The sequence below is a fragment of the Desulfobulbus sp. genome (genome assembly GCF_031547805.1).
Lineage (GTDB): Bacteria > Desulfobacterota > Desulfobulbia > Desulfobulbales > Desulfobulbaceae > Desulfobulbus.
The window spans coordinates 1-57,671 of sequence record NZ_JAVBRQ010000012.1 but is presented as its reverse complement, the minus strand read 5'-3'; the positions used below and the strand labels follow the sequence as shown (position 1 = coordinate 57,671).

The following is a 57,671-nucleotide window of genomic DNA, read 5'->3' as shown; positions in this document are numbered from 1 at the left end:
CCGAACTGTAGCCCGGAGTGGCGTTGGCGTTGATCTGCGCGGCCCGGTAGAGGTTGTAGCGCATGGTGAACTCCGGCCCGGTGATATTCTTCACCGTGGTCAGGGCCGAAAGCGGCACGCTCTTGCCGTCCTGGTTGCGCACGTAAAACTGGCCGATGTTTTCAATATCGCTGCGGAATTCTCCCTCGGCCTGGATGTACACCTGCCATTGACGGCCGAATTTGTTGAAATAGTTGATAAAACCGCTACCCATGAAGCTTTGCAGGGTTTTGTAGACATCGTTGACGTTGACCCCCTGCTTGAGCACCTTGTCCTGGTCGACATCGACATAGAGCTGGGGCACGGTCGGCCGGAAGGTGGTCGAGATGCTGGCGATCTCCGGCCGTTTCTTGGCCGCTTCGATGAATTTGTTGACATTGGTGGCCAGGAAATCGATATCCTTGCCGGCCCTGTCCTCGAGCATGAAGGTGACCCCGCCCGAGGTGCCGATACCGGGGATGGCCGGCGGCGAGAAGGCAAAACCGATGGCGCCGCTGAGTCCGCCGAGTTTCTTGCTGAGTGCCTGCTTGATTGCCTCGTATTGAACCTCGGGCTGCTTGCGCTCGGCCCAATCCTCCAGGGTGATGAAGAAAAAGGCGCTGTAGGTGTTGGTGACCTGGCTGAGCAGGGAAAAGCCGATGACCGAGGTGCAATATTTCACCCCCGGTGTATTCATGATCAATTCTTCCGCCTGCTTGGTGACTTCACGGGTGCGCTGCAGGGAGGCGGCGTCCGGCAATTGGATGCCGGCGAAGACATACCCCTGGTCCTCTTCGGGGAGGAAGCCGGTCGGCACCGTTTTGCCGAAAAAACCGGCCAGCACGGCCATCCCGGCCAGAAAGATGAGACTGACCGCGCTCTTGCGGATCGCCATCCGGCAAAAACCGACATAGCCGTTGGTGGTGCGGCCGAAGACCCGGTTGAACCAGTCGTAGAATTTCTGCAGCGGGCCTCTTGATTTGCTCTTGGGCCTGAGCAGCAGGGAGCAGAGCGCCGGCGACAGGGTCAGGGCGTTGAAGGCGGAGATGATCACCGACAAGGCGATGGTGAGGGCGAACTGCTGGTAGAGCCGGCCGGTGATCCCGGGGATGAAGGCGGTGGGGATGAACACCGCCGCCAGGATGATGGCGATAGCGATGACCGGCCCGGAGACCTCCTCCATAGCCTTGAAGGTGGCGTCCCTCGGCGAGAGCCCCTGTTCTATGTGGTGTTCCACCGCCTCGACCACGACGATGGCGTCGTCGACCACCAGGCCGATGGCCAGGACCAGGCCGAACAGCGACAGGGTGTTGATCGAGAAGCCGAACAGCGGAAAGAACATGAAGGTGCCCACCAGGGAAACCGGCACGGCGAGCAGCGGAATCAGGGTGGCCCGCCAGCCCTGCAGAAAGATGAACACCACGATAATGACCAGCACCAGGGCCTCGAACAGGGTGTGCTCGATTTCCTTGATGCCCTCGGTGACCGCCAGGGTGGTGTCGAGGCTGACCACGTAGTCGAGATCGGGCGGGAACCGTTTTTTCAGCTCCTTCATCAGCTCCTTGGCACCGTTGGCGGCTTCGACCGCGTTGCTGCCCGGCATCTGGTAGAGGGCGATCAGGGCGCTGGGCTTGCCGTTGAGCCGGCCTTCCATGCTGTAGGTCTGGGCACCGAGCTCGATCCGGGCCACGTCGCTGACCCGGACGAGGGAGCCGTCCGGATTGGCCCGCAGCACCACCCGGGCGAAATCCTCCACCGATTGAAGGCGCCCCTGGGCCCGGACCGCGTAGGTGAATTCCTGGCCGGCCGGCACCGGTTCCGCGCCCACCTGGCCGGCGGGGTTGACGGTGTTCTGCGCGTTGATCGCGTTGACGATTTCGGGAATGGTGATGTTGAGCTTGGCCAGCTGGTCGGGCTTGACCCACATCCGCATGGCGTATTTGCCGGCGCCGAAGATGGTGACGCTGGCAATACCCTTGATCCGGGTCATCTGGTCGTTGATGTTGATGTAGCAGTAGTTGGCGAGAAAAACGTTGTCGTAGGTGCCGTTGGGCGAATAGATGCCGAACATGATCAGGGGCGAAGAGGTGGATTTTTCCACCTTGACGCCGAAGTTGCGGACATCGCTGGGCAACTGCGATTCGGCCTGGCCTTCGCGCATCTGTGCCAGCAACTGGTCGGTGTTGGCGTCGGTTTTGACGTCGAAATTGACCGTCAGCTTGGTGTCGCCGTTATTGGCATTGATCGAATACATGTAGTTCATGTTGTCCACGCCCGACATCTCCTGCTCGATGGGGGTGGCAACGGCTTGCTCCAGGGTGAGCGCGTCCGCACCGGTGTAGGTGGTCGAAATCTTGATCTCCGGCGGAACGATATCGGGGAATTGGGCAGTGGGCAGGCCGCTCATGGCGACGAGGCCGATGATGACCATGAGGATCGAGATCACCATGGCCACAATGGGGCGGTTGATGAAAAATCTGGCCATGACTTACCTCTTCTCAGCCGGGGCGGCGACGGTCTTGGCCGCCGGAGCGAACGGTTTGGGGTTCACCGGCATGCCGGTCCGCACTTTCTGGACACCCTCGACCACGATCTGTTCGTTGGGCTTGAGGCCCTGGTCGATGATCCAGTCGGAATCGATCCGGGCCCCCACCTGCACCGGCCGGATGTCCACCTTGTTGTCGCTACCCACCACGGCCACCAGGTACCGGCCCTGAACCTCGATAACCGCCCGTTGGGGCACCAGCAGGGCTCCCTTTTCCACCCGGACCGTGGCCCGGATCCGGCCGTACTGACCGGGACGCAGCCGATTCTCCTTGTTGGGGAAGAGGGCGCCGATCTTCATCGTGCCGGTGGTGGGGTCGATCTGTCGGTCCATGACGGCAAAGTAGCCCTCGTGCGGATAGACGCTGCCATCGGTCAGGATGAGCTCCAACGGCAGCTTGTCGACGTGTTTTTCGGTTTTGAAGCCGGTCAGGTATTCCTGCTCGCTGATATTGATATAGACCTTGATCGGATCGAGGGTGGAGACCGCAGTCAACTCTTCCTGCATTCCCGGGGACACCAGATCGCCCAACTGGGTCTTGGCCAGGCCGGCGACTCCGTCCACCGGCGAGCTGATCTTGGTGAAGCTCAAGTTCAGCTTGGCTTCCTCCACCGCCGCCTCAGCCGCTTCCACCGCGGAGCGGGTCGAGAGTTCGGTGCCCACCGAATCGTCGAGATCCTTCTGACTAACCGCGTTTTTTGCGGCCAAGGGGCGGATGCGGGCCAGATTGGCCTTGGCGGTCTCGTGGCGGGCGATCTGCTGGAAGAGTTGGGCCTTGGCCTTGTCCAGGGAGGCCTGGAAAGGACGGGGATCGATTTCAAACAGCACCTGTCCCTTGCGCACCTCTTCGCCTTCCTTGTAGCTCTGGCGAATGAGGTAGCCCGTGACCTGGGGCCGGATGGTCGCGTTGACCATGCCGTCAAGCACGCCCACCCAATCTTTCTTCACCGGCACGTCCCGCTGGGAAACGGTAATGGTCTCCACCGTCGGGATCATGGGCCCGGCTTTATGCTCCTCTTTTTTGCAGCCAGCGGTGAAGCAGACCGTGCCTGCGAGAAGTGCCGCTGCCGCCAGATGCGCGATCCGGCAACGGAGCTGGGACCGATTGACACGTTGTTGTGGTTTTTGCATTGATTTCTCCCGACAAGTTCCTTCGTTCGCCTGCCGGACCGTTGGCCGGCGGTTTGTTGTTATAATTGGCCCGGGTGCCCGGACGGTTCGTTCTCCCGGAGCGTGGCGGTATGCAACCGGGCCCTTTCCACCACTTCCAACCCTCCGATCGCCTGGACCGCAAAAAATGTTATCTCCGGCGGGGTCCGCGACATCTCCATGGCCTCCAGCACCCTGGAATACAGGGGGGAGCGGAGATGCTGCTCAAGGGCCTCCCACGAACGCCAGCGCTCGGTGTAACAAATGGTCTCTCGCTCCACCTCCATGGTGAGGCGGCATTCCAGGCAGTCGATATTGACGGCAACCAGTCCACGGATAGAGTCGAGCACCTCGAGGAGCCCGGCTTCTTCACCCGGAAAGGGGTGTATGATGAGCCTGGAGAGAAACATGCAGAAATCATTGCACAAAACGCTCCAGTTCGTTTGTGGATAATGGTTTTTCTATATGGATAATTTTATGTACTTTTCTTGCGGACGGGAACAACGAGGCTTTCTGTAGGGCCCAAGGGACGATATAGCATCTCGCTTCGGGATGATATATCGTCCCTGGGGCCATCAGGATTGCCATGGCACGCCGAGCCGGCGCATGCGGGAATAGAGAGTGGATGGATGCAGGCCCAGCAGCTCGGCCGCCCCGCCCTTGCCCTTGATGCGGCCCTGGGTCGTCTTGAGAGTCGCCACGATGTGCCGGCGCTCGACCTCCTCCAGGGGAAGGATCGGAGCCGGCGCAGCGTGGGCAGGCAGTGTATCCAGCAGAGAAAGGTCCAGGGCGTTGCCCTTGCTGGTGATCATGGCCCGTTCGATGACGTTGCGCAACTCGCGGACATTCCCCGGCCAGGAATAGGCCATGAGCTTTTCCATGTCCGCGTCGGCCACTCGGTTGATCCTGCGCCCCATCCGCTGGGAGAATTCGTTGACAAAGGCCCTGGCCAATTGAGGAATGTCCTCGATCCGGTCCCGCAGGGGCGGCACCTCGATGGGAAAGACATTGAGCCGGTAGAAAAGGTCGCGGCGAAAGCGCCCCTGCTCGACCTCAAGGGCCAGATCGCGGTTGGTGGCCGCGACGATGCGGACGTCGACGGTGATGTTGGCCGGGCTGCCGAGCCGTTCGAACACCCCGTTTTGCAGCACCCTGAGCAGTTTCGCCTGGGTCTCCAGAGGCATTTCGGCGATTTCGTCCAACAGCAGGGTCGAGCCGTGGGCCAGTTCGAAACGACCGATCTGTCGGCTGAGGGCGCCGGTGTAGGCCCCTTTTTCCCGGCCGAACAGTTCGCTCTCGATCAGGGCGGCCGGCAGGGCCGCGCAGTTCACCGTGATCATCAACCGTTTGCCGCGGTTGCTGAGCTGGTGAATGGCCTGGGCGATCAGTTCCTTGCCGGTGCCGGTCTCGCCCTGGATCAGGACGGTGCTGTCGGTTCGGGCCACCTGTTCGATCAGTCCCTTGACCCCTTGCATGGCCGTGCTGACACCGAGGGAGCTGTGCCGGTTTTCGTTGAGGCCGGCCTCGGAGCGCAGCAGGGTGTTTTCCTGCTCGAGCAGGTCGCGGAGATGATTGATTTCCCGCATCTGTTCGCGCAGTTTGTCTTCCAGCTGCTTGCGTTCGGTGATGTCCATGGTCACCCCGGACAGCCGCTTGGCCGCACCGGAATCCGATTCCTGGAGACTGCCCCGGAACACCTTCCAGCGGATCGAACCCGCCGGACCGGGCACCCGGTATTCCACCCGCACGTTGCCGCTGGAATTCCGAGATTTTTCAAGCGTTTTGGTGAGCAAGGCCCGGTCCTTGTAATACACCTTTGCCAGGAGCGCGGGAATGGTCATGGCTTCGTCCGTTGAGAAACCCAATTTCTCCTTTGCCTTGCGGGTGGTCCAGAATTTTTCGGAGCTCAGGTCGTACTCCCAGAAATCGGCTCCCGCCGCCGCCGCCGCTTCCTCGAAGCGCTGCTGATAGGTTTCCAGGGATCTGAGGATGTGGCGCCGTTCCAGGGCGCCGACGAAAATCTCGCCCAAGAGCCGCAGGGAGACAACGAACGAATCCGGCCAGAGGCACTGCTCCCTTAAGGAATGGACCACAATAATGTGGTGGATGTGCCGGCCGACGCACAGCGGGATGGCCAGTGCCGACTTGACGCCGAGCCGGACGAAGAACCGCCGGTCGGATTCCGCTTCCGCCGGAAGGGAATCGAGCCCATACCGTGCCACGGTTTTGCCCTGGTGGACTATCTGGTGGTAAGTCCAGGGGAGTTGTTCGGCCAGGTTGATGGTGCTGAAAACGGGTTGGATTCCCGGAGCGTGCCAGACGCAGGAATCCACCAGGTCGCACAATCCGTCGGTCACCTTGAACAGGCCGCCGCGGTCCAGGCCCAGAGGGAGGAGCAGCTCCTGCAAGACGGCATGGATGACCTCGTCGAGTTCTTCCGACGAAGCCTTGAGAATGCGGGCTGAAACCAGCGGAATGGAGGATTGGAAATGTTGCAGGCCGTCGGCCGTCAGGATGCATGCGACCGGCTCGTCAGGAAGGGGCGACGACGGTGCTTGCCGGGAGAGTGGAATGTTTTCTTGTGCCGCCTGATCTGCCTGATTGCCTTCCATGCCTGTCTGTTCAGCGAAAAGGGGAGGCCGACTCGTTGCTGTCGCCAAGAAGCGAGGCGCATGCAGGCAAACAGAAAGCCATGCGGTCGCCCCGGAAACCTTCGAGCCTGCACTGGCGGCACCTGCACGATGTTGCCGGCCGTTGCGCGGAAATTCGTTCGGAGGTGCTGGTATTACTCGCAAAACGATATAACAAAAGCCTCATCTTGTTCACCAGGAAAATGAGCGGGCCTGCAAATTTTTATTGATTGCATCGGCGATCGATGGAATGCGGGCGAGCGGGCGCCGCTTTCATTTGATGCCGGTGAACGGGCGCATTTCGGTGTCGCAGGTGCCGCCGACTTTGACGGTTTGCGCCTGTCCCCCTGCCTGGCACTGTTCCCCCCGATCCGCGGTTCGGCAGATCACCGCCAGCGGTTTGCCGGCATTGACCCATGAGGGGGTCCGGCGATAGCGGCCGATCTCTTTGAAGGCGCAGCCGTCCGGAATGCCGTAGGGGACGCATCGGCTGGGCGCGTCCTTCAGGCTCACCCGTTTGCCGTCGATGACGAATCCGGGATAACTGTCGGTGATGGTGGCCACATCGCGGGCCGCTTCCTCGCGCACGGCGAAACGGCGGAAAAAATATCCGCCCGTTGTCTGCTGACCCACCTGAATGCGGGTATTGGCGATCAGGGCGAAGTCGTTGCCCTTTCTCGCAACCGCGCCGGAGATGTATTCGACCCGGTCGTACTGGGGAAAGCATTTACCCATTGCCGGGGCGTGGTAATAATGCTTCAGGCCCTTGAGATCCGCCAGCGAATTGCCGGGAAAGATCGCGGCCAGATCCTGGTCGGTGCCGTAGAGGATACGCTGCACCTCGGCGAGATTCTGGCTGTACATGCTTTGCAGCTTCTTGAAGTACTGAGTGCCGCCGCCGGCGGCCAGGTCGTTGCGCAGGTAGCAGGCGGTCAGGCCGGAAACCTGGGCCAGGTACTCGTCCCAGATGTTGTACTGGGACACCTTGGTGGCCACTCCCTGGAAGTCGCCCGGCGCGCTGCATCCCTGGCCGCGGACGCAGGATTCGAGCCCCCGGTTGCGGATCGACAGGGCGATGATGTTGCGCTCGCAGGCGCCGTAGGCGGAGCAGCCGCGGTCCAGGTGGGCTTCGAACAGCGCGGTGCGCATGGTGTAGTCCAGGTGTCTGGCGCGTTGCAGCGATTCTTCCGGCCATTGCTGCCGGGAGGCGGCGATGAAGGCGTTCCAGGCGTTTCGCAGGGCGGCGGGGCGTCCCACCAGGCCTTGGTTGACGGTCGCGCAGGCGGACGAGTTGTGGAAGGCGCGGATGATGCGGTCCAGCTCGCCCTGGGGCTGGGCGGCAGTGGAAGCGGGCACGGGCGACGGACGGGGCGGCTCGAAGACCGGCGGTTTGTCCATGGCGTAGAGGTTGCGGACATCGAGCACATAGCGCACGCCTGCCTCGCAGTGATGGTTGTCCACCCGGAGCGCCTGCCGTTCCCTGGCGACCTGGGTGTAGCGTGCCACCGCCGTCGGGGTGGCGGTGCGGGCGTCGACGATCACCTTGAAGCCGACATAGGGGATGCCCTGGTCGTCGGTGAGCGGCTGCCCGTTGCGGATGGGCAGGCAGGGGACCACCGAGGTGCCCTGCGCCAGGGTGCCCGCCGGTGCGCTTGGGCTGGAAGGACCGAAAGAGGCGATGTCGTAGTAGGGGATGTCGAGGGCGCCGTTGAACCGGTAGAGGGTCATGACCGGGGTGGCCGGAATCTCCGCCGCCCGGACGGTGGCTGCCGCAACCAGCAGGGACAGCGCGAACAGGAGCCTTTTCATGCCTGTCCTCCCCCTGCCGGTTCGTTCCGGGCGGGGCTTCCGGCTGCCGCCGGTCGCACGGCCACGGTCAGCCGGGAAACGCAGACCAGGTTTTCGGCCGCGTCGCGGATCGTAATCTGCCAGACCTGGGTGGTCTTGCCGATATGCAGGGGCGTGGCCCGGCCGACCACCCAGCCGCGGCCGGCCGGCCGGACATGGTTGGCGTTGATTTCCAGGCCGACGCAGATCGTGCCTTCCTCGACGCTGAGATAAGCACCGGCTCCGCCCAGGGTTTCGGCCAGGGCGGCGGAGGCGCCGCCGTGCAGCAAGCCCATGGGCTGCATGGTCCGTTCGTCCACGGGCATCCGCGCCTCGACGAAATCCTCGCCCAGGGCCGTGAACTCGATGCCCAGGCTCGCCACCAGGGTCGAGGTGCAGGCCAGTTGCATTTCCTCCAGTGTCGGTCGTTTTTTCCACATATGTTTTCGCGCGCGTCTTGTTGAAAACGTCTTGCCCCGGCCGGACGGGGTTACGGCTGCCGGCGTCGTATTTCTTGTGAATCCCGAAAATTATATACCCGATGACCAGGGGTTTTGCAGTCCCTTTTGTCGGCTTCCCCGAAAGCGCCGGCCCCGGCACTTTGGGAGAGGGGGGACGCCTGGCCGGAATTTGCCGGAACACCGCTTGATTTGAGCGAAATACGGCCGGTTGTCTGATTGGCGTTTTCTTTTCGGTGTGTCTGCTATATGATAAATATTGTTACAAAATGGCGATACGTCCGGGTGTCCGGCGGTTATGAATACAATTGCGAGGGGCGGAAAAAACATGTCCGCAGATGAGCTGGACCGGCAAAGAGTGCGGCAGCCACAGACCAAGAAGATCCGCCGGGACATGGCCGAAACCGCTCCGGAACTGACGGTGCGTCTGAATCGGGAAGGAAGGGTGGTCGCCCTTTTGCCCCCGGTCCGGATGATGCCGGGTTTGATCGCCGAGGAACTCATCGGACGCCACTATCTCGATTTCGTCCGCCGCCGGGAACGGGACCGAGCCCAACAGGCGGTCGCCCTCCTGCTGAACGGCGCGCATGCCATCGAATTGGTCCTGCGCATCCGGAGAAACGGCGGCAAATCGGCCCGGGTCGGGGTTCGGGCCACCCCTTGGTACGAGGGAGAGCGCTTGGCCGGCGTGCAAGGGGCTTTGCGCCTCATCCTTGGGCCTGCTTCCGCGCAACCCGGATCGGAAGGCGCCTTCCCCGGTTTTCCGGCCTCGGTGCCGGGGGGGCACGGGGGCTCGCTGGGCCAGGGCCGGGCGGTGCAGAAGCTGCTCAACACCGCTGCCGTCGGCCTCGGCATCCTGCGCCGTGGACGCTTTCTGTATCTCAACGAACAATTGAGCCGCATGACCGGCTATGAGGCCGAAACATTGCTCGGCCGCGATTGGAAGGCGCTGTTTTTCGAGGCAATGGACGGTACCGGCGCCTCCGACAGGCCGCCCGCGGGAGCCGATGGGGAACGGACGGCAAAAGCCCGGTGGCTGCGCGCCGACGGCAAGATCGCGGAGGTCCGGCTGAGCCTGGTTCCTCTGGAGGCAGGCGACGGCTGGAAGCCCGGCGACGTTGCCCTGACCGCCATCGATCTCGGCCCGGAGACCCAGGCGGATGGCCTCCTGCAATCCGTTGGTTCCGAGTTGGATATATGTTTTCAAACCGCAGTCCCCCTGTGCCTGCTTTCCCTGGATTGCCAGGTGATGCAGGTCAATCGGGCCTTTGCCGATTTTTTCCGTTGCTCCCCCGAAGAGGCGGTCGGCAGTCCATGCGCGGCCCTCTGGGGGTGCGAATCCTGCGGCGACGAGGAATGCATCGTGCGGCAGATGCAGGCTGGGCGAACCCACGGCTCGTATGTGCTCGACAAGGTGGTGGGGCGACGGCATGTGGCCTGCATGTTTCACACCGTGCCCTGCCGGGATGAGGCGGGCCGGTTGAGCGGCGTGCTGGTCGCTTTTTTCGAGAGCCACAAGCTGGACAAGATGTCGGTCGATTTCCAGACCATCCGCCGCCAGCTCGTCCAGGCGGAACGGTTGAGCGCCATCGGCGCCCTGGCGGCCTCCATTGCCCACGAGTTCAACAATCCCCTGTGCGGGATTCGCGCGGTGATCGAACGAACCGCGAGGAAAACGGCCGGAGCTGACCGCAGCCTGCTGCAGATGGCCCTTGACAATTGCGACCACATGAGCGGCCTGATCAGGAATTTGCAGCAGTTCAACCTGCCGTTTTCCGATGAACGTCTTTCCTTCGATCTGCACCACGCCATCGATTCGGTGTTGATCTTGCTCGATAAATATTTAAAGATAAGAAAGACTTCTGTCGTGAAGGAGTGTGGAGATGCCCCCCTGTTGCTGTGCGGATGCGAAAGCCAGATCAAACAGATGGTGCTCAACCTGATCAAGAGCAGGGGCGAGGCCATGCCTGAAGAAGGCGGCGAAATCCGGATCAGGACGGACCATAACGGAGACAAGATCAGGATTGTACTGTCCGATACCGGCAATTCCATCAGGCAGGAGCATCTACCCCATTTGTTCGAACCTTTTTGCTCCAGCGCCAACCCGGCGGGGGAAAACGGATTTGGCCTGTCGGTGTCCCATGACATCGTCAAGGCCCATGGCGGCGACATCGTGGTCGAGTCGGCGCCGGGACAAGGAGCGGTTTTCACCGTTACCCTGCCGATCGGGATTCAAAGTTAACACCAGGGAGACAGGCATGCCGCAGCAAGCATCCATTCTTATTGTCGATGACGAAGAATTAATCCGGGAAAGTCTTCGCCTCGATTTTCAGGACATGGGCTATCGTACGGAAATTGCGGCCAGCGGCGAGGAAGCCTGCGCGCTGCTGCAGGAAAAGGAATACGATCTGATCGTCACCGACCTGATCATGAAGGAGATCGGTGGATTGGAGGTCCTGCGCCAGGCCAAGGGCAAGCATGCCGACCAGATCGTCTTCATCCTGACGGGGTATGGCGAGTTGAATTCGGCCATCGAGGCGCTCCGGCTGGGGGCCGACGATTATCTGCTCAAGCCTTACAACCACGACGAACTGATGCTGCGCGTGGCCAAGTCGTTGACCGGCCGCACCTTGCGGCAGAAAGTCCAGTTCTACGAATCGATGCTGTCCATCTGCAGCGACTGCAAGAAGGTGCGCGACAGCGAACCGGACGAGAACGGCGAGGAACGCTGGATCAGCATCGAGGAGTTTGTCAGCAAGACCACCGGCAGTGACCTGAGCCACGGCATTTGTCCCGACTGCTACCGACGCAAGATGGACGAGCTCTCCGAGATGATCCGCCGTGGCCGGATCAAGCCCCGCACGCCCTGAACGCCGGACACTCCGGGGTTGACAAGGGCGCCGGTTCGCGGCACGTTGCCCCTGTTGCATCCGGCAATTACCCGCGCAAGCGCACCAAGGGACAAGAGTGAAAAAATTAAGCAGGCAGGGCCGCACCGTCGTCATCGCCATGGGGATGGTGGTAGCCGTGCTGGCCTGCCTGCCTTTGCTGTTTGGTCAAGTCGCGCTGTCGCGGGCGCGGCAGGAGGCAGCCGGCCGGCTGCACGCCAACCTGGAGGCGGATTCCTGCTCGCTGGGTTGGTTCGGGGGGCTGCGGTGCAAGCAGGTGCGCTACGACGATGCCGTCCGGGGGGTGCGCCTCGAAGCGGCCAAACTCACCAGCGACAAGGGGCTGCTGCTCCTGCTGCTGGCCCCCTCCTTTCTGGGTGACATCACTGTCGATCAACCTGTCCTGACCTTTCTTCCGCCCGCATCCGATTCCTCCGTAACCGCGGACAGCGGCCGTCAGGCCGCATCGTCCCCCGATGGCGACGCCCAACAGTCATCCCCATCCTGGTGGGAACACTTGTCCTTCCGGCTCAAGGCCACTGGAGGGCGGATCGCCATCGATCACGACACCCCCTCGCCCCGCCAGATCGCCCGGCAATTCGAACTCGACGGCAATCTGGCCATGGGTTCGCTCCGCTACGAACTCAGTTTTCTTTCCCCGCAGCAGTCCGGGCAACTCCGGGCCTCGGGCTACGTCAACCTGCCCCTGGCCGACCAATCGTTTCCGGAAATGCTGGTGGCCTATGCCGAGGTGAGCGTGGCCGATCTGGAAATCGCCGACTTCCTCCAGTTGGCGGCGGCCCGGAGCCAAATGCCCCAGGGCCAGGGCATCCTCAACGCCACCTTGTACCTCAATCTTGCCGGTACCCGCAAATTCGAGGCCAAGGGGGAAACCTCGTTGCGCAACGTGCAACTCTTCGGAGGCATGCTCGGTCAGGACCAGCCCAGGATCGAGGAGATCGACTTTCGTTTCGCCGGCGGCCACCGCCAGGATGAAGGGTGGCGGCTGGATGCCCTGGAACTGCATTCGGCGTCTGTCCATTTGAGCGCCAAGGGCGGCTTCCGCGACGGTACGGGCAACCTGTCCGCCACGGGCAAGGTCAATCTGCCGCTCCTGGCGGCGCAGGTGCCCAGGCTGCTGAACCTCCACCGGCAAACCGTGATCAACGAGGGCACCGTCGATTTTTCCCTCGATGCCACGGGCAACGGCCGGGCCGTGGCCGTCCGCGCGGATTGCCGGACCGAATACCTGAACCTCACCCACGACGGCCGGCCTTATTCCTGGACCCAGCCCCTGGCGCTCTCGGCCGAGGCCGAATACCGAAACGGCAACACCACGGTTCGGGCGCTGAAGGTGCTGACCCCGTTTTTCGAGGCCAGCGGCGGCGGGGCCGTCGATGGCTTCACTCTACGGGGAAGCGGCGATCTCGACCAGATGTCGCGGGAATTGAACACCATTTTCGATTTCGGGATTCAGGCCAAAGGCCGGCTCGAATTGACCGCCGCCACCAGCAAGGCGGACAACGGCGACATCGGTTGCGAAGGCCGACTCGCCATCCGGGATTTCACCTGGGCGCGGGGCGGCAAAACGTCGTTGCCGGGCCATGACCTGCAGCTTGCCGGCCAGGCTGTGGTCGCCCCTTCGTTTTTTCGGGATAAATCGATCGACTCGCTGCGCGTCGAGGCGTCGGCCTGGCCGGGGAACGTTTTCTTCCGGGCCGGGGACCTGCGGCAGAACCGGGGACCGGCGCAGAACAACTGTCTCGTCCAGGGCAATGTCGACCTGGAACGGTTGACCGGCGCGATCCAGAGCCTGGGCAGCGGCGCGCAGCTGCCGGCCCTGAAAGGAATGCTCCGGTTCGACGGCACCGGTTTCTGCGCGGCCGAGGGGATGAAGATGACCCTGCACAGCCTGCAGGGAACGATCGATCGGCTGGCGGTCTCCGGTCCGGGTTACGGCATCCAGGAACCGAAGGTGCACTTCGCCCTGGGCGGCACCGGGCTCGCTTCCGGCCGCCAGATCGGGCTGGGGGAGTTGACCGTGGCCGATAACTGGCGGGACCTCGAGGCGCAGGAGCCGCCTTTTTTTCAGGTGAACGGCGGCCAGCGGCGATTGGCGGTTCGGCGTCTGGGATGGGCGTCGCCCGAGACCGACCTGACGCTCAGCGGCTCGCTTGAGGATTGGCGGCAGCCGGCCGCCGGTTACTCGGCCGCCTGCAAGGGAGAAACCTCGGCCGTCCTGCTCGGTTATCTCGCCAAAATCGTCGGCTGGCTCCCCGCGGATATCAATCTGGACGGCAAGGCGCGCGGTGCATTGACCGTCCATGCCAAGGCGGGCCGGAACATTTCGACCGAGGTGACCCTGGACATGACCCCCTTTGCCGTGATGCGCGGCAAGAACAAACTCTTTGCCGATCCGCATCCGATCGTGCATCTGGTGCTCGACAAGGAAAACCGGCCCGGCGGCAACATCAAAATGCCCTCGCTGATCCTGCGTTCGGCCCCGTTCAGCATCGAGGGCGCCGGATCGATTGCCGCGACCACTCCTCCCAGGTTGGAGATGCAGGGACGGATAAACTGCAATTACGCCGCGTTGCTGCCGATGCTGCAACCCCTGATCGGCCGGGATATCGCGGCCGGAGGCAGCCGGACCGGCGATCTCCTGCTTTCCCTGCCGCTCCAGTGGCCGGTACCGATGGAACGGCTGACCTTCTCGGCCCAGCTGCCCTTGGATACCCTTGCCCTGCAGGGGGTCGGCTTCAAGCCGCTGGTGGTGCCGGTGGATTGCAATCTGGGCAAGTTGCGATGCCGCCTGGACGGCCTGCTCGAAGGGGGCGGGCGGGCTAGGCTGGAACCCGTTTGGGATCTCGCCGCAGCCCAACCTGTGCTGTCTTTGCCTGCCGAGGATCAGTCGGTGGTGGATGCGCCCCTGAAACCGGCGCTGGTCCGGACGTTGGGACGGTTGCATCCGCTGTTCGGCACCATGGCGCGGCCCCAGGGGGTGGTGAGCATGCGGCCGAGCGCCTTTTCTTTCGCGCCTGCCGACAAGGAGGGCCAATGGCCCGAATTTACGACCGCGATCACCCTGAGCCGGGCCAAATTCAAACCGAGCGGCGCCCTGCACGAACTGCTGGCGCTTGCCGGCGTCACCAAGGAATGGCTGGCGTGCAAGGAACAGGAGGTGGTCTGCGAGGGGAAAAAAGGCCGGGTGCATTGCGGACCGGTCCGCCTTCTGGCTGGAGGCGACGAAATCAGCCTGCAGGGGGAAACCTTGTCGGACGGTTCGCTGCGCTACCGGGTCCGCCTGCCGGTGAACCAGCAGCTGGCGCAGAAGGCGCAGCTGTCGGTGGAAGGCAAGGCCATGGCTGAGGTGGAAATCAAGGGCGAGCGGACACAACAGGTGTTCGATGCCGCGGCGTTTCTTGCCGGCCTGCCGACGCAGTTGCGGCAGGGCGTCGAGGCAACCGCCGGCCAGCCTGCCGGCAGTTCCGGCAATCCGCCGGCCGGGCCGGCGGGAGAAAAAGCGTTGCCGGCCGCTGCCCGCGAGACCGGAGAGAAGCAATAAGATCGGGCCACGACAGTTGCGCGCGATGGGCGCCGGCCGCCCTCGGTCCGCAGGGAAGAAACCGCACCAGAAGGGTGCTTGACGTTTTTATTTCATGGGAGGTACCAGCTATGAGCAAGAAGATCGTTATTATCGGAGCCGTCGCCGCCGGACCCAAGGCCGCGAGCCGGTTGAAAAGACTGCGTCCGGATTGGGACGTGACCATGGTCGACCAGGACAGCCTGATTTCCTACGGCGGTTGCGGCATTCCCTACTATGTCAGCGGCGACGTCTCCGACGAGAGCGAACTGCGGGCCACCAGCTTCCATGTCGTCCGCGACGCCGCGTTTTTCGAGCATTCCAAGGGGGTGCGAGTATTGACCCGCACCCGGGCCCTGGCCATCGACCGGGAAAAAAAGCAGGTGCTGGTGCGCAACCTGGACAGCAACGAGGAACAGCGGCTGGACTACGATTATCTGATGCTCGCCACCGGCGCCAAGCCGTTCGAGCTGCCGATTCCGGGGATGGGGCTGGACGGGGTGTTCACCATCGCCGACCTGCACAAGGCCATTGAGATCAAAGCCAGGATCGCCCAGGGCAAGGTCAGCCGGGCGGTGGTGATCGGCGGCGGCGCCATCGGCATCGAGATGGCCGAGGCGCTGACCGATCTCTGGGGGATCGAAACCACCTTGCTGGAGTTGGCGCCGCAGCTGCTGCCCAAACTGGTTGACCGGCATTTCGCCACGATGCTGGCCCGGCACCTCGAGGAAAAGGGGGTGCCGGTTTTGACCAGGGAATCGGCCACCGAACTGGTCGACGACGGCCAGGGCAGGGTGTGCGGCGTAAAAACGGCCCAGCGTACCCTGGAGGCCGATCTGGTGATCGTGGCCGCGGGCGTGCGGCCCCGCAGCGAGCTGGCCAAGGCCGCCGGACTCGATGTCGCGCCCTGGGGCGGCATCAAGGTCAATCAGCGGCTGCAAACCACGGATCCCGCCATTTACGCCGCCGGCGACTGCATCGCGGTGGCCCACCTGGTCACCGGCCGGGATACCCACGCGCCCCTCGGGTCGCTGGCCAACCGCGAGGGACGGGTCGTGGCCGACAACATGGCCGGCATCCCTTCCCAGTTCGGCGGGGTGTGCGGCTCCTTCATCATGAAGGCCTTCGAACGCTGCATCGCCGCCACCGGCCTGACCTACGAGGCGGCCCTGGCCGAAGGCTTTGCCGCCGACTATGCCCTGACCTCGCCCTCGGACCGAGCGCATTTCTTTCCCGATCAGGCCGTGGTGATCCTCCAATTGGTGTTCGACCGCCGGTCCCGCCGCGTCCTCGGCCTCCAGGCCTTCGGCATGATGAACGATTCGATCTCGGCCCGGGTGGACACCGCCGCCGCCTTGATCGCCAAGGGGGGAACCATCGAGGATTTCGGCCTGGTGGAAATGGCCTATGCCCCGCCTTTTTCCTCGGCTATCGATTCGATCAACGCTGCCGCCTATGTGGCCGAGAACCTGTGCGACAACCGGCTGCGCCGGGCGGATCTCGACCGGTTTCTCGCCTGGATGGAGGATATGTCCATCGAGCCGGACTGGGCGGTGCTCGATCTCCGCCATCCGCTGGAATCGGCCGCCTATGTCGAGAAATACGGCGTGGACAAATGGGTGGGCCTGGAGTATGGGCAGGTTCGGAGTCGGTACAGAGAATTGCCGTCGGCGAAAACCTATATTATTCTCTGCAACGCCGGTACCAGGTCCTATGAAGTGCAAGTCTTCCTTGACCACATCGGTAAAATCGATAGCATGGTACTGTGTGGTGGATTGAACGTGATCAGCCGACTGGGTGTTGGCTGGTTATTGAAATGAACGCATAAGAAGCAAACAACAGGGGTGATGCATGGCCGAAATGAGCGGAGCATACATGATCGAGGAAATTCAGGCGAACATCCAGACCGGCGATGCGCTCAAGGCTCGATTGGTGCTGGATCAGCTTGGCGAGGTCGACAAGAAGACCCAAAACAGATTGATCCACGAATTGCTGCGTGGCGATGTGGCCTTTACCGTCCCCCTGTTGAACTATCTGGTGGCCCAATACCCCGATCTGGCCGCAAGCCTGCCGATCATCCGCGAGACGCTGATCTCCAACCTCATCGCCTACCCCGATATCTTGCTCAAATCGTTGACCAACCCGGAGATCGCCGACAAACGGCTGATGATCGAGACCGCCGGGGAATTGAAATTCGAGGAGGCGACACCCGCCCTGATCGAGCTGCTCGGCCAGACCGACGGCATGGAAACCATCAGGCTGATTATCGACAACATGGGCCTGATCGGCGATCCCGAATCGACCAACACCTTGACCGATTACCTCTACGCCGCCGACCGCGACCTGATCATCGCCGCCATCCATGCCCTTGGGCAGATCGGGACCAATACCGCCATGCACCGGCTGGCCGAACGGATGGGAACCGACAACGAACTGGACCTGATCATCCTCGGCATCTTTGCCGAGGTGCAGGACCAGATCTCCCTGGAGAAACTCAACGACACCCTCCGTTCGCACTACGCCCACATGCGCATCTACGCCAAGGACGAATTGGTGCGGATCGGCAGCAAGTCGGTGCCGGTCTTGATCGAGAATCTCAAAGAGGGCGACAGCGACCTGCTGATCCACACCCTCAACGTGCTTGGAGAAATCGGCGACGAGAGCGCGATCATGCCGATCCGCACCCTGCTCAACACCGTGCCGCGCAATCCCAATGTCCGTTTCGCCGCCTATGAGGCCCTGGCCCTGCTGCCCCTGCGCAAGGGGGCCTATACATTGGCCGCCGGCCTGACCGATGGCGAGGACCATGTCTGCACGGCCGCCGCCCGGGCTATTGATCGCAATTTCAACGAAATCCTCGCCGCGGGCATCAAGAACATGATCCGGGTCCAAACCGACGAGGCTCGGCATATCGTCAAGATCATCGTCAATGCCCAGGTCGACAACATCTTCCTCAGCCTGGCGCCGGAGGATTTCTTCCAGGAACTGGCGCTGATTTACCTGCCCCACGCCCATCGGGACATCAAAGAGCACTATATCGCCCTGCTCAAGGAAAAGGGGCTGGTGGATTTCGCCGCCAAGATTTCCGGGGCCCAGTTTGAGAAGAAGACCCGGGTCAAGGTTTGTGCCGTCGACGATTCCCGCATGATCCTCAATATCTACAAGGCAACCCTGCACGAGCTGGGTTTTGATCCGGTGCTGTTCGAGTTTCCTGCCGGGGCGTTGGAATGGCTGGCCAAGGAAAAGCCGGCCCTGGTGCTGACCGACCTCAACATGCCGGAAATTTCCGGAATCGAGCTGACCAGAAGAATCCGCGCCCTGTATCCGATGGAGGAGTTACCGGTGATCATGGTCACCACCCAATCCGATGTCCAGGATCACGAGGCCGCAGCGGCCGCCGGCGTCAACACGATTCTGATCAAGCCCTTCAATGCCGATTCCCTGCGGACGGCGATGGGGAAATATATCAAGGTGAGCTGAGAAGGAGACGGCCCTGGCCGCCGATCCGAGGAGGGTGGCTTATTCCGGGATGGCGGCGAGGTAGGCTGGCAACCGGTCGAAATGCCGGCCGACCTCGGAGGGTTGGTGGGCGTCCGAGCCGGCCCGGAGGGGGATGCCGCGGCGCAGTGCCTCGGCCACGATCCAATCGGCCGGGAAAGGGATGCCCCGGTAATCGAATCCCGAGGTGTTGATTTCAAGCGCCACGTTTTTTGCCTGCATGTTGTCCAGCAATTGCTCGATCTGCCGCCGGTGTCCGTCGTTGAAACGGATGCCGGGGAGGTGGCGCAGGACCGCGTCGAGGTGGCAGAGGACATCGCAATCCAGGGCCGCCACCGCTTCGGTCAGGGCATTGAAATAGGCGGTGATCACCGTATCGGCGCCGATGGTCGCAAATTGGTCCAGACTTTGCCGGCGGTTGCTGAGCAGGTTGAGATGGACGTCGCCGTGGCGGTAGAAATGGCACGACATGCCGACGCGCTCGAATGGATAGTCGGCCAGCCGCCTGCGAATGCCCGGAATCGCTGCCGGATTGAATCCGGTTTCAGCCCCCAGCCGAATGTCGATCACCCCCCGATATTGTTGCTTCAGCCGTTCCCCCTCGCGAAAATACACGGCAAAATCTTCGTCTTCGAGCCAGCTGGGCAGCGGATAGCGGATATCCGTTTCCAGGTGTTCGAGGAAGATCAGGGTGGTTAGGCCGCGTTGCACCGCCTGTTCGACATAGTCTTCCATCTCGCCGACAGCATGGTTGCAAAGCCGGGTATGGACATGGCCGTCCTCGTGGATATCGATTGATGGAGTCATGGGCATAGGCGGGAGAAAATCGGGGCTTGTTTCGGGCTCAGGCGTTGCCTCGGGGAAAGAAATGGAGGACGCCGTCGATGTCGGAGGTGTCGCAGACGTCGCCGAATTCCATATCGAAATCGATGAACCCGTCGAAATCGTTCATCTCGAGGGAAAAGGTCGGACCATCAGGCATGTGGTAGATCAAGGTGTTGACCTTGCTGAGGTCGAGCTGGTTGACAAAAAATTTTTTCATGTACAACTCTTGGCAACAAAAAAGAAAAGTTTCCCAACTTAGCAGGTTCAGGAGGGAAAAGATATACAATTGACATCCTGAACGGCCATTTTTTACCTCTTCCGGCGCCATCTTTCGGGGGTGACGAGGCTGTCCTTTCCAGCCGGACTTCCACGTGTCCCTGGGAAGGAAAGGAGGCGAAATTCCGATAAGGTTTGACACCGAAAAAGGGCATGGTAGAATAATCGCCCTTGTATTCGGCCGTTCGCGGCCGCAGAATCCGACTTTACCCGCACAGCAAGAGGTGCCGCATGGCAATTGACGAATATAGTGATGACGAACTCGATTTTATCAAGTCCACCGACAAAAATCCCTCCAACATTCTTCCGGAAAAGCTAACGCTCACCTCGAGGCTGCAGTTCAGCTGCCATCCCGGGGTGAGTTGTTTCACCGCCTGCTGCCACAACATCAAGATCATTCTCACCCCGTACGACATTCTTATCCTCCGCAAGCGGCTGGGCATCCCGGCCCACGAGTTCGTCACCGAATATACCGAGCCCACCTATTTGGAAAAGACCGACATGCCGGGGGTGCAAATCAAACTGGTGGGCGAGAAGAACGGTTGCCCTTTCGTGACGCCTGAGGGATGCACCGTCTATTCCGACCGGCCTTCGGCCTGCCGCTATTATCCGGTGGGCATGGCCGATTTCCATGAAGGCGGCACCAACGATGCGGCCGAAGAGAAGTTCTTTTTCCTGGTCAAGGAGCCGCACTGCAAGGGACACGAGGAACCCAAGCACTGGACCATCGGCGAATGGCGGGCCGACCAGGGGGTCGATCTGCGCGACGAAATGAACAAGGAATGGCTCCGGCTGGTCATGCGGCGCAAATCCTTCGGCCTCCAAGCCACCTTGAGCGAGGCTGCCAAGCGGATGTTCTTCATGGCTTCCACCGATCTGGACACTTTTCGCAAGTTCATCTTCGAAAGCTCGTTCCTCGACACTTATGAGATCGATCCGGCAACCCTGGCGAAAATCAAAGAAGACGACGTGGAATTGATGCTGTTTTCCTTCAAGTATCTCGCCAACACCTTGTTCGGCGCGCCGGGATTGGCCGTCAAGGAGGAGAAGCTCAAGAGCAAGATCTCGGAGATCAGGAAGCGGCAGGATGAGGCGGTGCAAAAGGCCGAACAGGAATACGAGGAATTAAAGGCGGAGCGGGATCGCATGCTCCGTGAGCGCGAGGCAAAGGACGCCTAAGCCAAGTAGGGTCTGGCCGGAAGACTTCCGGCCGCATTGAGCGGCCGCGGGGAGATAACGCATGCCACGAAAAAGCGAGTGGGCCGGTTGTTCACCGGCGCTCGCGGTATTCGTCGCAGCGGCCGATCAGTATACAGCGTTTTTTGAAGCGGTGATGGACTAAACAACCACCGACTTGAAGTCGGTGGGTTTGAAATCGCGGACTGAAAGTCCAGCAATACCGGCAGGCTGCGCAGCCGGTTCACGGCTCAACATCAAAACTGTCATGAGGATTTGGTTCAAAATGATGCGAAAGGCACTCCGAGATCATCTCTTTTGTCAGTTCGCCAGCCGTTACGCAAAAATAGCCACGTGCCCAAAAATGCCGGCCCAAATAGCGCTTTTTCACGTGGGGAAATTCTTCAAGTCAGCTGCTAGCAGAATGCTACCCGCCTGAAAGACGGGGGGGGGGGGTAACCTTCTTTTTCGGACGAATAAATCGCAGTACGCAAGGGGCCGATCGGCCCCTTTTTTTGTGGCCGTTCCCCGGTTGGCAGCCTGGCACACACACAAAAAAAGCCCTGCCGGTTTGCACCGGCAGGGCTTTTTACTTCACATCAGGGCACTTGGACGGTTATTCCGTCTCCAGTGCCTTGGCCCAACCTTTGAGCAGTTTCCAGGACTTATCCACATCCTTCTGCGATTGAGCCATCAACTCTTCCGCATGGGCCGGATTGGACAGCTTCAGCATCCGATAGCGGTTTTCGCTCAAGGCGTACTCGGCAAAGGTGATGGTCGGCTCTTTGGAGTCGATGATCATCGGGTTCTTGCCTTCGGCTTCGAGGTCCGGATTGTAGCGGAACAGCGACCAGTGACCGCACTCAACCGCCTTCTTCTGCTGCTCCAGACCCATGGCCATGTTGATGCCGTGGTTGATGCAGTGAGCGTAGGCGATGATCAGCGACGGACCGTCATAGGCCTCGGCCTCCTGAATGGCCTTGATGGCCTGCTGCGGATTGGCGCCGATGGAGATACGGGCCACGTAGACCGTGCCGAAGGTGGAGAAGATCAGGCCCATGTTTTTTTTGGGCATGGTCTTGCCGCCGGCGGCGAACTGGGCCACGGCTGCGCGCGGGGTGGATTTGGACATCTGGCCACCGGTATTGGAGTAGACCTCGGTGTCCATGACCAGGATGTTGACGTTCTTGCCGGAAGCCAGCACGTGGTCAACACCGCCGTATCCGATGTCATAGGCCCAACCGTCGCCGCCGATGATCCAGACGGATTTCTTCACCAGGTAGTCGGCCACATGGTAGAGCCGCTTGGCGATGGCCTCCTTCTTGCCTTCGAGGGCGGCCTTCAACTGGGCGACACGACCCCGCTGGGCTTCGATCTCGATCTGGTTCTTCTGCGAGGCGTTGATCAGGGCATCGGCTGTGGCCTTCTCGATCATGCCTTCCTTGACAGCGACTTCCAGCAACTCGGTTGCCTGGCTGGCCAGTTTGTCCACGGCCTGACGCATACCCAAGCCGTGCTCGGCGTTATCCTCGAACAAGGAGTTGGACCAGGCCGGGCCACGTCCGTCGGCGCGCTTGCAGTACGGGGTGGTGGGCAGGTTGCCGGAGTAGATCGAGGAGCAACCGGTGGCGTTGGAAGCCAGCATCCGGTCGCCGATCAACTGGGTGACCAGCTTGATGTACGGGGTCTCGCCGCAGCCTGCGCAGGCGCCGGAGAACTCGAACAGCGGCCGCTTGAACTGGCTGCCCTTGATGGTGCCGACGTTGATCAGGCTGTCGTCGACCTCGGGCAGGGCCAGGAAGGTCTTCCAGTTCTTCATGGACTCCTGCTTGACCTCTTCGGTGTTCGTGATCATGGACAGGGCGCGGATCTCAGTCTTGTTGCCGTCGGCGTCCTTCTTGCGGGCCGGGCAAACGGTCACGCAGAGGGTACAGCCACAGCAGTCCGAGGTGGAGATCTGCATGGTGAACTTCATGTCCTTGAATTCCTTGCCCACCGCGTCGGCGGTCTTGAAGGAGGCGTCGGCGCCGGCGGCCTTGAGGGCCTCGGGAGTGGCGACCTTCATCCGGATGCAGGCATGGGGACAAACCACCGAGCAACGGCCGCACTGGATGCAGGTGTCGGCATCCCAACAGGAGACCTGGACGGCGATGTTGCGTTTTTCCCACTGGGAGGTGCCGGTCGGCCAACGGCCATCGTTCGGGAACTGGGAAACCGGGATATCCTCGCCATGGCCTTCCATCATCTTGGCGGTGACGGTCTTGACGAATTCGGGAGCCTCGACGGAGACGATCGGTGGCATTTCGTGGCCGGTCACCTTCTTGGGCACCTTGACCTCGACGATGTTTTCGATGGCGCCGTCAACCGCGCTGTAGTTCATGTTGACGACCTTGTCGCCCTTAATGCCGTAGGTCTTCTTGATCGCTTTCTTGATCGACTTGATGGCGTCGTCTTTGCTGATGATGCCGGAGATGGCGAAGAAGGCGGTCTGCATGATCATGTTGATGCGGGCGCCCAGGCCGAGAGCCAGACCGAGTTTGACCGCGTCGATGATATAGAATTTGACCTTCTTCTCGATCAACTGCTTCTGCACCAGAGAGGGCAGGTGATCCCAGATCTCGTCCTTGGTGAAGGTGGTGGTCAGCAGGAAGGTGCCGCCGTTCTCCAGGTTGGCCAACATGTCATAGGTGTTGAGGAAGGCCGGGTTGTGGCAGGCGACGAAGTTGGCCTTGTTGATCAGGTACGGGGCAACGATCTGGTTCTTGCCGAAACGCAGGTGCGAAACGGTCATGGAGCCGGACTTTTTGGAGTCGTAAACAAAGTAGCCCTGAGCCGAGTTGTCGGTCTCTTCGCCGATGATCTTGATGGTGTTCTTGTTGGCGCCGACCGTACCGTCGGAACCCAGACCGTAGAACAGGGCGCGGTAGACGTCGGAACCCTCGATGTTGAAGGAGGCGTCGTACTTGAGGCTGGTGAAGGCCACGTCGTCGTTCGGGCCGACGCAGAATTTTTTCTTCGGAGCCAGGGAAGCCATGTTGTCGAAAACAGCCTTGACCATGGCCGGGGTGAATTCGGCGGAGCCCAGACCGTAGCGGCCGTTGAGGATGACCGGGACGAACATGGTGGGGTTGACTTCGGCGGCCTCGGTGACTGCGGCGCGGACGTCGAGATAAAGCGGATCGCCGTTGGAGCCCGGCTCCTTGGTGCGGTCAAGCACGGTGATGCGCTCGACGGTGGGCGGCAGGGCGTTGACCATGGCGACCGGGTCGAACGGGCGGAACAGGCGGACGATGACCAGACCGATCTTCCGGCCATCGGCAATCAGGTGCTCGACGGTGGAGGTGACGGTCAGGGCGCCGGAACCCATGATGACGACGACGTCGGTGGCATCCGGAGCGCCGATGTAGTCGAACAGGTGGTACTGACGGCCTGTGAGGGCGGCGAATTTGTCCATGGTGGTCTGGACAATGCCCGGAATCGCATCGTAGTACTTGTTCACGGTCTCGCGGCCGATGAAGTACACGTCCGGGTTCTGGGCGGTACCGCCGATGGTCGGACGGTCCGGGGTCAGAGCGCGTTCGCGATGCTTGATGATCAGGTCCTCGTCGATCATGGCGCGCATGTCGTCGAAGGTCAGCTGCTCGATCTTCATAACCTCGTGCGAGGTCCGGAAGCCGTCGAAGAAGTGGAGGAACGGTACGCTAGCCTGGAGAGTGGCCGAAGTGGAGATCAGCGCCATATCCTGGCATTCCTGCACATCTTGGGAGCAGAGCATGGCCCAGCCGGTCTGGCGGACGGCCATGACGTCGCCGTGGTCGCCGAAGATCGACAGACCCTGGCAGGCGATGGCGCGGGCGGTTACGTGGAAGACCGTGGGCAGCAGCTCGCCGGCGATCTTGTACATGTTGGGGACCAGCAGGAGAAGACCCTGGGAAGCGGTAAAGGTGGTGCACAGGGCGCCGGCGCCCAAGGAACCATGCACGGAACCGGCCACGCCGGCTTCGGACTGCATCTGGGTGATGACCGGGATGGAGCCCCAGATGTTTTCCTGCTTGGCGTTAGCCTTGGCGTCGGACTCGGCGGCCATCGGAGAAGATGGCGTAATGGGGTAGATCGTGATGACTTCACTGGTGGCATACGCAACGTGCGTACACGCCTGGTTTCCGTCAATAGTGACCATTTTTCGCGACATAAGATCTTTCTCCTTACACGGTGGTTGGTGTTCGCCGGCAGGTGGTTGACCGCCGGAAACGGTTAAAGATGAACGCTATGTACAAGAAGTCCCTAGGAGGAACTTCACAAAACGCGGGTTGGGGCTGATCCGGTCTGTCGCGGTTTCGATGCTTTGCGGGAAAGGGGAGGGGCAAACGGTACGTTGCCGTTGCGACTGGAGGTCACGTCCGGCACTGGTCCGGTTGTCGCCACGGGTGATTCGCTTCCCTTCCGGTTGTCTCGATTTTCCGCCCCAGATCGGAACAGTCGTGCCTTAACTGCGCGGAAAAACACCGGGTTCCTGGCAGCGGCAAGGCAGTGGCAATGAATTGGGATTCAGTCCATTTTGGTGGGGCACGATAAACCAAAAAACAGCATTGTGCAATGCTAAAGGTTGGCAAAAAGCGCTCCATTTGCAACGAGTTGTCACCGGCCTCCAGGGTTGGAAAAAGAGCGTCGAGCACGGGTGGAATCCGCCGAAAATGGCGGTGGAAAAAGGAAGGCGCCGTCGGGTCGGCGGAGAGGGGCGCCCTTCTTTGCGAAAAAAGAGGGCGCCCTGCGACAGGCAGCCGATCAGTCGTTGATTTCCACCAGGAAATCCTTGATCTTGTCGTACAACGATTCCGGAATCTCCGTGCCGTACATGAATTGCTCGGCTTCCTCGCCGGTGATACTCGCCTTGATTTCGGCGGGCAGGGAACGAAGCAAGGCCACTTTGGCCGGATCGGGGTGTGTGGTCGGTTCAGGCATGGCGTGCCTCCTTCTGGAGTCGTATGGTTGGCGATGGTGCGCTCCCATCGGCGTGTTTTCTTCCTCAACAGTAAGAAAGCGGCCGGGGCGGAACAAGGGTATGTCCCGTATTTCTGCGAAAATACGGGACATGGCTGCCGATGGAAGGCGGTGCGGCTGTCCGGCTGAAATCTGTTTTATTCGCCAGGGCTTTTTGGTATGTTCATTTCTTTTATCGGAGCGGGGAACGGGAAATGAACGAGTGCAAGGTGGGAGATCGGGACTGGCCGCGGGCCGTGCGGCGGGAACTGGACGACCGCGAACAAGCCGCGCTTGCCCCCCTGGCCTGCGCCAGCCGCCATGCCCTCCGTCGGGTGCCGGAGACCCCGGCCGACCATCGTCAGGATTTCGCTCAGGATGCGGACCGCATCCTCCACTCCCGGGCCTATACCCGCTATATCGACAAGACCCAGGTCTTCTCTCTGGTGGACAACGACCACATCACCCACCGGGTGCTGCACGTGCAGCTGGTGTCGCGCATTGGCCGCACCATCGGCCGGTTTCTCGGGCTCAACGAGGACCTGGTCGAGGCCATCGCCCTGGGGCACGACATCGGCCACCCGCCCTTCGGCCACGAAGGCGAGCGCATCCTGTCGAAAATCTGCAGCCGCCATGGCCTGGCCTCCTTCCAACACAATATTCAGTCGGTTCAATTCCTGGACCGGTTCGAACGGGGCGGCAGGGGCTGGAACCTTTCCCTCCAGGTCCTGGACGGTATTCTCTGCCACGACGGCGAGGTCCGGGCGCGGCGCCTGCGCCCCGACCGGCACAAGGATTTTGCCGCCCATGACCGGGAAATGGCGGCCAAGCTGGCCGATCCCGACCTGGAACTGGTGCCGATGACCCTGGAGGGGTGCGTGGTCCGCCTAGCCGACACCATCGCCTATATCGGCCGCGACCTCGAGGATGCCATCGAACTGGGCCTGGTCGGGCGCGATGAAGTCCCCGAGCAGTGCCGGCGGGTGCTCGGCAACAGCAACGGCACCATCGTCTACAGCCTGGTAACCGATCTCCTGGCCAACAGCGCCCAAATCCGCGAGGCGGCCGCCGATGATGTTGCCGGCGATTGGCTTGGGTTCGGCGAAGAGGCGGGGGGCGCGCTCCACCGATTGAAGATTTTCAATTATCAACGTATTTACACCAATTCGGCTTTCAAACCGGATTTTGCCAAAATCCATTTGTGTTACGAGCGGTTGTTCGACCATTACCTCGACCTGGCGCACCGGGCTGAGCGCGGGGAACACGGCCGGAGTTTCCTCCGGTCGATGTCGCCCGCCTACCTGGCCGCGCACGGTCCGGCCGCCATGGTACGCGATTACCTGGCCGGCATGACCGACGCCTATTTCCTGCGGCAGGCCGCGGCCATCGGCTGTGCAATCCCGGAGCGACTATGCTTACCAAAGTAAAACGATTCCTTCCGGGGGAACGGGCACGGATGATCCTGATTGCAGCCTGCATCGGGGTCATGTCCGGAGTTGCCATCATTGTCTTTCGCGAGTCGGTGTCACTCGTCCACGAGGTCATCTTTGTCTGGGGACACGAAGCGCTCGGCATCAAGGAGGGCGGCTGGCGGCTGTTGCTGCTGCCGCTTCTGCCGATGGCCGGCGCGGTCCTGCTCATTCCCTTGTCTCTGGCCTTTCCCGGACGGGTCAACGGCTACGGCTTCACCGCCTTTCTGCGCCGGGTCAACCTGGAAAACGGGGTGATCCGGGCCCGCAACATCTTCATCAAGATCATCGCCACCGCCCTGACCATCGGCAGCGGCAACTCGGCCGGGGTGGAAGGGCCGATCGCCCAGATCGGCGGCGCCCTCGGCTCGCAGCTGGGGCAGCGGTTCCGGGTTTCGGGCAAGCGGATGAAGGTCTATATCGCGGCCGGATGCGCCGGCGGCATCGCCGGCATTTTCAACGCCCCGCTGGCCGGCATGTTTTTCGCCGCCGAGATCGTCCTGCTCGGGACCTACGAGATTTCTTCCTTTTCCGCGCTGGTGATCTCCTCGGCGCTCTCGACCGTGGTGTCGCGGGCGTACTACGGCGAGGTGCCGGCCTTTCCCATTCCGGACTACACCATTGTCAACGCCTTTGTCGAAATCCCGCTCTACACCCTGATGGCGGTGATCATCGGCGCGACGGCGGTGCTGCATATCCGCTTCTTCTACCTGATTCGGGACCGGTTCCGGCGCCTGCGACTCCACGAGCAGATCAAGCCCGTTTTCGGCGCCTTGCTGGTCGGCTGCATCGGCATTTTCTTCCCGCAGGTGATGGGTAACGGGTACGACTACATCGCCAAGGCCCTGGCCGGCGACACCCTAATCTGGCGGATGATGATGCTGGTTTTCCTCAAGTCGCTGGCCACCGCCATCACCCTGGGCTCGGGCGGCGCCGGCGGGGTTTTCGCCCCGGCCCTGTTCATCGGCGCGGTCCTCGGCGGCGCCTACGGCGGCATTGTCCATCACTTCTTCCCCGAGGTGACCGCCAGCGCCGGCGCCTACGCCACGGTGGGTATCGGCGCCTTTCTCGCCGCTACCACCCACGCGCCCCTGACCGCCATCTTCCTCCTTTTCGAGATGACCGGCAATTACATGATCATCATCCCGGTGATGGTGACCGCGGTGCTGGGCACGGTCACCTCCTCCTGGCTGTACGGCGACTCCATGGATACGGTCGATTTCACCCGTGAAGGGATCGATATCCACGAGGGCCGCGAAGTGGCGATCCTCAAGTCGATCCGGGTGGGCAAGGCGATCACCGAGGATGTCGATTTCATCAGCGAGAATGCCAATATCAACCACCTGCTCGAACTGTTCCGCATCGCCCGCAACAATTTCTATTTTCCGGTGGTCAACAGCAAGGGGACGATGGTGGGGGTGGTCTCGATGCAGGATGTCAAGACCATCCTGCACAGCGAGGAGGAGCGGGTCTGCCACCTGGTGGGCGCCATCTGCGCCCGCGACGTGATCATGCTCACCCCGGACACCAACTGCTACGAGGCGATGCAGCTGTTCGATATCAAGGGGATCGACGAGATTCCGGTGGTGGAAAGCATGGAGGAACCCTGGGTGCTCGGTATGCTCAAGCGTCAGGACGTGATCGCCGCCTATAACCACGAGATGCTCAAGCGGGGCATCAACGAACGGGCCGAATCCATCCGGATGATCTGTTCGGCCAGCTAGACGCTTCGGGGCGGACCCCCGGCCCCGCAAGGGAGGAATCATGAAGATCACCCTGTTTTCCTTTGGTTTCAAGCACGGCTATCCCGAGGCGGATGTGGTGTGGGATGTCCGTTTCCTGCCCAATCCGTACTGGGTGCCGGAACTGCGGTCCCACACCGGCCTGGAAACCGAGGTGGCCGGCTATGTGCTGGCCAACGAACCCGGCGAGCGGTTTCTGGAGTTGCTGGAACCGCTGTTGGTGTTCACCCTGGCCGAACATGCGGCCCGCGGCCGGGAATCGCTGACCCTGGCCATGGGCTGTACCGGCGGCAAGCATCGTTCGGTGGCCTTGGTGGAACATCTGCGGCTGCGGCTGACCGCCAAAGGATACCGGCTTGAGGCGTACCATCGCGATATCGACAAGGAATAGGGTGCGCGGGCGGCATGTAGGACCTATAGTGAGAAAACAGTATTTCCCTTTTATGCACAGTGGAGGCAATCATGATGGAATTTGTGAAAAATGCGTTCTATGCCGGTATCGGCGCGGCTTTCCTGACCAAGGAAAAGATCGAGGAGCTGAAAGGCGAGTTGATCGAAAAGGGCAAGATGTCGCAGGAGGAGGGCAAGCAGTTTGTCGACGACCTCCTGCGCAAGTCGGAAAAGGCCAAGGATCAGCTCGATTTGTGGCTCAACAAGCGGGTCGAGGACCGAATCAAGCAGCTCAACCTGGCCACCAAGGACGAGATCGCCGAGCTGCAACGCAAGATCGAGGAACTGCAGGTGGCAATCAATAAGGGCAACGGCAACTAGCCGCCCATGTTCAGCATCAGGAAGCTCGGGGCCATCGGGCGGACCTACCGCCACCTCAACCGCTATCACCGCATCCTGCGGGTCCTGTTCAAATACGGCTTCAACGACCTGATCGACCGGCTGCACATCGATCAGTACCTCGAATCGGGTCTGCAGATGATCAACCGCAAGCCGCGGGAGCAGATTTCCCGGCTCTCGCGGCCCGAGCGGTTGCGGCTGGTGTTCGAGGAGTTGGGGCCGACCTTCATCAAGCTCGGCCAGCTGCTCTCCACCCGTCCCGACCTGATTCCGCCCGATTTTCTCGACGAGCTGGCCAAGCTGCAGGACGAGATTCCTCCTTTCTCGGCGGAGGAGGTCCGGGCTATCCTCAAAGAAGAGTTGGGGCGTTATCCCGAGGAAATTTTTCACTATTTCGATGAAGAACCCCTGGCGGCCGCCTCCATCGGCCAGGTACACCGGGCCCGGATGGACGACGGCGCCGAGGTGGTGGTCAAGGTGCAGCGGCCGGGCATCGAGAACGTCATCGCCGTCGACCTGGAGATCCTGGCCCACATCGTCGAGCTGATGGAGCAGTACCTGGAAGAGGTGCAGGGACATCAGCCCATGGCCATTGTCCATGAGTTCGCCCGCAGCCTGAGCCGGGAAATCGATTTTTCCATCGAACTGGCGAACATTCAGCGGTTTGCCCGCCAATTCGAGGACAACCCGGCCATCCACGTGCCCCTGGTGTATCCGGAGTTGAGCACCGACCGGGTACTGGTCATGGAGTATGTGCTCGGCATCAAGTCGTCCAAGGTGGAGGTGCTGCGCGAGCAGGGCTACGATCTGTCCCTGATCGCCGAGCGCGGCGCCAACCTGGTGATGGAGCAGATTTTCGTCCACGGCTTCTTCCATGCCGATCCCCACCCCGGCAATGTTTTCATCCTGCCGGACAACGTGGTCTGCTTCATCGATTTCGGCCAGATGGGGCGGCTGTCGCTCAAGGACCGGGAGGATTTCACCGACCTGGTGCTCAACCTGGTGGCCGGCAACGAGCAGAACATCGTCGCCGGCGTACTCAAGGTCACGGTGCAGCTGGGCGAGATCGATCGGGAGCACCTGAGCCGCGACCTGGGTGGCCTGATGGACATGTATCTCTACCGTCCGCTGGAGGATCTGGAGGCCGGCAAGATTCTCCAGGACCTGCTCGATCTGGTTTTCCGGCACAAGCTGTCGTTCAAACCGAGCTTCTACCAGATGCTCAAGGCCTTGACCACGGTGGAAGGGCTGGGGTTGATGCTCGACCCCAAGCTGGAGCTGATCCGCCTGGCCGAACCGTTCATGCGCAAGATCCGGCTGGGCCGGTTGCAGCCCGGCCGCCTGGTCTCGGAGCTGTCGGCCACCGGCTCCTCCTATCTCAGCCTGTTGCGCGACCTGCCCGAGGAGGCGCGCACCATCCTGTACCAGCTTCGCAATGGCCGGATGCGGCTGGAATTCGAACACCGGGGCCTGAAATCCTTGAGCGTGACCCTCGATCAGGTGTCCAACCGCATCAGCTTCGCCATCGTCCTCGCCTCCCTGATCATCGGCAGTTCCCTCATTCTTCTCTCCGGGCTGCCGCCTCTCTGGCGCGGCATTCCGATCATCGGCCTGCTCGGTTTCACCGTGGCCGGACTCATGGGATTCCGGCTTTTGCTCTCCATCCTCCGCCACAGCCGGATGTGAGCGGCGCGGCTGCTTGGACAAAGAGATACCGCAAAAAGAAAAACGCATCCCGCACAACGGAAAGGAGGCATGCGCATGGCACGCGACAACCAACGGACAGAAGGCAAGAGGCTGGACGGCAAGACCGCGATCGTCACCGGTGCCAGTGCCGGTATCGGCCGGGCCACGGCCCTGGCTTTGGCCGCCGAAGGCGCGGCAGTGGTGCTCAACGCCAGGCGGCGGGAACGATTGATCGAAGTGGCGGCGGAGATTGCCGCCCTGGGCGGCAAGGCCTTGGTGGCACCGGGTGATGCCGGCAAGGCGGAGGAGATTGATGCCCTGCTCGCGCAGACTCTGTCCTGGGCCGATGGCGGCAACAGCTACCATATCGTGGTGGTCAATGCCGGCCGGGGCCTGGCGGGCGGTTTGCTGGCCAGCGACGAGGGCCAATGGGAGGCCCTGTACCGGACCAATGTCCTGGGTGCCGCCCACCTGATGCGGCAAGCCGGCCGTTACCTCGAACAGCAGGGGCGCGGCGATATCGTGGCCCTCGGTTCGGTGGCGGGCCGCAATATCTCGCCGGTGAGCGCGGTCTACGGTGCAACCAAGTTCGCGATGGCCGGCCTGGTCGAGGGGCTGCGCCGGGAACTCTGCGGCCATGGAGTGCGGGTCTCCCTGGTGATGCCGGGGATCGTCACCTCGGAGTTCCAGCAGATGGCAGGGTACGATACAGAAAGCTTCGGCACCTTTGCCGCCCAGTTCGGTACCCTGCTCGAACCCGGCAACATCGCCGAGGGCATCCGCTGGCTGCTCACCCTGCCGCCCCATGTCCATGTCAACGAGATCATGATCCGGCCCACCGGCCAGAGCTATCCCTGATCGGTGCCGCCGGACAGCCGGCACCCGAGCGCTGCCGTCCGCCTCTGCCGCTGCCTTTCCCGGTTCCCGGAGTGTCGGCCCTTGACTTTCCGGGAACAACCTTCATAGAATCGGAAGAGTTCCATCTTTTCCTGAAAATACCCCACGGCTGCCGGTCAGATCGCAGGAGGTCCATGGACAGAGCTGACAGGTGGCTGTCGACCCGCACCTTCCACCACCGGCAATTCGCCGATATTGCCGCCTTGGTCCGCCGGAAACAGGCCCAGGGGCTGCGGCTGTCGTTGGTCGTTCCCACGCTTAACGAAGAGCAAACCATCGACACCGTGCTCAAGCGGCTGCTGCCCTTGCGGGATGCGGTGTCGCTTGTGGACGAGATCGCGGTGATCGATTCCGGCTCCACCGACCGCACTGTGGAGCGAGCCGGCGAAGCGGGGGCCGAGGTGTATCGGGCGGCGGACATCCTGCCCGGCATGGGAGCTGCCCGCGGCAAGGGCGAGAACCTGTGGAAGGCCCTGCACCGGCTTTCGGGCGATATCCTGGTCGCGCTCGATGCCGACATCGCCAACATGCACCCCCGCTTCGTGACCGGCCTGGTGGGCCCTCTTCTCGAGCATCCCGAGATCGGCTACGTCAAGGCGTGCTACGACCGTCCCGCCTGTCCGGACAGCGGCGCCCTGGGCGGCGGCCGGGTGACCGAACTCCTGATCCGGCCGTTTTTTTCCCTGCATTTCCCCGAATTGACCGGCTTTATCCAACCGTTGGCCGGTGAATTCGCGGCCCGGCGTTCCCTGTTGGAGACAATCCCCTTTCCGGTGGGATACGGTGTCGAGGCGGCGCATCTGGTCGACCTTCACGCCCGCCACGGCCTCTCGATTTTCGCCCAGAGCGATCTGGGCCAGCGCCTTCATCGCAACCGAGGCAACGCGGAACTGGGCAGGATGGCCTGTGCCATCCTCCAGGTCGTGGAACGACGGCTGCACCTGCGGCGAGGACGGCCCGAATCGACGGGGCCGGACTGTCTGATCCGCCAATTCGTCCGCCGCGGCGACACCTTTGCGGCGGTGAGCTTTGCCATCGACGAACAGGAACGGCCGCCGATGCTGACGGTGGCGGCCTACCGGCACCAACGGATGATGCGCGATGGGCGGCAGGATCGGCCGCGGATTTTGGCTGCGCACCCGATCGAAGCGGCGGCGGCCACTGCGGAGGAATAAAGATGCGGGTTGCGCTGGTGCACTATCATCTGCAGGGTGGCGGCGTGACCCGGATCGTCTGCCACCAGCAAAAAGCGCTTGGGCGGCATGGCATCAAGGCCGTGATCCTGACTGGCAAGCCGCCGGCGGTCCGGGACGCGGGCGAGTACCGGGTCGTTCCCGGCCTCCAATACGAAGCGGATCGCCCTGCCGTAACCCCTGCGGAGCTCGCAGCTCAGATGCGGTCCGCGGCCAGGGCGGCCCTGGGCGGTCCGCCCGACCTTTGGCATGTCCATAACCACAGCCTGGGCAAGAGCCTCGTCCTCCCCCTGGCCCTGGGACTTTTGGCGGGCCGGGGCGAGCGCCTTCTGTACCAGCTCCACGATTTCGCCGAGGACGGCCGGCCAGGCAACTATCGGGCCATGCTCGCCGCCATGGCGGCGGGCCGCCGGCAGATCCTCTCGCGCCTCCTCTATCCCCGGGGCGGCCATCTCCACTATGCCGTGCTCAACCGGCGTGATCACCAATTTCTGCGCGAAGCCGGACTCGGTGGCAACCACCTGCATCTGCTGCACAATCCGGTGGATCTGGGACCTGTGGCCCCCGAGGCATTCCCCGTCGCCGGCCGGGAGCCGCTGTGGCTCTATCCCACCCGCGCCATCCGCCGCAAGAATCTGGGGGAATTCCTCCTCTGGTCGGCCCTGGCCCCTCGGGACATACGATTCGGCACCACCTCGGGTCCTGAAAATCCCGTGGAACAGCCCCGTTACCGGCGCTGGCTCCAGGTGGCCGGGGAATTGGGCCTGCAGATCCGGTTCGAGTTGGTGCGGCCGGGCGGCCCGGATTTCGACACCCTGCTGCGCCGGGCCGAGGTGGCGGTGACCACCAGCATCGCCGAAGGGTTCGGCATGGCCTTCCTCGAACCCTGGTTGCTCGACGTGCCGGTATTCGGTCGCAATCTTCCGGAAATCATGCCTCCTGCCGGTGCCGAGGAGTTCTGTCAGCCCTGGACCTACGACCGGTTGGATGTTCCCCTGGATTGGCTCGGTCACGGCCGGGTCGAACGGGCGGCGCGGGAAGGGTTGCAACGCTGCCTGGCCGCCTACGGCCGCAATCCGACCAAGGACGATGTCCATCGGGTTCTGGCGGCCTGGATACGGGACGGCGGGATCGATTTCGGCAGGTTGGACGAGCCGCTGCAGGAGACGATCTTGCAGCGATTGGTTGTCGGCCAGGCGCAATCCGCCTTGGCGCGGCCAATGGACTTGGCGACCGCGGCCCGCCTGGGGGATGCGGTCGCAACCAATCGATCTCTCCTGCAAAACCGCTACAGCCTGGACCGTTATGGCGAGGCCTTGAAGGCAATCTATCATCGGGTGGCCGGGTCCGCGGTCAGCGCGATCGACCACCTGGACGGCGAGGTTTTGCTCGACCGGTTTCTGGCACCGGAACGTTTGTCCCTGCTTCGGGTGGATTGACAGAAGGCGCGGCTTACAACCGCTGCAGGCAGATGGCGGTGAAGGCGCCGTAGAAGAGCAGCCAGCTGCCGATGGCCAACAGGACGCGGGTACGGGCCCGGCCGGCGGCGGGCAGCCAGAAGAGCATCAGCAGCGGCAGCAGGGGGATCAGCACGCCGGCGACAAAGGGAGACAGAAAGCGGAGCAGTTCCTGGAGGCCGAGGAAAAACCAGGGACCGGCGATGAACAGCAGGCCGAATCGGTTCGGTTCCATCGGCGCCGGCACGGCGATAGCCACCAGCATGAAGGCCAGGACCAGCACCAGGTGCGAGCGCCAGCGGGCGGTGTAGCGGCGGAGATGGGGCCAGGCGGCCATGAACCCCAGGACCACCAGGCCGATGACGTGATGGACGTAGACCTTGCGCAGACCGCTGCCGGACAGGTCGAACAAAAGATCGTTCAGTTGCCGGCCGATCACGGGCACGGACAGGCAGATGTGTTCGGCAATGGCGCCCGCCGCTTCGCCGGTGGCGTCCCCCCGGAGCACGTAGCCGGTGAACAGCAGCAGCAGTCCGCAGGGCAGGGTGGTGCAGAGCCTGATCCAGGGGCCGCGTTGGAATTTTTCTTCGTTTTTCCACAGCACCACGGCGACATGGACCAGGAGCAGCAGAAAAAAGGCCTGGCTCGTGTAGTAGTGCAACCCCCGCCAGAAGGAGCCGTACGGCACCACCAGTTCGATGGCCCCGGTCGAATAGAAAGGGGCGGTGTGCTCGTATTGCAGGGCCACCACCACGCCCGAGCCGATCGACAGCAAGAGGCTGATCAGCGAGCCTCCCCCCCACCGATAGGCCAACAGCCAGCGCCATATTCCGGCCGCGTATTGTCCGAGCAGCTTGTCCGCCATCAGAGATGCACCACATAGGCGGTGACCCGCCCTTCGCCGTCTTTCTTGACGGCGACCTTGTATTGGGGCAGATTTTTTTCCGCCGGCCCGGCGATCCGTTTGCCGTCCGGGGTGAAGCGGCTGTGGTGGCAGGGACACTCGATGTATTGCTTGTCTTCCTGATAGTTGATGCGGCAGCCCAGGTGGGTGCAGATTCGGGAGACAGCCGTTGCCCCTTCCCCTTCCGGGGTGGCGAACAAAAGGAAGTCGTGGCCGGTGTGGACGCCACTGAGCGGCAAGGGGGCGGGCACTTCCACCAGGCGTGGCTTGGGGGGGATCCGGTGGCCGCTGAAGCGGATCAGGGGATAGAGAATGAGGGCCGTTCCTGCCGCTGCCGCCCATTGCAGCCAGCGCTTCAGCAGATCGCGCCGACCCATGGTGGGATCGGAAGGGTCGGTTGCGCCGTGAGTCGGGGTTTCCATCAGGCGAATTTTTCCTGCAAGGCCCTCTCCACATGCTCGGGAACCAGACCGGTGATCTTGCCCTTGCACCGGGCCGCGTTCTTGATCCCGCTTGAGCTGATGAAGATCCAACGGAAACCGGTCATGAGGAAAACCGTGTCCACCGAGCGTTCCAGCCGCCTGTTCATCAGCGCCAGCTGGAATTCGTAGTCGAAATCGGAGACGGCCCGGAGGCCGCGGATGATGGTTTGCGCGCCCTGGCGCAAGGCGTAATCGACAATCAGCCCGTCGGTGTACCCGACCGCAACCCGGTCGGAGCCGGGAAAGCATTGGCGGATCATGTCCATGCGCTCTTCCAGGGTGAACAAGGGCGTCTTCTGCACGTTGACCGCAACGGTGACGATGATCCGGTCAAAGAGATGCAGGCCCCGCTCGATGATGTTGACGTGGCCGTTGGTGATCGGGTCGAAGGTCCCCGGATACAGGGCGATCCGAAGCGGTTGCTCTCCCGCTCCGGCAGGGGATGGCGGCTGGCTGTCATTCATGGGCGGCATGCGGCCGGTTGGGGGCGAAGAACCACAACCCGGTTTCTCCATAACGGCGATGGTCGATGAGGGCAAGGGAGGCGACCGATTCGGGAAGCGCGACGCTGCGGTGCTCCTCCACGACAATCAGGCCGTCTTCCGCCAGGATGTCCGCTTCTTCTACCATTGCCAGAACCCGTTGCGCCAGATTTTTCTGGTACGGCGGATCCATGATTGCCAGGTCGAACCGGCCGTCGGCGGCCGCGGCGGTCTGCAGCGGATGCAGATGCGGGGAGGTTGCGAGGTTGAGGGCGGCAAAGGCGGCGCGGGGCCGGGCGATGCAGGCGCGCAGATTGGTTTCGATCAACCGGCCCGCTTCCGGCGACTGGTCGACGAACAGCACCGAGGCCGCCCCCCGGCTCAGGGCTTCGATGCCGATGGCGCCGGTGCCGGCGAAAAGGTCGAGCACCCTGCTGCCCGCAATCCGCTGCCCGACGATGTTGAACAAGGCTTCGCGCACCCGGTCGCAGGTCGGACGGATCTGGCCGGAGCGGGGTGAGGCCAGCTTACGGCCCCGGGCGCTGCCGCCGGTGATACGCACGAAATCCTCGGGAAAATCAGTGGTTATTCTAGCGGGGTTTCCTGCTTGACCGGCTTCGGCCGCTTCCGCCGCACCCGGTCCTTGACGGCCAGCACTGGTCCGGAAAGGATGTAGAGGGCGGAGGCCACGAACAGGGTGATGGGCGGTTCGCTGGCCAGCAGGATGAGCAGGAGGATGAGGCCCACGATCAACTGGAACCGTTTTTCCTTGGAGATGTCCATGTGCTTGAAGCTCAGATACCGGTGGGTGGAAACCATGAGGTAGGAGAGCAGGTAAACCATCAGCAGCAGGGCGACATGCTGGACAGTGGAGGCGGTCTTGAAGACATGGGTGCTGAACATGACCGCGGTGGCGATCATGCCGGCCGCAGCCGGGCAGGGCAGGCCGGTGAAGTCGTGGCTCGGGCTGGCCACGGTTTGGGAGTTGAAACGGGCCAGACGCAGGGCGGTGGCGGCCACGTAGAGAAAGGCGGCCAGCCAGCCGTAGCGGCCGTACGGGGTCAAGGCCCAGAGGTAGGCGAGCACGCCGGGGGCCACGCCGAAGGCGACCATGTCGCAGAGGGAGTCCAGCTCCATGCCGAAGGTCGAGGTCGAGTGGGTCATCCGCGCCACCCGGCCGTCGAGGCCGTCGAACACGGCCGCCACCAGGATGGCCACCGCGGCCGCGAAGAAATGGCCGTTGAAGGAGGAGACGATCGAGTAAAAGCCGCTGAACAGGCTGCAGATGGTCAGCATGCAGGGCACGACGTAAAAACGGTTGGGCGGCGGGGCGGCGGGCGCGGTGTTTTCCATGGCAACTCGTCGGAATTGAAAGCGGTGAAACGGTTTGAAGCCGATTGAGGCGGAATCGGTCAGGCACACGGATGCGGGCGCGCATCCGTGTGGGCCGTCGAAGGATGAAACGATAATATTATACGATAGGTTGAAGAGTTAGGCAATGGGTTCTTCCCGGTTGTCCTCGGTTGGGGCCGAAAGAAAACCAAGGGCGGTTTCGCCGGCCCGGACCTTCTCGCCAACCTTGACCGCAATCCGGGCGGTCAGCGGCAGGTAGAGGTCGACCCGCGAGCCGAACCGGATCAAGCCGAACCGTTCGCCGGCCAGTACCCGGTCGCCCGCTTCTGCCCGGCAGACGATGCGGCGGGCGATCAGGCCGGCGATCTGCACCACCGCATAGCGTTGCCGGTGCGGGGTGGCGAGGGTCAGGGCGCAGAATTCGTTGTGGAGGACAGCCTTGTCCTTGTCGGCGGAGTAGAATTTCCCCGGAGACAGGGTCACCCGCTCTACCGTGCCGGTCAGGGGGACACGGTTGACATGGACATTGAACACGTTCATGAAGATGGAGATTTTTTGCGCCCGCGCGTGCAGGAAACGGTCGTCGTCGACTTCGGCCACCACGATGACCTTGCCGTCGGCCGGACAGACGATGGCATCCCTTTGTTCCGGCAGCACCCGGGCCGGGTCGCGGAAAAAATAGGTGACGAACCCGGTGAGCAGCAGGCCGGCCAGGGCCGGAATGGCCCAACCGAGCGCGGCCAGGACCAGAGTGGCGAAAGCGCAGAACAGAATGAAGGGATATCCTTCGAGGGCCATGGGCAGTTGGGGTTTTTGCATGAAAACTCCGGGAAAGGTGGAGAGAAGAGGCCGGCTGCCAAGCGCGGCCAATGGCGCGGCGCTATTTCTTGGGCGCGCGCGCCATCGCGATCTTGCCGGTGCGGACGATCTCCTTGATGCCCAGCGGTCGGAGGATGTCGATCACCGCCTTGATCTTGGATTCGGACCCGGTGATCTCCAGGGCATAGGTATTGGGGCTGACATCCACCACCTTGCCGCGGAAAATGTCGATGATCCGCAGTACCTCGGCCCGGGTGCTGGCCTCGGCCTTGACCCGGATGAGCGCCATCTCCCGCTCCACGAACTCGCCCTCGCTGACGTCGTTGACCTTGATGACGTCGATCAGCTTGTGCAGTTGCTTGGTGATCTGCTCGATGATGGCCGCCTCGCCCTTGGTGACCACGGTCAGGCAGGAGACCTGGGGATCGTAGGTTTCGGCCACGCACAGGCTCTCGATGTTGAAGCAGCGGCCGCTGAAGAGACCGGTCACGCGCGACAGCGCGCCGGGCCGGTTGCGCAGTAAGACAGACAGGGTGTGTTTCATGGGTATGGTCCTGTTCGGGGTTGGGACTGTTCTGTTGCGCCGGGCAGCGGCGCGCCGGCAATGTTCAGACCAGGAGCATCTCGGTGGTGGCCTTGCCCGCCGGCACCATCGGGAACACGCCTTCCTCGCGGGCGATGGTAAAATCCATGACCACCACGTTCTTGGTGGCCAGCGCCTCCTCGATAACCGGCTCGACCTCGGCCTTGGTCCTGGCGCGCAGGCCAACCGCGCCGTAGGCCTTGGCCAGGGCGACGAAATCCGGGGTGATCTCCATCACCGTCGAGGCGTAGTGGCGGTTGTAGAACAACTCCTGCCACTGCCGCACCATGCCGAGAAAGTTGTTGTTGAGGATGGCGATCTTGACATGGGCGCCGCATTCCCTGGCCGTGGCCAGTTCCTGGATGTTCATCTGGATCGAGCCGTCGCCGGCCACGTCGATGACCGCGGCGTCGGGGAAGGCAATCTGCGCGCCGATGGCCGCCGGCAGGCCGTAGCCCATGGTGCCGAGGCCGCCGGAGGTCAGCAGGCGGCGGGGATGGTTGAACTTGTAGAATTGGGCCGCCCACATCTGGTTCTGGCCGACCTCGGTGGTGATGATGGCGTCGCCGCCGGTCAGCTTGTGCAGGGTCTCGATCACGTACTGGGGCTTGATGATGTCGCCGTTCTCCAGGTAGGTCAGGGGGTGCTTGCTCTCCCATTCCTTGACCTGCTCGACCCAGGGCGCATGCAGTTCGGCGGTCTCGCGCGAGTTGAAATCGCTGGATTTGTCGAACCAGGCATTGATCGCCTGCAGCGCCAGCTTGCAGTCGGCGACGATGGGAATGTCGACGCCGACGTTCTTGCTGATCGAGGAAGGATCAATGTCGATGTGGATGATTTTGGCCTGGGGGGCAAAGGCGTCGAGCCGCCCGGTGACCCGGTCGTCGAAGCGCGCGCCCACGGCGATCAGCAGGTCGCTCTTGGCCACCGACATGTTGGCGGCATAGCTGCCGTGCATGCCGAGCATGCCCAGGGACAGCGGGTCGGTGCCGGGAAAGCCGCCCAGGCCCATCAGGGTCATGGTCACCGGAATGCTGAGGCGCCGGGCCAATTGGGTCAGCTCCTGGTTGGCGCCGGACAGGATCACGCCGCCGCCGACGTACAGCACCGGCCGCTTGGCCTTGAGGCAGGCGCGGCAGGCTTTTTCCACCTGGTTGGGATGCGGGTTGACGTTGGGCTGGTAGGTCTGCATCTTGATCGGCTTTTTCGGCGAATAGGTGACCGTCGAGCCGATGATGTCCTTGGGAAGATCGACCAGCACCGGGCCGGGCCGACCGGACGCGGCCAGGTAGAAGGCCTCGCGCAGGGTCGGAACCAGCTCCTCGGGGTCGTACACCAGGTAGTTGTGCTTGGTGCAGGGGCGGGTGATGCCGACGATATCCACTTCCTGGAAGGCATCGTTGCCGATGAGGGCGCGCGGCACCTGGCCGGTGAGGATCACCAGCGGAATCGAGTCGCAGTAGGCGGTGGCGATGGCGGTGACGCCGTTGGTGGCGCCGGGGCCGGAGGTGAGCAACGCCACGCCGACCTTGCCGGTGGATCGGGCGAAGCCGTCGGCGGCATGGACCGCGCCTTGCTCGTGGCGCACCAAAATGTGGCGGATGTCGCTCTGGCACAGCTCGTCGTAGAGTTCAATGACCGCGCCGCCGGGATAGCCGAAAAGGACCTCCACGCCCTCTTCCTGGAGGCACTTGATAATGGCTTGTGTACCTTTCATTTTACTCATGTCGTCGTCCTTTGCATGCGCTGCGTTCCGCCCGGCGGCCGATGCGGCCGCGCTTCCGGCCTGGTGAACAAAAATGTCCAGAAGATCGAGGAATATAGTGGGAGCACAGGAGGCTGTCAAGCGGGAAACCGGCAGTTCCCCGCGGCGGCCCGCCCGCCCTTTATCCCGCGGGAACAGGCAGGCCCGGCGGGCACGGTCGCGGCGTTACGGCTTGGCCGTTTCCTTCGTTTGTTTTTCCAACTGGTCGATGAGATCGGCCACCATCTTGCCGGAGGGTGCCGCCGCCATCGGGTGATATTTGAGCAGGATCTTCCATTCGGCCACGGCGCCCTTGGGATCGTTCAACCCGGTCAGCAGGACTACGCCCTTGTTGAAGCGGGCCTGTTCGTGTTCGGGATTGGCGCGCAGCACCTGGTCGAAGGTCTCGATGGCCTTTTGGTGCTGGTTGTCCTGGTGGTACATGACCCCGAGATCGGTCATCACGTTGAGGTCGCCGGGCAGCAGTTCGAGCGCCTTGTGGTAGGCGGCGATGGCCTGCTTGGCCTGGCCGGTGTCGAAATAGGCGTGTCCCAGTTCCACCCAGAGCTGGCCGTCCTTGGGATTGTCCTTGGTCGCCTTTTCCAGGGCGGCGATGGTTTCCGCCGCATCGCGCTGGTGGCCGCTGCCATCCTGGTGGACCTCGGCGGTCGCGGGCGTCCGGTAGGCGGAGTACATCACCCCCCCGACAAAGCCGATAATCAGGGCCACCACCACATATAAATACACTCGTTCCTTTTTGATCATGCCTTTCGGATCCACGCGTTCACCTGGGAAAAATGGGCAATGAGGCTGCACGGCGCAGACTCGGCAGTCCGCAAGATAGCACAGGCGATTCGGAACCGCAACCGGAGGAAAAAGCCCGGCTTCACGCCTCCGGCTCGATCGTCGCCTCCAGGCAGAGCCGGTGCAGGGCGGGGCCGCAGTGGCCGCAGACCGTCACTCCGGTCGAGCGCCATCCTCGGCCGGCCTGGCGGCAGGCCGCTTCGATCTTGGCCAGCGCGGCCAGGTGGCAGCGCTTGGCCTGCATGTCGTAGAAATGCAGGGTGCCGCCGGGCCGCAATCCGTCAATGGCCGGGAGCAGCAGGGATTCGCCGCCGTGCGGCAGGGCGACGAGTACCCGGTTGAAACGGTGGCCGAGGTCGGGCAGCATCCGGCCGGCATCGCCGGCAAGAAAACGGACGGAGCGGATGGCGCGATTGGCCGCGAGATTGCGGAGGGCTAAGGCGTGGGCCGCAGGATTTATTTCGATGCCGATCACTTCGCGGGCCCGGCTGTGTCGGCCAATGACCAAGGGATAGGGACCGACTCCCGAACAAAGCACCGCGACCCGCTCGCCCGGTCGGACCAGGGCGGCAATCCGCGCCCGTTCGTGGGCCAGCCGTACCGAAAAGTACGTCTGGGCCAGATCGAGGTGGAGGAATACACCGTTTTCCCGGTGCGCCGTGGTCAGGCGCCGCTCGCCGGCGACGATGTGCAAGGGCCGGGTGCGAAAAGTGCCGCCGTATTGGCCGCCGCGTCTGGCAACCACCCGGACGGCCGGAAGCGCATCCAGGATGACGGCTCCGATGGCTGCTGCCAGCGGCTCCAGTTCCGGAACAATGGAAACCACGGCGATGTCGCCCACGCGGTCGAAACCGCCCGGCAATCTGGCCGGATCGATATCGGGAAACCGGGCGGCTAACATCGAGCGCAAACGCATGGGACTCACCGGCTGAAAAGGAAAGGAAAAGAATGTTGGCGAATTGCGCCATGGCACCAGCGCTCTCTACCAGAAAAACGGGCAGGGGGAAAAGAACAAAAAACTGCCAAATCGAATGCCAGGGGCCTGTTGGCTGTGCCGGATCCTGCGGACGCTTTGGCGCGCGCACCTTGCCCGCCGCCTGGACAAGGAAGGCGATTTTCATTCTGGCCGCTGCGGCCAGGCGGCCAACGCCGCCACTTTCTCCCGGCCGACGGTGTCATGAAGACAGGGGGAACAATCCGGTGAGTCGCCCGCCGTGCTTTTCGTTGCGCTTCTTTTGCATTTTTTTGCCAATCCTAAACTGTTGCAATGCAAGGATAAACTTAATTTTTTCCCACTGATTCAGTGAGATGGTAAACAAGAAATTCTTGTCTGTAGTTATAAATTTTACGTATAATGCATCTGTGCGTTGCATGGCTCGGCTTGGTGGCGGCCTCGCCGAGGTTGAGATGCCTGGAAACGGTACAAAGGGAAGTGCCTGGAGGCATTGCCAAGACCCTCGTCGTGTTGCGCTGCTGTCGCAACTTGCTTATGTGAGTGGCGGCTGGCGATCATCTGGATGTGGGTGCTGCCCCGGACGGCAATCATTCCGGACGAGAAGGATGATTTATACCCCTCGGCCCGTTACGGACAGGCGGCTTCTCCACCTTAGGTGACGATATCGCCAAGGTCCTGATCTCAAAAAATGGAGAGCCGCTCGCTGGGGTCGCAGCTCTTGCGGTATTGGGAATAGATTCGGCGTATAACAAGGCTTGATGTCTCGATGTCGACAGTTTGTCTGGTGGCGCGGTCTGGAGTGTGGCCGCATGTATTGTGCTGATATTATATATATTATTTCCAAATTTTAAGGGGTTGCAGCATGAAAGGGGACAGGAAGAGGAGACTTGACCAATGGATCGCGTTGTTGGCGGGCATGGTGCTGTTGTGGGCGGTAAGCGCTCCGGCGGCCAGCTTTGATTGCAACAAGGCCCGGACGACGGTGGAAAAGATGATCTGCGCAAATGCGGAATTGTCGAAGCTGGATGAGGAGATACAGCCGCTTTACCAGCAGGCGAATCAACGCACAGCTGACCCGGTGGGATTCAGGGCGGAACAGCGGCAATGGCTAAAATTACGTGATTCCTGCAAGGATGCCGGTTGTGTGGCCCAAACCTACCGCTCGCGGCTTGCTGCTTTGCGCTCGTTCCTCCTGGCGCCCAAACCCTGTTTCCGCCTGCTGGAGCGGAAGTGGCCGGAAGTACCCAGCGGCCATTATCCGGTGTGTGTGGATGTGCTGAAAAGCATGAACACCTTGTGCGGCGATATACCCCTATGCGAATGGAAAGTCAGCCCATCCGTCCCCTCGCTGTCTCTGCCGCAATGGGAAGAACTCGATCCCAAAAAATACCTGAAACTTATCCAACATATGTATCAAACACCGAGAACGCTCGAAGCGCCGGAGGAACAATGGACCCCCATCCCATCTGATGTTCTCCGCAATATTCGGGAGGGAAAAGTCCGCTTGTGGCGCGCTTTGATTGATGTGGACCAGGACGGCGAGAAGGAAAATGTGGTCAAGCTCCGTGCGCACTCCTGTGAAGATGGATATGGTACGGAGTTTTACGCAGGATCAATGGTAAATGTGGCCAATGCGTCGATGAATAGGCTTGATCTCCGCTATGATGGATTCAGTATCGCTGCGATGAGTCTGATGCTCCATGATAACCGAGCATTTGTCATTGCTCGGAATAGTGACCTGGAGTTCTCCGTCGAGGAGCCGTTTTCCACCAAGGAAGGGATGGATAAAGGAAAGATTTCCGTCTGTGTTTTTGAGTACTTGAAACAGTAAAAGAGGAGAGAAATCATGCTGACCTATAACCAATTGGAAACAAATGCCTACAAGGCTTTGCGCTATCAGGTTTTGGTGAATGTAGAGGAGAGCGGCGATCCTAGTGAAACTCCATACCGTGACTCTAAAGGTATCCCGACCATCGGCATCGGTTTCAACTTGAGGACACGTTCTGTCAGAATAGAGGTGCTAAGGGAATTGGGGTTAATGGTGACTGATCCCAGCCCAGCGGAACGCCAATATCTGAACGAGATCGAAGCCATTGTTAATACGAACTATGCCAGTAATGCGGCCCTGCGTACCGCCCTCAACAATGTCATGAGCCGTCGTTTCAATGACGTCAATATTCCGACGGAAAATCGTACGCACGCGACCTTTGAGTTTGCCAACGATGGCGAAATTCGCAAGGTCTTCGACACATTGATTGAGGAATACGAGAATCAAGTCGATTCCCGGCTTGCCGGCATTCCCGCCACTGCGCGGGAACGAGTGGCCCTGGTGTCTCTCGCTTGGAACAATGCCGGAAAACTGCTTGGTGACGGTCTCAAAAACGCCCTGCAAAGCGGCAACCGGGCCGAAGCCTGGTATGAAATCCGCTACAATTCCAATGGGGATGTCTTGCCCGGCATTGCGAAACGCCGATTTTACGAGGCTGAGATCTTTGGCCTTTATGATTCCGGTGACCAGGCCAGGGATAAAGACGAATCCTTACAAATCTATCGAATGTATACCGTACACCGGAATAAAATTTTGGAATACGAGGCTGTTTATGGAAACCTGAAGAGTCAGGCCGGCACGAGAGGAGATCAGATCGCGGCAGCCAATAGCGACTATCATCTGTCCGGCAACAATATCGTTCGTTCGTTGGAGGCTGAACTGACCTCGGCAGCCAGTGTGCTGATGTCCGAGTATATCAAACCGGGATACAATCGGGCGCAAGATTTTAATCCTTTGAACATCCAAGTGGCGAGCGACAAAGCCTATGCTCTGAACGGAGAAGATGCAGCAACACGCACTGGTTTTAATGATGATTTGCTCATCGGCAGAGACAATGGTGGTGATATCCTGAACGGCCGTGGAGGCAACGATCTGCTTCTTGGCCAGGGTGGCAACGATACTCTGGCAGGCGGGGCCGGCAATGACATTCTGATTGGTGGTGCGGGCCAGGACAGCATGAACGGCGGCTTGGGCGACGACATTTTTATCGTTGAAGGGACGGATGGCGACTACGACCTTTTCATAGGCGGTGGAGGTACGGACGCCATTTTAGGCGGTGCTGGTGACGACACCATCCGGCTGAACATTTTTTCCGGAGTGGGCACGGTCGAGGTGATTGACGGCGGGACTGGGACCAACGTGATCGGCGGCACGGAACAGGCCGATACTATCGACCTGAGCGGGACGATCCTCAAGAATATCCAACGGATCGAAACCGGTGCGGGCAACGATACCGTTATTATCGGTGCGAGTACCATTGCCAGTGGTGACAGATTGACGGTTGACGGGGGCGACAACGACGACACCTTGGATGGACGGGCGGTCCTTGACAAGCAACTGGAGCTTATTGGCGGCAAGGGGCAAGATACCCTGTACAGCGGCAAGGGAGACGATATCCTGATCGGTGGCGAGGGAGTCGATACTTATGTGATCAATTCCGGCGACGGTCGCGATACCATCATCGACGAGGGGCGGAACATCCTGGTGATCAACGGCGTGGTCTTTGCCGGGATGTTCGTCAAGGAGGAGGACTCGAACAGCTATACCTTCACCAGCGACGACAAAACCTACACCATGACTTTCAACTCCCCGGGTACCCTGACCATCGACGGCGAAACCAGCATCACTTTTGCCAACCAGACCAGCGCGGCGGATTTCGCCAACCATGAGTTTGGCATAACCCTGCAGGACAAGGCCCCGGAGACCGCGCTCACTCTGACCGGTAGCGGAGGCCGGGATGTGATGCAGGTAACCCATGAGAATCTCGACGACATCACGACCTGGCGACTGTCTTTCTGGTCGTCTTCGTCGCTTTTCCCTCTGTACAGCGCCCGCTTTCCGACCGTGGCGCCGCGGATGCACATAACCGGCGGTGTGGGCGACGATTACCTGTATGGATTTATGGCGCATGACGAGATTTTCGGTGGAGAAGGCAATGACCTCATCACGGGGCAATTGGATGTGTTGGTAGGGAATCAGGGAGAAGAGGCCATAGATCTGGCAAACATCATGTCCGGTGCCTTGGAAGGGGACTGGCTGGATGGGGGAGCTGGAAATGACTATGTGGGCGGCTCATACGGCGACGATCAAGTATTCGGCGGTACGGGCGACGATCTGCTTGAAGGGAGCCACGGGACAGACTATTTGCGCGGCGATGCCGGCAACGATGTTCTCGGCGGTGGTTCGGGTGAAGACAACCTCATTGGCGGCGAGGGCGACGACCTTCTGATTGGCGATGGTTTTTTCAAAGATGCCACCGGAGGGGAAAGTTTTTTTGGCTCGAATTATTTTCCTTTCTTCAGCGCCACCTTTACGGCATCGGCAGCCGGCTACCGCACCGGCTATGCCACGACTAATTTTACCACCTACGTTACCATTGACGGCGGCCGCGACACCCTGAACGGCGGTACGGGTAATGACATGCTGTATGGCAACGGTGGCGACGACATTCTTGACGGTGGCGACGGGCATGATGCCCTGATCGGCGGCGTGGGCGCCGACTGGTTATACGGCGGCGCGGGCAACGACCTGCTGATTGGCGACGATGACGGTATGCCCGGCGGGGGCAACGATTATCTGGACGGCGGTGCTGGCAATGACATGCTTTACGGATTTGCGGGTAATGACGCCCTGTACGGCGGCGACGGGCACGACGAACTCTACGGACATGACGGTGCCGACACGCTGTACGGAGGCACTGGCAATGATATGCTTTTTGGTCACGACGGCGACGATTATCTGGACGGCGGCGCGGGTGATGATGAGCTGCAAGGCGGTACGGGCAACGACCGGTTGTACGGCGGCGACGGCAACGACAAGCTGTATGGTGACAATGGCGACCTGAGCGGTTCCGGCAACGATTATCTTGACGGCGGCGCGGGCGATGACCAACTCGCCGGCCTTGGTGGTAATGACACCCTGTACGGCAATGACGGGGCTGACAATCTCTGGGGTGGCGACGGCAACGACATCCTCGTCGGCGGTACGGGCGATGACTCTCTGGCCGGCGAAGACGGAGACGATACCTATGTGTTCAACCTGGGCGACGGCGTGGACACCATTTTCGAAAGCTCGGGACAGGATACGGTACAGTTCGGGCAGGGCATCGCCTTGGCGGATGTGACCGTGATCAGGTCCGACAACTCCCTGATCCTTAAAATTGGCAACAATGGCGATCAACTGACCATTGCCAACTGGTTTTACGGCGCCACCTACCAGGTAGATCGTTTTGTTTTTGCAGACGGCACTACCCTGACCAGTTCGGGGTTGTTTTCGACTTCCCCCGTGCATATTAGCGGCACAGCGGCGGACGATATACTCGATGGTGACGATGGCATGGACATCATGGCCGGTGGGGAGGGCAACGACATCTTGTATGGGTATGCTAACAACGATACGTTGCAGGGAGGTGCCGGAGACGATGCCTTGTATGGCGGCACCGGCAACGATGTGCTGGCTGGCGGTGCTGGCAACGATTACCTGGAAGGCGGTGCCGGCAACGATATTTATGTGTTCAATCCGGGCGATGGTGCGGACATCATCGACAACAGTGGCAGAGAGTGGCTGGATACTGGGGATACGGTGTCGTTCGGCGCTGACATCGCTTTGGCGGATTTTGTTCGAGTCAGGTCCGGTGACGACCTAATTCTCAAGATTGGCGGCAATGGTGACCAACTGACCATGCGCAACTGGTTTTCCGGCGCTTCCTATCGGATAGGCCGGATCGATCGGTTTATCTTTGCCGGTGGCGTTACGTTGACCGGAACGGAGTTGTTGCTTGCCGGGCCCTTATATGTGAACGGCACCGCGTCGGACGATACACTCTACGGGCATGAGGGAATGGACATCATGACCGGTGGCGAGGGTGGCGATACCTTATATGGGTATGCCGGCAACGATATCTTGCAGGGCGATGCCGGCGACGATACCTTGTACGGCGGAGATGGAGACAATGTGCTGGATGGCGGAGCGGGCAACGACTATTTGAAGGGCGGCTACTACGGCTATAACGTGTTTGTTTTTGGCCGCGGCTATGGCCATGACGTGGCCGATGCCGATAGCGGATGGGACGGTTCCGACACGGTGCGTTTGCAGGATCTGTCGCCGGATGAGGTGGAACTCCGCATCGTGACAATCGATGATGAGTGGGATTACGGATATTCTGGCCTGGTCATCCGGATCAGGGATACGGATGAAACCCTGACCGTATCCCGAGGTCACAACCTGGAGTTTGCCGACGGCACTGTGTGGTCCTGGACTGATATTTGCCAGGTAGGATTACGTGGCACCGATGCAAATGAGTACCTGGGACTGTCTGAGGTTGGAGCGCTGTATGGCGAGGGAGGTAACGATGAACTGAGCGGTAGCGCCGGCAACGATATCCTGGTGGGCGGCCCCGGAAACGATGACCTGGACGGTGGAGAAGGACAGGACCTCTATCTGTTCAATCGGGGAGACGGCCAGGATATGGTGTCCAATTGGAGCGGTGACCGTGCATCTATTCCCGGGCTGCTGTTGCCCGATACCTTGCAGTTCGGCGAGGGGATAGCGCCGTCCGATATTGTCGTCAGCCAGGATGGAGATGATTTGGTGCTTGCCATCAGCGGCACGGATGATCGGGTGTCCCTCGGGCAGTGGTTCTGTTCATTTTCATCTCCCGGTCCATACCGTATGATACAGGTTGTCTTCCAGGATGGCACGATCTGGAACGATGGGGACCTGATCAGCAGGTGTGTTGGCCTGATCGATCCGGACTTGTCTGGCGGTACGGAAAAGGGAAAACCGATCCTGCAGAATGGCGCCGAGGGCAACGATATTCTGATCGGCAACGATATAAGTGGTTCTGGCCACGGCATCGCCGATTTTTTGTTTGGCCGCGGAGGCAATGACCGGCTGGTGGGGGGCGATGGCGGGGATTGGCTGGATGGCGGCGATGGCGACGATGTGTTGTTTGGCGATCACGAATTGGATTATACGGGCGAGCGCCCGCCAAATATGGGTTTCTGGCAGGAAGATCGCCTTTATGGAGGCCGCGGCAACGATATCCTGTATGGGGGAGAGAGCCGGGATGTACTGGATGGCGGCGCAGGGGATGATATATTGTTTGGCGATTACGGGCCGCCTTATCACTCGTATTACCAGTTTTGGTATCCCCAGGAAGACATTCTGACAGGTGGGACGGGCAACGATATTCTCTCCGGCGACCGAGGCAATGACTTCTATATCTTCAACTCCGGCGACGGCGCGGATACCATCTGCGACTATGAAAATATGGATCGGGACATCCTCTCCTTTGGCGCGGGGATCACATCCGCCGACCTGACCGGTTACAGCAAATCCGGCAACGATCTCGTGATGAAGGTGGGCACGAACGGCGATCAAATCACCGTCGTCAACTGGTTTTGGGGACGGTTCGCCCAGCTTGACCTGACCTTTGCCGATGGGACCACGATATCCGCTCCCGAATTGATGGAACGGGCCTCCTATTACAGCCAGCATGGTTCATCATTCACTGATTATTTGTTTGCCGGGTCCGGCGAGAGCATCCTGGATGGCGGTGGCGGCGACGATTATCTCTATGGCAGTGACGGGAACGACACGCTCCATGGCGGCGCGGGCAATGATTTCCTCGATGGCGGTTTGGGTGCCGATCTCCTGTATGGCGGCGACGGTGACGATCACTTGGTTGGGTATGGTGACGACGATGCGATGTCGGGCGATACGATGCTCGGCGGCACCGGCAACGACAAATACTATGTCAACAGCTCCTACGATAGCGTGATCGAGGGCTTGGACGAAGGGATCGACGAGGTCTTCTCCGCTGTCAAAGACTATACCTTGGGGGACAATGTCGAGAATCTGACCTTGGTCGGTTGGGACAGTCTATCTGGCCACGGTAACAATTTTGACAACGTCATCGCCGGTAACGACTGGGCCAATACTCTTCATGGAAATGACGGCGACGATATCTTGAAAGGCGGATCGGGCAACGATGTCCTGATAGGAGGCACCGGAGATGACGCGCTCGACGGCGGCGCGGGTGACGATACCTTTGTCTTTGACCTGGGCGATGGCCGGGATACCGTTCATCTCGACACGATGGGCGGGGTGGATACCGTGTCCTTTGGCGCGGGCATCGAGTTGAGCGACATCCGCCTGATACGATCCGGCAACGACCTGGTGGTGCAGGTTGGCACCGGTGGCGACCAAATTACGCTGCATGAATGGTACGACGACAAATATGCAAGCTCTCGCACCGACAGGTTCTATTTTTCTAGCAGCGATAGGATGTTGACCGGAGTTGAGCTCATGGCCTTGCAGCGGATCGACGGCTCCCCGGACGACGATGTGTTGATGGGGACCGCCGGTGCCGATCTACTGGCCGGCGGCGATGGAGATGATCGCCTCGATGGCGGTGCCGGCAACGATCTGCTGGTCGGCGGCGCCGGCAATGACGTGTTTGTCTTTGGCCGCGGCTACGGCCATGACACGGTTGATGCCGATGAGGAAAATGACACGATTTTCTTGCAGGATCTGCTGCCCGCCGATGTGGAATTCGGCATAGGGATTCGTGAGGCCTGGGTTGCAGAGGAGATCTGGGGTGGATGGTACAGCTCGTATTCTGACCTGATCGTCCGGATCAAGGATACGGGCGAAACCATGACCGTGCTCTGTGAAATCTGGAGAGACTCTTGGTCGGTTCAGGGGGTGGAATTTGCCGACGGCACGGTGTGGTCCATGGCTGCAATCTACCAGGCAGGTTTGCATGGTTCTGATGGAGATGAAGAATTGTCGTCCACCGGGACACTGTATGGCGAAGGCGGCGATGATACGCTGTACGGCAGCAGCGGCAATGACATGCTGGTCGGCGGAGCCGGCAATGACACGCTGCATGGCAAAGACGGCGACGATCTCCTCGCCGGCGGTGCTGGCAATGACATCCTCGACGGCGGCGCGGGTGACGACACCTTTCAGTTCAATCTGGGCGATGGGCAGGACATTATCCGGTTCGACCCAACGAACGGAGTGGACACGCTTTCGTTTGGCGAGGGGATCGGGCAGGGGGATATTCGTTTGATTCAGTTCGACTCCGATCTGGTGATCCGGGTCGGTGCCGGCGGCGACCAGGTCACGCTGATCGATTGGTATCGGGGCGATCTTGAACACCATCGCATCGACCGGTTCAGCTTTGCCGACGGCACCACCTTGACTACTGCCGAACTCATGGCCTTGCAACAGACCAACGGTACCCCGGATGACGATGTGCTGATAGGATCGTCCGCCAATGACATGCTGATTGGCGGGGCCGGCAACGACATGCTCTATGGCAACGCCGGCGATGACTACCTCGATGGCGGAGCAGGAAACGACCTGCTGGTTGGCGGCGCCGGCAATGACGTGTTTGTGTTTGGCCGCGGCTATGGCCATGACACTGTCGATGCCTGGGAATATTACGCAGGGGAAACGAAAGTTCTTTTACAGGATCTGCTGCCTGCTGATGTGGAATTCAGCGTCAGACCTTGGGTTGGCGATGCCCCGTATGGTGTCTCGTACTTTGATCTGATTATCCGGATCAGGGATACGGGCGAGAGCATGACCTTACTCCGGGGCGCGGATTACCAGCTTCAGGGTGTGGAATTCAGCGACGGCACAGTGTGGTCCATGGACGATATTTGTCAGGCGGGGTTGCATAGCTCTGACGCGGATGAAAAGCTGAGTCTCGTTGCGCCGGGAACCTTGTTCGGCGAAGGTGGCAATGATACGCTGAACGGTGGCATGGACGATGACATCCTCTACGGCGATGATGGCAATGACACCCTGATGGGCAGTGCTGGCAGCGACACGCTTTACGGTGGAGCCGATGATGACTACCTGAGTGGTGGTGCCGGCAACGATCTTTTGGCTGGTGGAACAGGAAACGACAGGCTGTACGGCGGGCACGGTGACGACACCTTTATCTTCAACCTGGGCGATGGTCAGGACCTCATCCTGTTCGACCCAACGAACGGAGCGGATACGCTAGCCTTTGGCGAAGGGATTGGATTGGACGATATTCGCCCGGTGCGGTCCGACCTCAATCTGGTGATACATGTTGGCGCCGGTAACGATCAAATTACGCTGATCAATTGGTACCTGGGCGCTTATTCGGACTTCCGCGTCGACCGGTTCAGCTTTGCTGACGGCACGGTACTGACCGGTGCCGAACTTATGGCCTTGCAGTCGCCCGACCAACCTCCGGGTGACGTGGTACTGACGGGAGACGCCGGCAACGACACGCTGGTGGGCGGCACCGGCAACGATACGTTGAGGGGGAATGGCGGCAACGATACCCTGATCGGCGGTTCGGGTAACGATACCTATCTCTTTGCTCTTGGCGATGGTCAGGACCGGATCGACGATTTCGATTTGGCCGGTGGCAACGATACGCTGCGCCTTATTGGTATCGCCGACACCGATGTGCTGGTCTCTCGATCGGGGAACGATTTGCTGTTCAATATCCAAAACAGTTCCGATGAGGTTGCTCTTGTCGATTATTTCGTGCCAGCTACCATGGATGGCGGGGAAACATCCGATCACAAGGTGAACTTTGTTGCATTTGACAATGGGATCGTCTGGACGCAGGACACCATTCAAGCATTGATCGACCGGGGCAACAATAACGCCCCGGTCCTGTCGGTTGCTCTTACCGACACGACGATCGATCTGGGTGGTGCGTTCAATTACACGGTTTCCGGCATATCGTTCACGGACCCCGATCCGGGCGATACCCTGATCTACAGCGCTACCTTGGCCGATGGCGGTGCCCTGCCGGCATGGCTTGTTTTCGATCCCGTCACCCGCACCTTCAGCGGCACGCCGTCTGCTTCCGGCACCACGAATGTGCGGGTGACAGCGACGGACGCTGGCGGTTTGACGGCCTGGGGTGACTTTGACATTATCGTCAAGGCCAAGGAGCTTACCCTGACCGGCACGGCTGGCGCGGACATTCTGAGAGGTGACGCCGGCAACGACACCTTGAAGGGTGGAGCCGGCAACGATATGTTGATTGGCGGTGCCGGCAACGATATCCTCAACGGCGGTGCGGATGACGATAGTTTTGTGTTCAACCTTGGCGATGGCCAGGACGTCATTCAAGCCGATAGCACCAGCGGTGTGGACACGCTGGCCTTCGGCGAGGGGATCGAGTTGAGCGACATCCGGCTGGTACGTTCGGGCAACGATTTGGTGGTGCAGGTTGGCAAAGAGGGCGATCAGATCACCCTGACCAGTTGGTACATGGGCGGCTGGGAGAGCTACCGGCTCGACCGGTTCAGTTTTGCGGACGGCACGGTACTGACCTGGCAGGAACTGTTCGGTCGCCATCCCGTCTTGGGCGGCTCCGGAGATGATACCCTCCCGGGCCACAACAACCTCAACGATATTTTGTGGGGCCAGGAAGGCAACGATACCCTTGAAGGGCGTTCCGGTGACGATATCCTGCTTGGCGGAACTGGCGACGATACCTTGAGCGGCGGTGCTGGCAGCGATACCTATAGCTTCAATCGCGGCGACGGTAATGACATCATCAACTCCGACAGTAGCAACGGCCTGGATACCCTGCGTTTTGGCGAAGGCATTGGCCTGTCCGACCTGCGTTTGGAGCAATCGGGGAGTTCGGACCTGGTGGTGAAGCTCAACGATGCCGGCGGCCAGATTACCCTGAAAAGCTGGTTCAGCAGCACATCGTATCGCATTGGCACCTTTGCTTTTGCCAATGGTACAGCGTTGACCTGGCAGGAGTTGCTCGAAGCCCTGCCGGTGTACGGCACATTGGCTAACGATTCCCTGAGCGGCAACGACAATGTTGCCGACCATCTCATCGGCCAGGCCGGCAACGATACCTTGTACGGCTATGGCGGCAGCGATCTTCTCAAAGGCGGCTACGGCGATGATGCCTTGAATGGCTACGCCGGCAACGACGTCCTTGACGGTGGCGCGGGCAACGATACTTTAAACGGCGGTGCCGGCAGCGATACCTATATCTTCAATCGCGGCGACGGCAATGACATCATCAATGCCGACAGCAGCGCTGGCCTGGACACCCTGCGTTTCGGCGAGGGCATTGGCCTGACCGACCTGCGTTTGGAGCAATCGGGGAGTTCGGACCTGGTGGTGAAGATCAACGATGCCGGCGGTCAGATTACCCTGAAAAGCTGGTTCAGCAGTGCGTCGTATCGCATCGGTACCTTTGCTTTTGCCGATGGTACAGCGTTGACCTGGCAGGAGTTGCTCGAAGCCCTGCCGGTGTACGGCACATTGGCGAACGATTCCCTGAGCGGCAACGACAATGTTGCCGACCATCTCATCGGCCAGGCCGGCAACGATACCTTGTACGGCTACGGCGGCAGCGATCTTCTCAAAGGTGACGTGGGCAATGACCAGTTGTATGGCGGCACCGGCAGCGACATGCTGGAAGGTGGCGAAGACGCCGATACGCTCAACGGTGATGCCGGTGATGATATCCTGACCGGTGGGATTGGCGACGACATTTTGAACGGCGGCGCCGGCAGTGATCGCTATTTGATCAATGTTGGCGATGGCGCCGATACGATAACAGATTCCGATTCGTCAGGGGGTAATGTTGACACAGTAGTTTTCGGCACCGGCATCGAGGTTGGGAATTTATCCTTGGCGAAAAGCGGCAATGACCTGCGTATCCAGCTCAATGAAGCCGATAGTCTGCTGGTGAAGAACTGGTTTTCCTCCTCCGCCTATCGCATTGAGCGGTTCGAATTCGCCGATGGCACGGCATTGGACGCCCATCAATTGGAAACGCTGGGGGGCATTACCGTTGCTGGCGATGCCGGCAACAATTCCCTGAGCGGTTCTTCAATGACCGAGACCGCGGATATTCTGCGCGGTCTCGGCGGCAACGATACCTTGTACGGCTACGGCGGCGCGGATATTCTCGAAGGCGGTGAAGGTAACGACTATCTGTATGGCGGCACCGGCAGCGATACCCTGAACGGCGGAGTTGGTGATGATACGCTCACCGGTGAAGCCGGCGACGATATTCTGCTTGGCGGGACTGGCAACGATACTTTAAACGGCGGTGCCGGCAGCGACACCTATATTTTCAACCGCGGTAACGGCAATGACATCATCAACTCCGACAGTAGCAACGGCCTGGACACCCTGCGCTTTGGCGAGGGCATTGGCCTGACCGACCTGCGTTTGGAGCAATCGGGGAGTTCGGACCTGGTGGTGAAGCTCGGCGATGCCGGCGGCCAGATCACCCTGAAAAGCTGGTTCAGCAACGCATCGTATCGCATCGGCACCTTTGCTTTTGCCAATGGTACGGCGTTGACCTGGCAGGAGTTGCTCGAAGCCCTGCCGGTGTACGGCACGTCGGCTAACGATTATCTGGTCGGCAGCGACAGTGTTGCCGACCATCTTATTGGCCAGGTCGGCAACGACACCTTGTACGGCTACGGCGGCAACGATCTTCTCGAAGGCGGTGCCGGCGACGACTATCTGTATGGCGGTAATGGTGACGACGTCCTTGACGGTGGTGCGGGCAACGATACTTTAAACGGCGGTGCCGGCAGCGACACCTATATTTTCAAGCGCGGCGACGACAATGTCATCATCAACTCCGACAGTAGCAACGGCCTGGACACCCTGCGTTTTGGCGAGGGTATTGACCTGTCCGACCTGCGTTTGGAGCAATCGGGGAGTTCGGACCTGGTGGTGAAGATCAACGATGCCGGCGGCCAGATTACCCTGAAAAGCTGGTTCAGCAGCGCATCGTATCGCATCGGCACCTTTGCCTTTGCCGATAGCGCGGAGCTGACCTGGCAGGAGTTGCTCGAAGCTCTGCCGGTGTACGGTACGTCGGCAAACGATTCCTTGAGCGGCAGTGACAATGTCGCCGACCACCTGGTTGGTCAGGCCGGCAACGATGCCTTGTACGGCTACGGCGGCAGCGATCTTCTCGAAGGCGGCGCTGGCGACGATACCTTGAATGGCTACGCTGGCAACGACGTTCTTGACGGTGGCGCTGGCAACGATACTTTAAACGGCGGTGTCGGCAGTGATACCTATATTTTCAACCGCGGCGACGGCAATGACATCATCAATGCCGACAGCAGCAACGGTTTGGACACCCTGCGTTTCGGCGACGGCATCAATCTAACCGATCTGCGTTTGGAGCAATCGGGGAGTTCGAACCTGGTGGTGAAGCTCAACGATGCCGGCGGCGAGATTACCCTGAAAATCTGGTTCAGCAGCACATCGTATCGCATCGGCACCTTTGCTTTTGCCAATGGTACGGCGTTGACCTGGCAGGAGTTGCTCGAAGCCCTGCCGGTGTACGGCACGTCGGCTAACGATTCTCTGGTCGGCAGCGACAGTGTTGCCGACCATCTTATTG

At 61.0% G+C, this 57,671-nt stretch carries 36 protein-coding genes and 1 pseudogene (1 of these 37 running past the window's edge); 16 read left to right on the top strand and 21 right to left on the bottom strand.

The annotated features are described in order from the left end of the window. The 6 genes from RMR13_RS04230 to RMR13_RS04205 all read right to left on the bottom strand — a co-directional run. Positions 1-2,503: the 5' portion of a multidrug efflux RND transporter permease subunit gene (locus RMR13_RS04230; RefSeq protein WP_310599395.1), read on the bottom strand. 686 nt of this gene lie to the left of the window's left edge; only the first 2,503 of its 3,189 coding nucleotides appear in the window; it begins with the start codon at positions 2,501-2,503; its stop codon lies beyond the left edge, outside the window. Positions 2,504-2,506: 3 nt separating this feature from the next. Further along, positions 2,507-3,559 carry an efflux RND transporter periplasmic adaptor subunit gene (locus tag RMR13_RS04225; RefSeq protein WP_310599394.1) on the bottom strand — a complete coding sequence of 351 codons (1,053 nt, stop codon included), beginning with the start codon at positions 3,557-3,559 and terminating at the stop codon, positions 2,507-2,509. Positions 3,560-3,753: 194 nt separating this feature from the next. Beyond that, complete coding sequence (locus RMR13_RS04220; RefSeq protein ID WP_310599393.1) at positions 3,754-4,122, bottom strand: hypothetical protein; 369 nt, start codon at positions 4,120-4,122, stop codon at positions 3,754-3,756. Between the two features lie 165 nt (positions 4,123-4,287). Further along, positions 4,288-6,324: a sigma 54-interacting transcriptional regulator gene (locus RMR13_RS04215; protein ID WP_310599392.1), complete on the bottom strand. Its 2,037-nt coding sequence runs from the start codon at positions 6,322-6,324 to the stop codon at positions 4,288-4,290. 291 nt (positions 6,325-6,615) lie between these two features. Further along, positions 6,616-8,151 carry a hypothetical protein gene (locus RMR13_RS04210; RefSeq protein WP_310599391.1) on the bottom strand — a complete coding sequence of 512 codons (1,536 nt, stop codon included), beginning with the start codon at positions 8,149-8,151 and terminating at the stop codon, positions 6,616-6,618. Next, positions 8,148-8,609, bottom strand: a complete 462-nt coding sequence (locus RMR13_RS04205) for a hotdog fold thioesterase (protein ID WP_310599390.1) — start codon at positions 8,607-8,609, stop codon at positions 8,148-8,150. The genes RMR13_RS04210 and RMR13_RS04205 overlap by 4 nt, the downstream gene beginning before the upstream one ends. A 346-nt stretch (positions 8,610-8,955) precedes the next feature. Between RMR13_RS04205 and RMR13_RS04200 the strand changes: the two genes are divergently transcribed. The 5 genes from RMR13_RS04200 to RMR13_RS04180 all read left to right on the top strand — a co-directional run bounded on the left by RMR13_RS04200 (position 8,956) and on the right by RMR13_RS04180 (position 18,578). Then, positions 8,956-10,869: a PAS domain-containing protein gene (locus RMR13_RS04200; RefSeq protein WP_310599389.1), complete on the top strand. Its 1,914-nt coding sequence runs from the start codon at positions 8,956-8,958 to the stop codon at positions 10,867-10,869. Between the two features lie 16 nt (positions 10,870-10,885). Then, complete coding sequence (locus RMR13_RS04195) at positions 10,886-11,497, top strand: response regulator (protein ID WP_310599388.1); 612 nt, start codon at positions 10,886-10,888, stop codon at positions 11,495-11,497. Between the two features lie 97 nt (positions 11,498-11,594). Beyond that, complete coding sequence (locus tag RMR13_RS04190) at positions 11,595-15,080, top strand: hypothetical protein (RefSeq protein ID WP_310599387.1); 3,486 nt, start codon at positions 11,595-11,597, stop codon at positions 15,078-15,080. Between the two features lie 110 nt (positions 15,081-15,190). Continuing rightward, positions 15,191-16,918, top strand: coding sequence for an FAD-dependent oxidoreductase (locus tag RMR13_RS04185; protein ID WP_310599386.1), 1,728 nt, complete (start codon positions 15,191-15,193; stop codon positions 16,916-16,918). A 55-nt stretch (positions 16,919-16,973) separates the two neighbouring features. Continuing rightward, entirely contained in the window at positions 16,974-18,578 is a 1,605-nt protein-coding gene (locus tag RMR13_RS04180; protein ID WP_310599385.1) for a HEAT repeat domain-containing protein, read from the top strand. Between the two features lie 39 nt (positions 18,579-18,617). On the opposite strand, the gene RMR13_RS04175 is transcribed toward RMR13_RS04180, so the two are convergent. Together RMR13_RS04175 and RMR13_RS04170 are read right to left on the bottom strand one after the other, a co-directional pair. Beyond that, positions 18,618-19,403 (bottom strand): histidinol-phosphatase, encoded by a 786-nt coding sequence (locus RMR13_RS04175; RefSeq protein WP_310599384.1) that lies wholly within the window; start codon positions 19,401-19,403, stop codon positions 18,618-18,620. A 37-nt stretch (positions 19,404-19,440) separates the two neighbouring features. Continuing rightward, a complete protein-coding gene (locus tag RMR13_RS04170; RefSeq protein ID WP_310599383.1) occupies positions 19,441-19,638 on the bottom strand; it encodes a hypothetical protein in 198 nt (65 codons plus the stop codon). Positions 19,639-19,928: 290 nt separating this feature from the next. Between RMR13_RS04170 and RMR13_RS04165 the strand changes: the two genes are divergently transcribed. Beyond that, the gene (locus RMR13_RS04165; RefSeq protein WP_310599382.1) at positions 19,929-20,876 is read left to right on the top strand and encodes a YkgJ family cysteine cluster protein; all 948 of its coding nucleotides are present in this window, start codon (positions 19,929-19,931) and stop codon (positions 20,874-20,876) included. Between the two features lie 241 nt (positions 20,877-21,117). Here RMR13_RS04165 and RMR13_RS04160 read toward each other — a convergent pair. From RMR13_RS04160 to RMR13_RS04150, 3 genes and pseudogenes are all read right to left on the bottom strand, one after another. Further along, positions 21,118-21,279, bottom strand: a pseudogene (locus tag RMR13_RS04160) (transposase); the annotation flags it as partial. A 210-nt stretch (positions 21,280-21,489) separates the two neighbouring features. Further along, positions 21,490-25,065, bottom strand: a complete 3,576-nt coding sequence (gene nifJ, locus RMR13_RS04155; protein ID WP_310599381.1) for a pyruvate:ferredoxin (flavodoxin) oxidoreductase — start codon at positions 25,063-25,065, stop codon at positions 21,490-21,492. 593 nt (positions 25,066-25,658) lie between these two features. Further along, a complete protein-coding gene (locus tag RMR13_RS04150) occupies positions 25,659-25,835 on the bottom strand; it encodes a hypothetical protein (protein WP_310599380.1) in 177 nt (58 codons plus the stop codon). A gap of 233 nt (positions 25,836-26,068) precedes the next feature. On the opposite strand from RMR13_RS04150, the gene RMR13_RS04145 reads away from it, so the two are divergent. The 8 genes from RMR13_RS04145 to RMR13_RS04110 all read left to right on the top strand — a co-directional run bounded on the left by RMR13_RS04145 (position 26,069) and on the right by RMR13_RS04110 (position 35,068). Beyond that, entirely contained in the window at positions 26,069-27,280 is a 1,212-nt protein-coding gene (locus tag RMR13_RS04145) for an HD domain-containing protein (RefSeq protein WP_310599379.1), read from the top strand. After that, positions 27,265-29,046, top strand: a complete 1,782-nt coding sequence (locus RMR13_RS04140) for a chloride channel protein (protein WP_310599378.1) — start codon at positions 27,265-27,267, stop codon at positions 29,044-29,046. Before RMR13_RS04145 ends, RMR13_RS04140 begins: the two co-directional genes overlap by 16 nt. Positions 29,047-29,086: 40 nt before the next feature. After that, positions 29,087-29,455, top strand: a complete 369-nt coding sequence (locus tag RMR13_RS04135; RefSeq protein ID WP_310599377.1) for an RNase adapter RapZ — start codon at positions 29,087-29,089, stop codon at positions 29,453-29,455. A 71-nt stretch (positions 29,456-29,526) separates the two neighbouring features. Next, positions 29,527-29,835 carry a phasin-related domain-containing protein gene (locus RMR13_RS04130; protein ID WP_310599376.1) on the top strand — a complete coding sequence of 103 codons (309 nt, stop codon included), beginning with the start codon at positions 29,527-29,529 and terminating at the stop codon, positions 29,833-29,835. A gap of 6 nt (positions 29,836-29,841) precedes the next feature. Further along, the gene (locus tag RMR13_RS04125; RefSeq protein WP_310599375.1) at positions 29,842-31,539 is read left to right on the top strand and encodes an AarF/ABC1/UbiB kinase family protein; all 1,698 of its coding nucleotides are present in this window, start codon (positions 29,842-29,844) and stop codon (positions 31,537-31,539) included. 75 nt (positions 31,540-31,614) lie between these two features. Further along, on the top strand, positions 31,615-32,397 hold the full coding sequence (locus tag RMR13_RS04120; RefSeq protein ID WP_310599374.1) for an SDR family oxidoreductase: 783 nt from the start codon (positions 31,615-31,617) through the stop codon (positions 32,395-32,397). 173 nt (positions 32,398-32,570) lie between these two features. Then, positions 32,571-33,611: a glucosyl-3-phosphoglycerate synthase gene (locus tag RMR13_RS04115; RefSeq protein WP_310599373.1), complete on the top strand. Its 1,041-nt coding sequence runs from the start codon at positions 32,571-32,573 to the stop codon at positions 33,609-33,611. Between the two features lie 2 nt (positions 33,612-33,613). Further along, positions 33,614-35,068, top strand: coding sequence for a hypothetical protein (locus RMR13_RS04110; protein ID WP_310599372.1), 1,455 nt, complete (start codon positions 33,614-33,616; stop codon positions 35,066-35,068). Positions 35,069-35,081: 13 nt separating this feature from the next. Here RMR13_RS04110 and RMR13_RS04105 read toward each other — a convergent pair whose 3' ends face one another. From RMR13_RS04105 to RMR13_RS04060, 10 genes are all read right to left on the bottom strand, one after another. After that, complete coding sequence (locus RMR13_RS04105; protein WP_310599371.1) at positions 35,082-35,951, bottom strand: cytochrome b N-terminal domain-containing protein; 870 nt, start codon at positions 35,949-35,951, stop codon at positions 35,082-35,084. After that, a complete protein-coding gene (locus RMR13_RS04100) occupies positions 35,951-36,412 on the bottom strand; it encodes a Rieske (2Fe-2S) protein (protein ID WP_310599370.1) in 462 nt (153 codons plus the stop codon). Before RMR13_RS04100 ends, RMR13_RS04105 begins: the two co-directional genes overlap by 1 nt. After that, positions 36,412-36,936, bottom strand: coding sequence for a pantetheine-phosphate adenylyltransferase (gene coaD, locus RMR13_RS04095; RefSeq protein ID WP_310599369.1), 525 nt, complete (start codon positions 36,934-36,936; stop codon positions 36,412-36,414). The genes RMR13_RS04100 and coaD overlap by 1 nt, the downstream gene beginning before the upstream one ends. Further along, a complete protein-coding gene (rsmD, locus tag RMR13_RS04090; protein ID WP_310599368.1) occupies positions 36,929-37,516 on the bottom strand; it encodes a 16S rRNA (guanine(966)-N(2))-methyltransferase RsmD in 588 nt (195 codons plus the stop codon). The genes coaD and rsmD overlap by 8 nt, the downstream gene beginning before the upstream one ends. Before the next feature lie 23 nt (positions 37,517-37,539). Then, positions 37,540-38,307 carry a CDP-diacylglycerol--serine O-phosphatidyltransferase gene (gene pssA / locus RMR13_RS04085; protein ID WP_310599367.1) on the bottom strand — a complete coding sequence of 256 codons (768 nt, stop codon included), beginning with the start codon at positions 38,305-38,307 and terminating at the stop codon, positions 37,540-37,542. A gap of 138 nt (positions 38,308-38,445) precedes the next feature. Next, on the bottom strand, positions 38,446-39,126 hold the full coding sequence (locus tag RMR13_RS04080) for a phosphatidylserine decarboxylase family protein (protein ID WP_310599366.1): 681 nt from the start codon (positions 39,124-39,126) through the stop codon (positions 38,446-38,448). A gap of 61 nt (positions 39,127-39,187) precedes the next feature. Continuing rightward, positions 39,188-39,670 (bottom strand): acetolactate synthase small subunit, encoded by a 483-nt coding sequence (ilvN, locus tag RMR13_RS04075; RefSeq protein ID WP_309411378.1) that lies wholly within the window; start codon positions 39,668-39,670, stop codon positions 39,188-39,190. Between the two features lie 64 nt (positions 39,671-39,734). Next, a complete protein-coding gene (ilvB, locus tag RMR13_RS04070) occupies positions 39,735-41,435 on the bottom strand; it encodes a biosynthetic-type acetolactate synthase large subunit (RefSeq protein ID WP_310599365.1) in 1,701 nt (566 codons plus the stop codon). Between the two features lie 204 nt (positions 41,436-41,639). After that, complete coding sequence (locus tag RMR13_RS04065; protein WP_310599364.1) at positions 41,640-42,233, bottom strand: tetratricopeptide repeat protein; 594 nt, start codon at positions 42,231-42,233, stop codon at positions 41,640-41,642. Positions 42,234-42,339: 106 nt separating this feature from the next. After that, a complete protein-coding gene (locus RMR13_RS04060) occupies positions 42,340-43,173 on the bottom strand; it encodes a hypothetical protein (RefSeq protein ID WP_310599363.1) in 834 nt (277 codons plus the stop codon). 901 nt (positions 43,174-44,074) lie between these two features. Here RMR13_RS04060 and RMR13_RS04055 point away from each other — a divergent pair. Continuing rightward, positions 44,075-45,043: a lysozyme inhibitor LprI family protein gene (locus RMR13_RS04055; protein ID WP_310599362.1), complete on the top strand. Its 969-nt coding sequence runs from the start codon at positions 44,075-44,077 to the stop codon at positions 45,041-45,043. 15 nt (positions 45,044-45,058) lie between these two features. Next, on the top strand, positions 45,059-57,671 hold a 12,613-nt coding region (locus RMR13_RS04050; RefSeq protein WP_310599361.1), incomplete at its 3' end, for a calcium-binding protein.

Bases quoted from the DNA above. Each gene is read 5' to 3' on its own strand.
- RMR13_RS04225 (WP_310599394.1), bottom strand. From the start codon at position 3,559: ATGATCCCGACGGTGGAGACCATTACCGTTTCCCAGCGGGACGTGCCG.
- RMR13_RS04220 (WP_310599393.1), bottom strand. From the start codon at position 4,122: ATGTTTCTCTCCAGGCTCATCATACACCCCTTTCCGGGTGAAGAAGCC.
- RMR13_RS04215 (WP_310599392.1), bottom strand. From the start codon at position 6,324: ATGGAAGGCAATCAGGCAGATCAGGCGGCACAAGAAAACATTCCACTC.
- RMR13_RS04210 (WP_310599391.1), bottom strand. From the start codon at position 8,151: ATGAAAAGGCTCCTGTTCGCGCTGTCCCTGCTGGTTGCGGCAGCCACC.
- RMR13_RS04205 (WP_310599390.1), bottom strand. From the start codon at position 8,609: ATGTGGAAAAAACGACCGACACTGGAGGAAATGCAACTGGCCTGCACC.
- RMR13_RS04200 (WP_310599389.1), top strand. From the start codon at position 8,956: ATGTCCGCAGATGAGCTGGACCGGCAAAGAGTGCGGCAGCCACAGACC.
- RMR13_RS04195 (WP_310599388.1), top strand. From the start codon at position 10,886: ATGCCGCAGCAAGCATCCATTCTTATTGTCGATGACGAAGAATTAATC.
- RMR13_RS04185 (WP_310599386.1), top strand. From the start codon at position 15,191: ATGAGCAAGAAGATCGTTATTATCGGAGCCGTCGCCGCCGGACCCAAG.
- RMR13_RS04180 (WP_310599385.1), top strand. From the start codon at position 16,974: ATGATCGAGGAAATTCAGGCGAACATCCAGACCGGCGATGCGCTCAAG.
- RMR13_RS04175 (WP_310599384.1), bottom strand. From the start codon at position 19,403: ATGACTCCATCAATCGATATCCACGAGGACGGCCATGTCCATACCCGG.
- RMR13_RS04170 (WP_310599383.1), bottom strand. From the start codon at position 19,638: ATGAAAAAATTTTTTGTCAACCAGCTCGACCTCAGCAAGGTCAACACC.
- RMR13_RS04165 (WP_310599382.1), top strand. From the start codon at position 19,929: ATGGCAATTGACGAATATAGTGATGACGAACTCGATTTTATCAAGTCC.
- nifJ (WP_310599381.1), bottom strand. From the start codon at position 25,065: ATGTCGCGAAAAATGGTCACTATTGACGGAAACCAGGCGTGTACGCAC.
- RMR13_RS04150 (WP_310599380.1), bottom strand. From the start codon at position 25,835: ATGCCTGAACCGACCACACACCCCGATCCGGCCAAAGTGGCCTTGCTT.
- RMR13_RS04145 (WP_310599379.1), top strand. From the start codon at position 26,069: ATGAACGAGTGCAAGGTGGGAGATCGGGACTGGCCGCGGGCCGTGCGG.
- RMR13_RS04140 (WP_310599378.1), top strand. From the start codon at position 27,265: ATGCTTACCAAAGTAAAACGATTCCTTCCGGGGGAACGGGCACGGATG.
- RMR13_RS04135 (WP_310599377.1), top strand. From the start codon at position 29,087: ATGAAGATCACCCTGTTTTCCTTTGGTTTCAAGCACGGCTATCCCGAG.
- RMR13_RS04130 (WP_310599376.1), top strand. From the start codon at position 29,527: ATGATGGAATTTGTGAAAAATGCGTTCTATGCCGGTATCGGCGCGGCT.
- RMR13_RS04125 (WP_310599375.1), top strand. From the start codon at position 29,842: ATGTTCAGCATCAGGAAGCTCGGGGCCATCGGGCGGACCTACCGCCAC.
- RMR13_RS04120 (WP_310599374.1), top strand. From the start codon at position 31,615: ATGGCACGCGACAACCAACGGACAGAAGGCAAGAGGCTGGACGGCAAG.
- RMR13_RS04115 (WP_310599373.1), top strand. From the start codon at position 32,571: ATGGACAGAGCTGACAGGTGGCTGTCGACCCGCACCTTCCACCACCGG.
- RMR13_RS04110 (WP_310599372.1), top strand. From the start codon at position 33,614: ATGCGGGTTGCGCTGGTGCACTATCATCTGCAGGGTGGCGGCGTGACC.
- RMR13_RS04105 (WP_310599371.1), bottom strand. From the start codon at position 35,951: ATGGCGGACAAGCTGCTCGGACAATACGCGGCCGGAATATGGCGCTGG.
- RMR13_RS04100 (WP_310599370.1), bottom strand. From the start codon at position 36,412: ATGGAAACCCCGACTCACGGCGCAACCGACCCTTCCGATCCCACCATG.
- coaD (WP_310599369.1), bottom strand. From the start codon at position 36,936: ATGAATGACAGCCAGCCGCCATCCCCTGCCGGAGCGGGAGAGCAACCG.
- pssA (WP_310599367.1), bottom strand. From the start codon at position 38,307: ATGGAAAACACCGCGCCCGCCGCCCCGCCGCCCAACCGTTTTTACGTC.
- RMR13_RS04080 (WP_310599366.1), bottom strand. From the start codon at position 39,126: ATGCAAAAACCCCAACTGCCCATGGCCCTCGAAGGATATCCCTTCATT.
- ilvN (WP_309411378.1), bottom strand. From the start codon at position 39,670: ATGAAACACACCCTGTCTGTCTTACTGCGCAACCGGCCCGGCGCGCTG.
- ilvB (WP_310599365.1), bottom strand. From the start codon at position 41,435: ATGAGTAAAATGAAAGGTACACAAGCCATTATCAAGTGCCTCCAGGAA.
- RMR13_RS04060 (WP_310599363.1), bottom strand. From the start codon at position 43,173: ATGCGTTTGCGCTCGATGTTAGCCGCCCGGTTTCCCGATATCGATCCG.
- RMR13_RS04055 (WP_310599362.1), top strand. From the start codon at position 44,075: ATGAAAGGGGACAGGAAGAGGAGACTTGACCAATGGATCGCGTTGTTG.